This is a genomic window from Alteromonas sp. RKMC-009 (genome assembly GCF_003584565.2).
Lineage (GTDB): Bacteria > Pseudomonadota > Gammaproteobacteria > Enterobacterales > Alteromonadaceae > Alteromonas.
In genome coordinates, this window is record NZ_CP031010.1 from 2,941,246 (window position 1) to 2,998,916 (window position 57,671).

A 57,671-nucleotide genomic window follows, 5' to 3' on the forward strand; every position below is an offset into this window, starting at 1 on the left:
AAGCACCTGTTCCTGCATAGCAGCACAGGTCGCCTTCCACCAGGCGTGATTATTTGCTTTGTTTTCATCTGTTCCCAGCGTGCAATGCAGGTGACGGATAACAGCTGATTTAAATTCGTTTTTACTACCGGCGCTGACGGCCACAGGGGCAACCGTTTTCGCTTTAGTGGTTTTCGCGTTCATATCAGTTCTCACTTTACTATGGCGATGTAAACTGGCTACAAATTAGCCTTACACTGTAATTAAATTACACAATAAAATATCGATATGGCAGCAATATAGCAGCGTTAAAAACGATTTTTTGTAAAATGTTTGTTAATTTTCAAAAAAAATGGGCTGCATTTAAAAATACAGCCCATTTATTAACAATAAATTTACATTTTAAACATCAAGTTTAAACATTTGCGTTTATTTGATAATTTTTGCTACCAGTTCTTCCGCTTCTTTGATGAGAGATTGTAAGTGACTTTCACCATTAAAACTCTCTGCGTAAATTTTATAAATTTGTTCAGTACCGGAAGGTCGTGCGGCAAACCATCCATTTTCAGTGGACACCTTCACTCCCCCGATGGCAGCATTATTGCCCGGAGCATGAGTTTGCACTGAAGTAATTGACTCTCCGGCGAGGGAGTCGCTGGTCACCACAGAGGCATCCATGGCGGACAGCTTCGCTTTCTCTTCCAGGCTTGCAGCAACGTCGACCCGCTGATACACAGGCGAACCGAATTTTTCAGTCAGCGCTTCATAATGCTCGCCGGGATCTTTACCGGTGACAGCAAGAATTTCTGCTGCCAGCAGACACATAATAAAACCGTCTTTATCCGTGGCCCAGGTTTGACCGTTGCGCTGCAGGAAAATACCGCCGGCACTTTCCTCGCCTGCGAAGGCGATTTCACCGTCGGATAATCCACCCACAAACCACTTAAAGCCCACCGGCATTTCTGCCAGTTCACGGCCCAGGTTCGCGGTAACTCTGTCAATCATTGAGCTGGATACCAGAGTTTTACCTACTTTCAGGCTTTCCGGCCAGTCAGGGCGGTGGCTGTACAGATAATTGATAGCTACGGCCAGATAATGATTAGGGTTCATAAGGCCTGCAGCAGGACAAACAATACCATGTCTGTCGAAGTCAGGGTCGTTACCCCAGGCGAGGTCAAACTTGTCTTTCAGATCGATAAGACCGGCCATTGCATAGGCAGACGAACAGTCCATTCTCAGCTTGCCATCTTTGTCACGACGCATGAAGCCAAACTGAGGATCAACCTTGTCGTTCACAACTGTGATATCAAGGCCATATTTTTCGCTGATACGCTCCCAGTAACCGACTCCCGCTCCGCCTAAAGGATCGGTACCGAGTTTGAGCCCGGCTTTTGCAATCGCTTCCATATCCACAACTTCAGCGAGATCGTCTATGTAAGCTTCCATGAAATCCGCTTCCACGAACTTCCCTTCTGCCCGTGCCTGTTGCACGTTCATTCGCTTCACGTCTTTATTGCCCGCAGCGATAAGTGCATTAGCCCGTTTTTGAATGACAGAGGTCACATCACCATCAGCAGGTCCGCCATGGGGCGGGTTGTATTTGAAGCCACCGTCAGAAGGCGGATTGTGAGAAGGCGTAATGACAATACCGTCAGCTAAGTTCGCAGAACGTCCACGGTTATAACGAATTATGGTGCGGGAAATAACCGGCGTGGGCGTGTAGCCACGGCTGGCGTTATCCGCCTGTTGGATCACTACTTCAACACCGTTGGCACTTAACACTTCAATTGCAGTAATCATTGCCGGTTCTGACAATGCATGGGTATCTTTACCAATATAGAGCGGACCGTCGATGCCTTCAGACTGACGATACTCTGCTAACGCCTGGCAAATTGCAGCAATGTGCGTGTCTGTGAACGTTGTATTTGCTGCTGTGCCCCTGTGACCTGATGTACCAAAACTGACAGCTTCTGCCGGCGAGTCAGCATCAGGGACATAGGTAAAATATTGGGTGATAAGTTCTGCAACGTTAATCAGTTGCTCCGGAGCTGCGGGTTCTCCTGCCTGCGGATGTAATGCCATTTTTCGTCCTTTATTTAAGTGAGCGTCTTGCTAACCAGGGGTATTAAGCAAATTTAGCGATAACCGTTTGCGTGGCTTCGTCGCTGTATCCCAGTGTTTTCATTACCTGTTCCAACATCGCTACTTTCTTAGCTGTGTTGTTATTTGTCACTACCCAGTAGGGTGAGTCAGGAATAGATTTAGGGTTAGTACTGCTTCCCGTACTCAGCAACGCGTCTTTGCTGGTTGCGAAGTAAATACGATTTTTACCCTTAATTTGTTCAACATTTGCAAAGGCATCGCTGTGCAAATCATGAAGTTCAGACAGAATAAACAGAAACAGATCAACCCGTTTGGTGTACTGCGCCAGTGCAGCACTGGTGAGTCTCGCTTCGATATCTCCGCTGCCGTGCTCTACAGCAAGTGGGGCAGAAACCGTTGTTGACTGTGACGGTGTTTTCGTTTGACGGGCTTTAACAGGAGCCGCTTTTTTCACCGCGGGAGCCGCCTTTACAGGTGCTGCTTTTACTTCGTTACTTTCAGCATCACCCAGCAGTAAACGACGCAGGATGTCCGACGCATTTTCGCCGATGTGTTTTGTCTGACTTGCTATAAACGTATACAGCTCATCATCAATTTCAATGATTTTCATATGGTACTTCCTTAATAAACCGGTCCATTATAGACAACAAGGATATTGATAACAGCACTAAATCAGGTTCACTCAGGTAATTTATATCACCCGGCGCAGACACCGTGTCTATACTCAGGTATCAACAGGATAACAGCAATTCCCTTCAGAATTGCTAGCATGTATAAATAAGGACAAACCGGTTGCGGGAAAACCCCATGCGAACAGAATTTCAGACGATCACAGACGCACTGTCAGGGCATATTATTGGCAAGCCTCAACAGTTGAAGCTGGCTGTAACCTGCCTGCTGGCAAAAGGTCATTTATTGATTGAAGACTTACCGGGCATGGGCAAAACCACTTTGTCTCATGCGCTGGCAAATGTATTCGGCTTGTCTTATTCCCGTATTCAGTTCACGTCAGACTTACTGCCCGCAGATATGCTGGGGGTGAACGTGTTCGATCAACAGCAGCACGAATTCAGGTTTCACCCCGGTCCGGTATTCAACGAACTGATCCTGGCAGATGAAATTAACCGTGCGTCACCGAAAACACAAAGTGCGCTGCTTGAAGCCATGGAAGAAAACCAGGTCAGCGTTGACGGCACCACTTATCCGCTGCCCTCACCTTTTTTCGTTATTGCCACTCAAAACCCGGGCTATCAGAGCGGAACGTATCCCTTGCCGGAGTCACAGCTGGACCGTTTCCTCATGCGAATATCTCTGGGATACCCTTCAAGAGAAGCGGAAAAAGCCATGTTGCAGCAGCAAGGTGGCAGAGAGCAAGGTCCGCTGGCGGAAAAAATTGATCCCCGCTCACTGCTCCGCTATCAACAACAGGTCAACGATGTGCATTGCAGTGAAGCCGTACTGGAATACGTGCTTAACCTGGTAAATCAGAGCCGGGAGCAAAGTGGTTATCCGCAACCCCTCTCCCCAAGGGCAAGCCGTGCCCTGTTAAACGCAGCAAAAGCCTGGGCATTCATTCACGATCGCGACTACATAGTCCCTGAAGATGTTCAGGCTATTTTTGCCGCCGTGGCGGAACACAGATTACGGGGTACTCATCACGATTCCATCGAAGAAAATACACTGAGTAAGCGGTTGCTGAACAGTGTGGACCCGCTGGCAGCCTGAAAAGCGGATGATGAGAAAAACTTTCGGAGCATGGTCGTTAAAATGGCTGGCTAAGAGAATGCCGCCGGACACTGTTCATCAGTTACATCATGGTAATATCTTCATCTTTCCGGGTACCTTCGGCTGGTTTTACCTGATGATGACCGCCTGTCTGTTTCTGCTTGCGGTTAACTATCAGAATAATCTTCTGCTTTTTCTTTGCCAGTTTCTGTTAAGCCTTTTCCTTATTACCTTGTTCACTGCCTACAAAAATATCTCAGGGATACGATTGTCAGCAAGAGAGCTAAAGCCGGTGTTCGCCGGCGAAAATGGATTTATGACGGTTGATATTACCGCCGCTGAAGGGAAATCTCTGCGGGGACTAATGGAAATCAGATGGTACGGTGATATTGACCGCAGCACGTTGGATCTTGAACAGGAAATAAAATCTCATCATCTGGCAATACAGGCAGATAAACGGGGCATCATGAGATTGCCCAGAGTGACCGTCACCTCCTCTTTTCCCCTCGGACTGGTAAAGTGCTGGACCCATCCTGATTTTAATCAGACGCTGTTAGTCTATCCGCAGAAAAAGCCCGAGCACGCCGATCTGTCTCAATGGTATGCCCGCAGCGGTAACGGCAAGCAGGTGCAAAATGGCACCGATGACTTCTTTGCACTGCAGCCCTGGCAGAGCGGAGAGCCGTTAAACCGCGTTGCATGGAAACGGGTCGCCAAAGGCGGTGACCGTGTAAATAAGATTTTCACTGACCAACAGCCGGTCAGCGGCTATCTGGATATCCGTCAGTTACGCACGGATACAGAGACGGCGCTGTCGGTGCTGAGCTGGCAGGTCACTCAACTGTCAGCAACGGGAACACAATTTGGCCTGAAACTGGATAACCTGGTGATCCAGCCGGGCTGCGGACAACAGCACAAACAGGCCTGTCTGAAAGCACTGGCCCTTTTCCGGCAGGACACACCGTCATGATGTCTGTAAGCCTGCCCATCGCGGGGAACCGTGAAAGTATGCTGACCTCCATTTTCTTTGTGGTGCTGGCGGCCTCCCTGTTCAGCGATATTCATTTGTGGGTACTACTGCTTTGTTTATGTGCCGGCATTGTCAGAGGATTTTTGTTTCTCGGCTGGTACAACCATATGCCCGGAAAACGTATGGTCAACTTACTTGCCCTGCTGGCAGGAACAGCACTGATCACCACCAGTGACGGTATGGATTTCCTGCATATTATGGTTAACCTGCTGCTACTGGCCTGTGCGCTAAAATTAATGTTGTTAAGTAAGCGACGGGATTTCTATCAACTTTTTATCTGCGCCATATTCCTGCTGGCCTGCGGTTTCATTTTCTATCAGTCGCTGGCCCGTACCTTATTTTACGGCATCATGTTTCTGTTCCTACTTTATATTCTGTTGTCTGCCCACACACCGTCGTCGACCAGACAATTCAGACAAAAGAAAACCTTTATCCTGTTCTTTCAGGCGTTGCCTCTTGCCGTTATCTTGTTTGTGTTTATGCCCCGGCTTCCCCCTTTATGGAAAATGCCGGAAGGTAAGTCCACAGAAACCGGGCTGGCAGAAACCATTACGCCGGGTGACATTGCCAATCTCGCACAGTCTGAAAAGCTGGCATTCAGTGCCACATTCTCAACGCCTGTTCCGGTCAGAGAACAACTCTACTGGCGTGCATTGACGCTGGAACATTTTGACGGAAAATCGTGGTCAGTCAGTGAAACAAGGCAATACGCTGAAACCCAATTGCGGTATATGAATAAGCCGTTCCGGCCGGCCCTCAGCGGTGAGCCTGTCCGCTATGAAGTCATTGCCGAACCCACCAAAAAATCCTGGTTATTTGCATTAGACACTGCTGTCCCCGACAGTGCAGCCAGTCAACGGGAATTGTGGCAGGGCTGGCAATACCAGCTAACATCAAGACAGCCACTGTTCAGCCGCTATGCTTATTATGTTGCCTCCTACCCTGACTCTCCGCGAAGTCAGGGGAATGCGGCGCTGGACAATACGCTTAACCTGCAGGTGCCGGAAAGAGGCAATGACAAAACCAGGGAATGGGTACACGGACTCAGAGAGATGCACCCTGATAACCGGGCATTTGTATCAGCACTGATGCGTTATTTTAATGACAAGCCTTTCAGTTACACGTTAACACCACCGCCCATGCTTAATGATCCGGTAGACAGTTTCCTGTTTGACCATCAACAGGGGTTTTGTGCTCATTATGCCAGTGCGATGACGTTTGCACTGCGGCTTGCCGGTATACCCGCCCGCATTGTGACAGGTTATCAGGGTGGCACGCCTATCAATGATGAAACCGTCAATGTGTATCAGTACGACGCTCACGCCTGGGTAGAAGCAAAAACCGACGGAACGAACTGGCAAAGCTACGATCCGACAACCATGGTTGCGCCTTCACGAATTTTCGACGGTTTTGAGCAGGCAGCAAGATTCTCGACAGAGATTCAGGGCGATCATCCGCTAAACGGTATCAGTCAGCTTGCGTTCTTCGATGCATTGCGCAACATGAGTGCGCAAATGGATTTTCTCTGGAGCCGCTGGTTTTTAGGCTATAACAATGATAAACAAACGGACATTCTAGACCGTATTTTAAATGGTATTACGCCGTTAAAGCTCAGTTTATTTGCCGCCGGCCTGCTATTGTTCACAGGCGCGCTGCTAATTATATTCTTTGTACCGGGATGGCAACGAAGTCACATTGCCAGAGAAAAGAAGTACTATCTTGGCGCGGTTGAGAAACTGGAACAAAAATTTGGCCTGCAACGGGAAAACCGCAGTCCGGGACAATTCTATGAATACTGTAAACATAAAGTGCCGGAGGCTATAGCAAACGATCTCGCCAGTCTGACCAGATTGTTTGAACAGTATCAATATCATCCTCATCAGGCTCCTCCGGCAACGGCGATTCGAGAAGCTGCGAAACAACTCTGCTGGCGGGTGCGAAATACTGCCCGTCATTAAAGCTGACCACATCCATGCCGTAATACCGCTGAAAACGACAGCTTTCCGCCAGAGTTTGCCGCGGATAATAAGGTACATAGCTGACAGTAGCATGGCTGCAATACTCATGGATCCCTTCAGCCAGTTCTGATGACTGCCCTGCAAGCAACCATAACTCAGCAATTTTACAGGGGCCGGCATAGAATATAATGCAACGTGCTGTGATGATGACTTTGGTTACCCGGCTGACAGGTACAACGACTGCCGCTTCCAGCCTGAGCAATGAGGCGACGGTGGGATAAATGGCAATGGTATCTTTACCGCCCTGCTTCCCTTTGCGAAGCATGGACTTGTACCAGGCGTTTCTGAACCATAACCAGTAGACGATAAAGCCGAGGGGGATCACTGTCGCGAGTGTGTGAACTATCCATTGCATAACTCTCTCCTTTAAGCCGCTTAAATGTATCAGTTGCCGGAGTCATCGCAAGTACAGGTTTAGTACAGTTTTTCCGAGCCATAAAAAAACCCGCCGGATGGCGGGTTTTTTAAAGCTTTCCAGAAGAATTACTTAGCTGCTTTACGCGCTTTCGCTTCTTCCATTACTTTCTCAGCTACGTTCTGAGGACATGCTGAGTAGTGGCTGAATTCCATAGAGAACTGACCACGACCTGATGTGATAGTACGCAGGTGTCCGATGTAACCGAACATTTCTGACAGAGGTACGTCTGCCTTGATGCGAACGCCGGTAGCACCAGCTTCCTGGTCTTTGATCATACCACGACGACGGTTAAGGTCACCGATTACGTCACCTACGTTGTCTTCAGGGCTGAACACGTCAACTTTCATGATTGGCTCAAGAAGCTGAGGACCGGCTTTAGGCATAGATTGACGGAATGCACCTTTCGCTGCGATTTCGAACGCGATTGCTGATGAGTCAACTGCGTGGAAACCACCGTCGTACAGTTCAACTTCAACGTCCAGTACCGGATAACCAGCCAGAGGACCCATGTCCATCATACCCTTGAAGCCCTTCTCGATAGCAGGGAAGAATTCTTTAGGTACGTTACCACCAACAACGGTAGATTTGAACGTGAAGCCAGAGTTAGTTTCACCAGGACGGATGCGGTAATCAATCTTACCGAACTGACCAGAACCACCAGACTGTTTCTTGTGCGTGTAGCTGTCTTCTACCGGAGTAGTGATAGTTTCACGGTAAGCAACCTGTGGTTGACCTACTTCCAGCTCAACGCCGTAAGTACGCTTCAGGATGTCTACTTTGATGTCTAAGTGAAGCTCACCCATACCTTTCAGGATGGTTTCGCCAGAATCTTCATCAGTTTCAACCTGGAACGAAGGATCTTCTGCAACCAGTTTACCGATAGCGATAGACATCTTCTCGTTAGCACCTTTATCTTTAGGCTTAACAGCGATAGAGATTACCGGCTCAGGGAAGATCATTGGCTCAAGGGTACAAGGGTTCTTAGGATCACACAGTGTGTGACCAGTCTGAACATTCTTCATACCTACAACAGCCAGAATGTCACCTGCTTGCGCAGAAGTCAGTTCTGTACGTTCGTCAGCGTGCATTTCTACCATACGACCGATACGCTCAGTCTTACCGGTAGCAGAGTTCAGGATAGTGTCACCCTTGTTCAGCTTACCAGAGTAGATACGGATGAAGGTAAGCGCACCGAAGCGGTCGTCCATGATTTTGAACGCCAGCGCACGGAACGGCTCGTCAACAGATACTGTTGCAACTTCACCAGTAGGTTCACCAGTTTCTTCGTCAGTCAGTTCCTGTGGATCAACTTCTGTAGGAGAAGGCAGGAAGTCAACAACTGCGTCCAGAACCAGCTGGATACCTTTGTTTTTGAAAGCAGAACCACAGTAAGTCGGGAAGAATGCCAGATCACGGGTACCTTTACGGATACAACGCTTGATGTCTTCCAGAGAAGGTTCTTCACCTTCCATGTAAGCCATCATCAGGTCATCGTCCTGCTCAACGGCAGTTTCGATCATTTGCTCACGGTATTCGTTGGCTTTGTCAACCATATCAGCAGGGATATCTACAACTTCGTAGTTTTCTGGCAGGCCAGAGTCATCCCAGATGTACGCTTTCATGTCGAGCAGGTTAACAACACCTTTGAACTCGTCTTCGATACCGATTGGCAGGGTCATTACCAGTGGGTTAGCAGCAAGTACTTTCTTAACCTGGCCAACAACACGGTAGAAATCTGCACCCATACGGTCCAGTTTGTTTACGAAGATTACACGGGCAACTTCTGATTCGTTAGCATAACGCCAGTTAGTTTCAGACTGAGGCTCAACACCGCCTGAACCACAGAAAACACCGATACCACCATCCAATACTTTCAGAGAACGGTAAACTTCAACTGTGAAGTCAACGTGTCCCGGAGTATCGATGATGTTCATACGGTGGTCTTTCCAGAAACAAGTAGTCGCAGCAGACTGGATAGTAATACCGCGCTCAGCTTCCTGTTCCATGAAGTCAGTAGTTGACTCACCATCGTGTACCTCACCAGTTTTATGGATTTTACCGGTAAGCTTCAAAATACGTTCTGTAGTGGTAGTCTTACCCGCGTCTACGTGGGCGAAGATACCAATGTTTCTGTAAAGAGATAAGTCTGACATTAGTTCACTTTCGTTGGTTCAGAGTAAAAAAACGGCGGGATTATAAAGGATTTCAATACCAGATTTATAGTCCTTTGCGAAAAAAGTCTAAAACTTATTCAGCAGTTCCGCGCCAAGCCTTTAATTTTATATTTAAAATCAATAAATTACCATCATAAGGCTTTATTTAAGCTTTTATGACAGTAACAGTAACCTCGTCGCGATTATGATAAAGGTGTCTGACTTTCATCCGAAAGCCGCCAGCTTTTTTGCCAAGTCGCGATTGTATTTCCCCGATAGCGGCCGTCACCGTGTCGTATCGTTTCTTCATTGGCAGCTTAAGGTTGAAAATCGCATGATCTGCCCAACCTTTTTCCAGCCACTCACTCATGAGTACCGCTACCCTGTCGGGGCGCTCTATCATATCACACACCAGCAAATCTACACGGCCAAATTTGGGCTTATAAGTAAAGCCGTCTGCCGCATAATGGTCCACTAATCCTGTTGCCATGAGTTCTTCGTCGATAGCACCGTTGTCAATGGCCTCAACGCCCATCTCACGGATCACCAGCTGATACGTCCAGCCGCCCGGACACGCCCCCAGATCTACCGCACGGGCGCCTTCACGGAAAATTTCCCGTCGTTCTTCATCGTTCAGCATGGTCAGAATGGCTTCCTCAAGCTTGAGAGTCGACCGGCTGGGTGCTTTCGGCGGAAATTTCAGACGACAGATGCCGTTAGCAAAGGGACTGCGCATGGCCGGATAAGAATGGCCCACGAAACAATTGTCATAATCAGTGAAGAAAACATGCAATGCTCTGCCGTCTTCTTTTTCTTTATATGTCAGTGCTCCCTGCTTTCTTAAACCTTGCCGCAGTGGCACAGTGAACTTCCGGCAGAATTTAGCCAGCGCTTTTCCTGCTTCGGTATCTGCATGCTCGACAAACAATAAGGTGTTTTTCCACTCATCCGTGTCTGCGTCGCTGATGGCAGCCAGTACCGGACCTGCCCGGTTTGTTTTGTCGAGATCTTCAAGATGAGCGGTGACCACCACAATCTGACGGGGAAAAATGGTATCAGCCACAGCAAGACGCTGACCCAGCCGGTCTGCATCGCCCTGCTCATAAAAATGAAACAAAATGAAGCCCTGGTCCGGCGTAAATACCGGATACCCGTAAATACCGGCTTCAGAGGTCAATGCTGTCAGTTCCCCGGCGGTATCAGCTTCATAACCACTGCGGCAGTAAATCAGCAAACTATTCATGCCACTTTCCTTTTACCACACCGGTGATCAGTGCCACCCAGCCAATCATAAAGAATAAACCGCCAAGTGGCGTTACCGGTCCGAGAAAGCGCCATTCCAGCAAGGTGAGTAAGTAGATGCTGCCACTGAACAAAACAATGCCGGCAACAAAACAAATACCGGCGGTACTTAATAACCTGCTACTCACGGCGTGTCGCAGTGCCGGCAAAATCAGTAACGCCAGCGCATGATAAAATTGATAGTCCACAGCGGTATGCCATGACGTCAGTTGTGAAGCGCTAAGCATCGACTTTAGCGCATGCGCACCGAACGCGCCGAATATCACAGCGGCCAGCGCGGCAATAGCACCGGTAAGAACAAAAGGTTTTAGCATGAAATAAGCCTGTTAATAAAAGCGGCTGAAGCTGAAGCCGCCTGCTGCATGTGTTCGTTTAATGTATGACCGCTGGATTTACGGGGCTTGAGACTGTGGTCGCCGTCAGGCAGAAAATGCAAAGTGACCTGACCGGACAGATTATAACCGTCAACTTCGCTTTGCGTACCGAAGGTGTCCCGTTCTCCCTGATTGATGAATACGGGTTTTGTCATTTTCACCAGATGTTCCGTGCGCAGCTTTTCCGGCTTGCCGGGAGGATGAAAAGGATAACCAAACACCACCGCGCCTTTCGCCTCTGTTGCTTCAAGAATCATCGTCGACACACGACCGCCCATAGACTTGCCGCCGATAAATACCGGCGAAGAAGTATTTTTGGCCACCTGCTCTACCAGATTTATATAAAAAGCTTCCAGTTTTTCTATTTTATCCGGTGGTCTTCTTTTACCGGTTTCCGCTATGGTCTGCATGTAGGGAAAATCAAAACGCGCCACCGTAATCCCCTGTGCTGCCAGTAAGGCAGCCATATCTGCCATAAAGGGAGACTGCATTCCCGCACCGGCACCATGAGCGAGGATCAAAACGGCGACCTCATGCTCTGCCCGGTCCGTGATCATGTCAGACATCATATTGTTCCTCTTCAACCTGCGCCAATATCCAGCTTCTGAACGCGGCGATTTTACCTAAATCTGCCTGCGCTTCATCACAAACCAGATAAAACGCATCCCGACTGGCGACTTTTTCTTCAAAAGGCATGATTAGACGGCCGGCATCCAGTTCCGGACGGGCAAGAATAGTGTTACCCAGCGCAATGCCCTGCCCCAGCGCAGCAGCCTGGAGTACCAGCATGGAGTGACTGAACACCGGCCCCTGGTTTACATTCACGCCGGACACGCCGACACTTTTCAACCAGTTTTTCCAGGCCTCACGGCTTAAATCGTGCAGCAGAACATGGTGTTTCAAATCACTCAGGCTGTTCAGCGGTTTAGGGCCGTTAAACAACATGGGAGAGCACAATGGAGTAAGGTACTCGGTATGCAGTTTATCGGCTTTCACACCGCTCCAGCGGCCCTTACCGTAATAAATGGCCACATCCACATCGTCTTCTAAAAACCCTTCATCGAAATCTACCGCTTTAATACGAACATCAATATCCGGATGCTCAATGCTGAAACGACTGATACGGGGTACCAGCCACTGGCTGGCAAAACTTGGCGGCATAGCAACGGTAATCGCTCCTTTACTGCCTTTTGCCAGCAATCGTTCTGTGGCTTCCTGAAGATGTTTAAAGATATCTTTCAGCTCAAGAAAATATGCCTGTCCTTCTTCAGTAAGGAGCAACGTCCGGTTGCGGCGAAGAAACAACTTCATTGATAAGAATTCTTCGAGCGCTTTAATTTGATGACTGACAGCAGCCTGGGTAACGAATAATTCTTCGGCGGCTTTGGTAAAACTCAGGTGCCTGGCGGCGGCTTCAAAGGCTTTCAGCGCATTCAGCGGCGGCAAACGTCTATGCACGCTTCCCTCCGGCAGCTAAATGACCAACGTGATAAAGCATTAGTTTTTCTAATCCTTAAACCCTACTTTTACTCGTTTTAAAGACGAGCAAAATCTGTTTATTATTCGCACGCTTTCAAAGCACAGCACTTTTCAATCAATCAGTTAGACAAGTGCAATGTTAACAAGAAAGCTCAATTTGTTAACGAATTTTAAATTAATTTTATTAGGTGTGATATGACTAAATTCAAAAAATTCTTCAGCCAGATGGCTGTTATCTTAGCGGCAACCACTGCTTACCCAACTATTTCTCAGGAACTGCCGGCTTCTATGCCTGTGATACCTGCTATGAATACCCTTGAACTGTCTGTAGAAATGGTCAGTGTTCAGGAACAAGTTAAGGCTGTTCTGGCCGCAGAAGTGCAACAGCACGTTGCCAGTACACTTATCGCGATGAACGAAAAAGACGATCGCGACGCTAAGGAAGATAACCGCAGCGAATAAGCCCTTTTTCACACCTGATTCGGTGCCCGGCAACAGTGTTGCCGGGCACCGTCTTCAGCGTTTCATTTAGTTTGCACTGGTATCCAGCGGCGCAAACCCCTTCACTAGCTCATCTAACGCTTTCATTTGCTGCAAATACGGTTCCAGCTTTGACAATGGCAACGCACATGGTCCGTCACATTTCGCTTCATCCGGATTCGGATGCGCTTCGATAAATAAACCGGCAAGACCTAAAGCCATACCACTACGCGCCAGTTGCGCAGCCTGTGCACGGCGGCCATCTGCTGAAGTAGCTCTGCCTCCCGGCATCTGCAACGCATGAGTTGCATCGAAAATTACAGGTGCATACGCTTTCATTGCATCCATGCCCAGCATATCGACAACCAGGTTGTTATATCCAAAGCAACTGCCCCGTTCACACAGGATCACTTTATCGTTACCGGCTTCCCCGAGTTTACCGATAATATGACGCATTTCATGGGGAGCCAGAAACTGGGGTTTCTTCACATTAATGACCGCACCGGTCTCTGCCATTGCCACCACCAGATCGGTCTGGCGGGCGAGAAAGGCCGGTAGCTGAATAACATCCGCGACTTCCGCCACAGGTGCCGCCTGATGAGGCTCATGGACATCGGTGATCACCGGTACATTAAAAGTAGATTTGATTTCTTCAAAAATCTTTAGCCCTTCTTCCATACCCGGTCCGCGGTAAGACGTTACAGAAGAACGGTTGGCTTTATCAAAAGAGGCTTTAAATACGTATGGAATGCCCAGCCGTGTAGTCACTTCCACATAGTGCTCAGCAATTTGCATTGCCAGATCACGGGATTCGAGCACATTCATGCCACCAAATAATACAAACGGCTTGTCGTTAGCAACAGTAATATCGCCAACCTGAATTTCAGTACGGGACTGTGTCATTATTTACTTCCAAATTAAAAAAACAACGGTTGCTTTGATACTGCAACCCTGGCGATTAACCCTAACCAGGTTAATGCGCCGATAAAACCGATCCAGCGCAGAGGCTTGTTCCGCCCCCATTTAAGCGCAAACATCCCCATCAGAATATAGGCCACCAGCCCGACCACTTTGAAGGTCAGCCAGCCCTGTACAAACGGGTACTGGCCAATAAGAAAACATAGCCAAAGCGCACTGGCCAGAAGGCAGGTGTCGATGACATGAGGGAGAATTTTGAGCCACTTTCTGGTCAGTAACTCACTGTTAAACTGTGACAGCATAAATCTGAAAATAAACAAAAATACACTGAGAGCGATGGCCGTAAGGTGCAAATGCTTAGCCATTAAATACATAACAACCTCTTTATTATTGTGATATGTCGTCCGCCAGCCGGCGTTGAATTTCTTCGAAGCGGCCAATATTCGCCAGCATATAGCTGACCAGCTGCGGATCAAAATGTCTTCCGCTTTCCGCCTTCAACGTGCTGACGGTTTTTTCCAGCGACCAGGCTTCTTTGTACGGGCGCTTGTTCATCAGTGCATCAAACACATCGACGATAGCCGCGATCCGGCTTTCCAGCTGGATTTCCTCACCTTTCAGTCCTTCAGGATAGCCTTGTCCGTCCCACCGTTCATGATGTTCCTTAGCAAGCACAGAAGCCAGCTGAATGGTAGGACTGTCTGAGTCTTTTAAAATCTGATAGCCAAATTCCGCATGCTGACGGATAGCAAACCGCTCTTCTTCCGTCAGTACATCTGTTTTTGTCAGGATTTGTGACGAAATATGTGCATTTCCCACATCATGCAACGGAATAGCCAGCCGCAGCGTCATGATCTGTGCTTCGCCCAGCCCGGCATACCTGGCCAGCAACTCAGCCATTTCGACCATCCGGCGGATATGCTTGCTGGTTTCACTGTCACGTTCCATGGCTTTACCCAACCGCTCAATGATTTCCCGCTGGGTGGTTTCCACTTCCTGACTGATAAGCACATTTTCAAATGCCAGCTGCACATTTTCTGAGAACAACTGCAATAAATGCATATTTGTCTCGCTGAGCTTACGGGGGATGCCGGATAAATACAGTAATGACCCCTTGTAGTGCTTACTGAAGCAGTAAGCCACCACATAATCTTCGCCAAAGATAATGCTCTGCTCTTTTAACGCCCGCTGACACAGCAAATACGCTTCTGCCGGCAACGCATCAATCAACGATTTCCCTTCCTGGCCGGCATATTCGCCATTGCCGGCAAACACAAACAGTTCCTGCGGAAAAGACTGCGTTACAGGCCGCGGCACCGCCACGGCATTGGTGATATAGGCTGCGTCTTTGGAGAATCCGAGAATTGAGGAAAGTTGCTGAATGATACCCCGCATGAATTTTTCAAGGGATCGGGAAGTGAACAGGTCGGCGGAAGCATCAATAATTTTTTCAAGACCGGCGCGGCTTTCCTCAATCACGACGATATCGCGATACGATCGTAATGCCGCAATCATGACAGTAAACAGCTTCTGCGCGGTGAGTTCGGTTTTTGATTTGTAATCGTTAATATCATAATCAACAATCACATCCCGTTCCGGTGCCTGACCGGGTTGTCCGGTCCGCAGAATGATGCGGGTAAAATGATTATCCAATGTTTCTCTGATGTATTCTGCGACTTCAAGCCCGGCATTATCGGTTTCCATCACCACATCAAGCAGCACTACGGCCACATCATCATTTTCACGAAAGTAGGTTTTGGCTTCTTCGCCGCTGTAGGCGCTGACAAATTCCAGCCGTTTATCATCCAGCACAAAATCGCTCAACGCCAGTTTTGTCACCGCGTGTACTTCCGGCTCATCGTCAACAATGAGCACCTTCCAGACGCCAAGTTCCTCTGTTAATTCCTCGTCGTCATCGTCCGCAAACAGGAAATCATCAGTCATTTACAGCATTCCATTTTTATAAAAGGCCGGTTAAAGCATACTGTAAGAGGAATTATTCGCAAGCAGGTCTTTTCGCAATAGTTATCCGGTCAAGGCCGGCAAGATCAGCAAAGGTGTTTGCCATGGTGTAACCGCTGTCATTAAACAGCCCGCGGATTGCACCGCCCTGCTCACTGCCATGTTCAATAAGCAGCCATCCGCTGGGCTTAAGGCATACTGATGCCTGACTGATGATAAGCCGGATATCATCAAGCCCGTCCTCACCGGCAGTGAGTGCAGACAGGGGCTCGAAGCGGACATCACCTTGTTGCAGATAGTGACTGTCTGATTCCACATAAGGGGGATTGGTCACCAGCATATCAAACTGCTTATCTTTCAGGGCATCAAACCAGTGGCTGACAATAAAGGACGCGTTAGTGATGTGATTCAGTGCTGCATTTTGTTTAGCGAGGTCGACAGCCTCTTCAATGCGATCTGTACCTGTGACCTGAATGTCCGGTCTTTCGCTGGCCAGCGCCAGCGCCACAGCCCCTGTTCCGGTGCCTAAATCGCACACACAACATGGCCCGGAAGGAAGCAGTTCCAGCGCTTTTTCCACCAGCAGTTCGGTTTCCGGACGCGGAATAAGCGTGGCAGGATTCACATTGAGTGTCAGTGTCCAGAAATCGCGGTTACCGGTCAGGTGCGCCACCGGCCGGCCTGTTTTTCGTTCACTGATGAGCTGTTTGAAGCGGTTAAGCTCCTCGTCTTTAAGTACTTTATCACTCCAGGTGTACAACCAGGTTTGTGTCTGGCCCAATACATGGGCCAGCAGTACTTTTGCGTCGGTGGCCGGAGACTCTCCCCCTGCCAGCGCTTCTTTTGCCTGTTGAAGTGCACAGGCAATGGTGACTGACATTATTCGTCTGCCAGTGAAGCCAGCAGATCGGCCTGGTGTTCCTGACGGATAGGATCAGCCAGCGCAGCCAGATCCCCTTCAATGACCTCATCAAGACGGTACAGGGTCAGGTTGATGCGGTGATCAGTCACACGGCCCTGGGGGAAGTTGTAAGTACGGATACGTTCAGAACGGTCACCACTGCCCACCAGATTCCGGCGTGTGGTTGCCTCTTCTTTCGCCCGCTTTTCTTCTTCAAGTTGATTCAGACGTGCCTGCAGTACAGACATGGCCTTAGCGCGGTTTTTGTGCTGTGAACGCTCATCCTGACACTCAACCACAAGGCCGGTTGGAATGTGAGTCATCCGGATAGCAGAGTCTGTTTTGTTAACGTGCTGACCACCGGCACCGGATGCACGGAAGGTATCAACACGCAAATCAGCAGGATTAATTTCAATGGCTTCAGACTCAGGGATCTCAGGCAATACCGCGACGGTACAGGCTGACGTGTGAATACGTCCCTGGGATTCAGTTTCCGGCACACGCTGTACCCGGTGTCCGCCGGATTCAAATTTCATAATACCGTAAACGCCTTCACCGGAAAGGTTAGCAATGACTTCTTTAAAGCCACCGTGCTCACCTTCATTCTGACTGACCACCTCTACGCGCCAGCCCTTTGATTCAGCATAGCGGCTGTACATACGGAACAGGTCACCGGCAAAAATAGCCGCCTCATCACCGCCGGCACCGGCACGGATTTCCAAAAAGCAATTGTGGTCATCGTTGGGATCTTTAGGTAACAGAAGAATTTGCAGTTCGCTTTCAAGGCGTGCAATGTCTTCTTTTGCCTGCTTCATTTCTTCCTGCGCCATTTCGCGCATTTCGGCATCGTCTTCTTCCATCATTTCCAGTGCAGAAGCAAGATTTTCTTCAGCCTGCTGAAAAGCATTAAAGCCTTTTACAACATCTTCCAACTGACTGAACTCTTTTGACAACGCGCGGAATTTATCCTGATTGGAAATCGTACCGGGATCACCCAGCAATGCCTGAACCTCGTCAAACCTTTCCACCAGGTTCTCGAGCTTTCTGGTCACCGATTCTTTCATATTCTGTTTTACCCTTCTTTGTCCTGCCCGTTACCGGCAAGATCCATCGCCTGACCCAGCCATTGAGTCAGCGCGGCATCATTTTCGTGTGCAGCGTCCCGCAGTACACGGGTAGGCCCGTGCATCAACGCATTGGTGAGTTTATAGGCCAGTTCCTGTACAACGTCTTCCGCGTTGCGGCCTTCGGACAACTGATTCATCGCCCTGGCGACCAGCTCATCTCTGGATGCCATGCCTTTCTGACGATACTGACGCACCAAATCAATGGAATGCTGCGCCTGTTTCCAGCTTAAAAATACGGAGGCCTGATCATCGATGATTTTTTCAGCGTCCTGCGCGGCCATTTCACGGGAAGCTAGATTCTGCTCAACAATATGCTGCAAATCATCAACAGTATAAAGGTAGGCATCGCCGAGTTCATTAACCTGAGACTCAATGTCACGGGGAACCGCCAGATCAACAAGAAACATGGGCATGTTACGGCGCTGCTTTAAGGCCTTTTCCACCATCCCTTTACCAATCAATGGCAACTGGCTGGCTGTAGAACTGATGACAATATCAAAATCGTGAAGATGTTCAGGCAACTGAGACAGTGTGAGCACATCTGCACCCAGATTCGCCGCAAGGTTCTCAGCTCTGGCTACGGTACGGTTGGCAACGGCAAGACGCTGAACGCCCTGCTCTTTTAAATGCTGGGCAACCAGTTCAATGGTTTCGCCGGCACCTACCAGCAATACTGAGCGCTTTGGTAATGCGCTGAATATATGTTTGGCCAGTTGCACCGCAGCAAAGGCCACAGATACGGCATTAGCACCAATTTCTGTTTCAGAGCGTACTTTCTTAGCTACAGAGAATGTGTGTTGGAATAACCGCTCGAACTCCGCCCCCACAGTACCGGAATGCTTTGCGTCGCTGAATGCCTGTTTAATCTGTCCGAGAATTTGCGGCTCACCGAGGATCAACGAATCCAGCCCGCTTGCTACCCGCATAACATGCTTTACTGCATCTTCCTGCTGGTAAAGGTAACTGTTTTGCTCGATATCTTCCCGCTTCACATCATGAAAGGCAGATAACCAGTCGAGCAGCAATGCCGCCTCGCCGGCCCCTTTCACATAGACTTCAGTGCGGTTACAGGTAGACACGATGACAGATTCTTCAATACCGTCTATCTGCTTCAGCGAGGCGAGCGCAGACACCAGAGAATCCGGTGTAAAGGCGACTTTTTCGCGTAACGCAACAGGTGCAGTTTTGTGGTTTATTCCGAGGGCAGTAAGGGTCATCAATATTTATGCTGGCATCTTCGGAGCGGCATTGTACGAAAAACCCAAAATGATTGAAAGTACTCCTGAAACTGTGTTCCCATTAGATCCCTGAGTTTTGAAGCAATCATCCCGTTGCATTGCGTAGGATCATAATCGTTCATGATTTTCCGAATACTATTTACAGGTTTGTTTATCGCCCTGTTATCAGCCTGTACCACTCTGCCAGATGGCCCGGAGACCGCGGTAAACCTGCCTTCACAGCTTGAGAAGCTGAAGTCTGTCACCCGCTGGCAGATGAAAGGTAAGATGGCTATCCGCAATGAAAAGGAAGCTGTCAGCGCCCACGTAAACTGGAAAACCGATGAGCCCGATTTTAATTTCCGTTTAACCAATATGCTGGGTATTACCCTGGCGAATATCGATTTCAGTGACGGCATGGCTACACTGGAAGCTGACGATAAGCGCTGGCAGGACACCAGTCCGGCACGTCTTATTTACCAGACAACCGGCTGGGATATTCCCGCCGGCAAGCTGCTGAACTGGGTAAAGGGGCTGCCTTTACGGGGTGACGACTATAAGCTCAACGATAAACAGCTCCTGGCTTCCCTTTCTCCGGGCTGTGAAGCCTGCGGCAACTGGCAAGTCAGTTACAGCAACTATGGTGAGGAAGCAGGACTGTGGTTGCCGCATCAGTTAATGCTTACCCGCACAGACAATACAAAAATATGGATAAAAATCCGGATTGATGAGTGGACCATACAGTAATGCAACACAGTGAATGGTGGCCCAGCCCGGCCAAACTGAATTTATTCCTTCATATCCTCGGTAAATACGATAACGGTTACCATCAGCTTCAGACCTTGTTTCAGTTACTGGACCGTGGTGATGAACTGGCTTTTGATGTCACCAAAGACGGCATTATCACCCTTAATCCGTCGATTCCCGGTGTGAATGATGAAGATAATCTGATTGTAAAAGCAGCCAGACTGTTACAGACACACACGGGAACAGATAAGGGCGCAAACATCCGGTTGAAAAAGTCACTGCCCATGGGCGGTGGTATTGGCGGTGGCTCATCTAATGCTGCCACAGTTCTGGTTGCACTTAACTACTTGTGGCAGTGCGGTCTGAGTACAGCAGAACTGGCCGGGTTAGGTCTGCGTCTGGGCGCCGACGTACCTATCTTTGTTGAAGGCCGCACAGGTTTCGCCGGCGGTGTGGGCGAGCACATCAGTCCCGCTGATTTAGACGAACAATGGTATCTGGTTGTCAATCCGGGTATACACGTGGGTACCGCTGATATTTTCAGAGAACCGGCCCTGCCCCGCAATACACCGGCCATGGAGTGGCACAATTATACTTTCGCTGCAACGCATAATGATTGCCAGAGTATTGTCTGTAAAAAGCATCCGGAAGTTGCAATATTATTACAGTGGTTGCTACAATTCGCACCGTCGCGGATGACGGGCACAGGCGCGTGCGTATTTTCTGTATTTAGTGATGAAAATTCAGCCAGACAGGTTCTCGGGAAATTGCCCGCAGAATGGTCCGGTTTTGTTGCTAAAGGTGTGAATATGTCGCCATTACAACAAAAGCTAAAATACGTGAACGAAGCATCGGACATGAACTAAATTTTTGGGGTATAGCCAAGTTGGTAAGGCAGCGGGTTTTGATCCCGCCATTCGTTGGTTCGAGTCCAGCTACCCCAGCCACCTCCTTTATCAAACGCACCGAGGAAACACTTGTGCCAGATATGAAGCTCTTTGCAGGCAACGCCGTCCCCGAACTTGCCCATAAGGTTGCAGAACGCCTTTATACCAAACTTGGTAACGCCAGTGTTGGTCGCTTTAGCGACGGTGAGATCAGTGTAGAAATTCATGAAAACGTCCGTGGCTCGGACGTTTTTATTATCCAGTCTACCTGTGCACCAACCAACGACAACCTGATGGAATTGATTGTGATGATCGACGCCCTGCGTCGTGCATCAGCAGGACGTATTACTGCTGTTATCCCTTATTTTGGTTATGCGAGACAAGACCGTCGCGTCCGCTCAGCCAGGGTGCCAATCACAGCCCGTGTGGTCGCAGATTTTCTGTCTAACGTGGGTGTTGACCGCGTACTGACCATCGACCTGCACGCAGAGCAAATCCAGGGTTTCTTCGATGTACCGGTAGATAACGCTTTCGGTACACCTATCCTGCTTGCAGATATGGTTCAGCGTGATTTTGTCGACCCGATTGTTGTGTCTCCGGACATCGGCGGCGTAGTACGTGCCCGTGCAACGGCTAAACTGCTGAATGATGCAGAACTGGCAATTATCGATAAACGTCGTCCGAAAGCGAACGTTTCTCAGGTGATGAATATTATCGGTGATGTGAAAGATCGTGACTGCATCATTGTTGACGACATGATTGACACCGGCGGTACGCTGGCGAAAGCCGCGGAAGCCCTGAAAAATCATGGCGCTCGCAAAGTGTATGCTTACGCGACTCACGCTATCTTCTCAGGCAATGCGCCTAAGAACCTGAAAGAGTCGGTTATCGATGAAATCATTGTTACCGACAGTATCCCGCTGTCAAAAGATATGCAGGCAACCGGCAAAGTGAAGCAACTCACATTATCTGAAATGCTGGCTGAAACGATTCGCCGCATCAGCAACGAAGAGTCTATCTCAGCGATGTTCGAATACTGATAGCTGCCTGTGTGCAAATTATTAATAGCCGGTGCTGAGAAGCACCGGCTTTTTTGTATCAGCGGGGACGCAACATCTCAAACAGGTTTTCACTATCAATGGTGTAATAATCCCCTGCGCCACCCGCCCGCAATAGGGGTTCTGCCCTACCCGTTTTAAAAACACCGTCTTCAATCAGTGATGTTTTTATCTTCACGCCGGTCACTTCACCGAATACCATCCATGTATCACACAATTCACCATTACTGCCCTGCAATTGTACGATTTGTGTTTTGCGGCATTCCATCACCACGCCACTTTCCGCAACATGGGGCGGCTTTACAGTGCGGGACTCGCCTTTTGTCAGCCCTGCCAGTTCAAACTCATCCACACTGGCATCGACCTGTGCACAGGTCTGATTCATCTGCTGTGCCAGCGGCACACTCACCAGGTTATAGCAAAACTCTCCTGTCGCCTGAATATTTCTTACTGAGTCTTTAAAGCCGATGCTGGAAAAACCAATAATGGGCGGCGTGTAATTGAATGCATTAAAAAAGCTGTAAGGTGCCAGATTAGCGATACCCTTTTCGTCAACAGTGGAAATCCAGCCGATGGGTCTGGGTGCAATAATACTGTTGAAGGGATCATGTTTGAGGCCATGACCCGCTGAAGGCTCGTAAAAGTGAAAATCTGAAGACATAGACTCAATCCTCTGAGTTTTAATAAAATAAAAAGGCACAAACAATAAACCACACCCACCTGTTCATTGTCCGTTCATGTCAAAACCGGCACAATGACAACAATAGAAAAGGTCTGCTGACCATAACTACGGCGGAGATATTATGATCAGACTTGTTTATTTAGCAGCGTTAGTCGGCCTGTGCAGTGCCTGTGGCGATGAAGCTGCGCCGGACGACGTGTCAAAAACAGAAACCGTCACTCTCAATGTGGTTGAGAACGTTACGAAAAATGTGACTGATAATATTGTCAATAAGGCCACTGAAATGGAAAACAACATCACCTTGTCAGGAAAACTGGTCTATCAGCAGCATGAAGGCGGCTTTTTTGGTTTCATTACTGACACCGGTGAGCGTTACACCCTGCGCGGACTGGATAAATCTTACCGTCAGAATGGCATGAAACTGATTGTCGAAGGTCAGCCGCTGACCGGTATGATGACAACGACTCAGTTCGGAACCGTTTTTAAAGTAGAAAAAGTGGTCAGTGCCGATGCCACAACTGTCGCACCGCACCACAGTGAAATGTAATTGACGTTTGTATATCCTGCTTCGCGGTGGTAGAATTCGCCGCCCTTTTATTTCGGGGTACGGTTAATGAGCCTTGTTTATTGCCGTTATCGCGTGAGTTTTGGTCGCAAAAACTCACAAAAATAAACTAAATATATTGGAGACATATTAATGTCTGAAGCTATTTTTAACCTGGATGCAGTAGTACGTACTGACCTGGGGAAAGGTGCGAGCCGCCGCCTGCGTCATGCTGATAAAGTTCCTGCAATCCTGTACGGTGGCGAAGAAGCCCCTGTTGCACTGACTCTTGATCACAACAAACTGAACAACGCTGCTGATTTCGAAGCATTCTACTCTCACGTTCTGACTCTGAACATTGACGGTCAGAAAGTTGAAGCGTTAGTTAAAGACATGCAACGTCACCCGTACAAGCCTAAGATCACTCACGTTGACTTCCAACGCGTTATCGCTGGCGAAGAGCTGCACACCAGCGTACCTCTGCACTTCATCAATGAAGAAAAATCTGCTGCTATCAAAGCTGGCGGTATTGCAGAGCACCACGTAAACGAAATCGAAATCACGTGTCTGCCTAAAGATCTGCCTGAGTTCATCGAAGTAGATATGGCTGCAGTTGAAATGGATGCTACCGTTCACCTGTCTGACCTGACTCTGCCTGCAGGCGTTTCGTCTGTTGAACTGGCTAAAGGTGATGATGCACACAACTTAGCAGTTGTTACTGTTAAGCCTGCTCCTAAAGCACCTGAAGCAGAAGAAGGCGAAGAAGACGCAGCTGAGGAATAATCAGCTTGTCGTCAGATATCCGTCTGATTGCGGGCCTGGGTAATCCGGGCCCGGAATACGAACATACCCGACATAACGCCGGCGTCTGGTTTCTGAACGAACTGGCAGCGCGTTTTAACACCTCCCTTAAGCCTGAAAGTAAGTTTTTTGGTCTCACTGGCCGTATAACCGTAGGCACTCAAGATATTCGTCTGATCTACCCGACTACTTACATGAATAAAAGTGGTCAGGCGGTAGCCGCAATGGCAAACTTCTACCGTATCCCTGCAGAGAATATGTTGATTGCTTTTGACGAGCTGGATTTACCTCCGGGAATCGCTAAATATAAAGTTGGCGGCAGCTCCAGTCAGAATGGCATTCGCGACATCGTCGCTAAAATGGGCAACAACAAAGATTTCTTACGCTTGCGAATTGGTATCGGTCACCCCGGCCATAAAAGCAAGGTAACCGGCCATGTACTTGGCAAACCACCGGAAAACGAAAAACGGGCAATTGAAGATGCCATCGATGAAGCGGTCCGGTGTACTGAGATTTTAATTAAAAACGATTTAAAGCAAGCCCAGAACCGACTGCATAGTTTTAAAGCTGACGTTCAGGGCTGATAACTTAACAAGGGTCCAGCACATGGGTTTTAAATGTGGCATCGTTGGTCTGCCAAATGTGGGTAAATCTACCCTGTTCAACGCACTTACCAAAGCCGGAATTGAAGCGGCGAACTTCCCTTTCTGTACTATTGAACCGAATACCGGTGTAGTACCTGTACCGGACTTACGTCTGGACAAGCTGGCAGAAATCGTCAATCCGCAGCGCGTCATTCCTACTACCATGGAATTCGTGGACATTGCCGGTCTGGTTGAAGGTGCTTCAAAAGGTGAAGGTCTGGGAAACAAGTTCCTTGCAAACATTCGTGAAACCGATGCTATCGGACACGTTGTGCGTTGTTTCGAGAACGACAACATTGTGCACGTTGCCGGTAAAGTCAGCCCGAAAGATGATATTGACGTTATCAATACCGAACTGGCACTGGCGGATCTGGAAACCACAGAAAAAGCCATTCACCGTGTATCTAAGCGTGCCAAAGGTGGCGATGCCGATGCGAAGTACGAATTAAAAGCACTGGAAAAGATCAAACCGCACCTGGATGAAGGCAACCTGTTACGCTCTCTGGAACTGACCAAAGAAGAAATGGCAGCCATCAGCTACATGAACATGTTAACGCTGAAACCTACCATGTATATCGCTAACGTGAACGATGACGGATTTGAAAATAACCCGTTCCTCGATCAGGTAAAAGAAATTGCAGCTGCTGAAAATGCTGTAGTTGTTGCCGTTTGCGCTGAAATTGAAGCCGAAATTGCTGAGCTTGAAGATGATGAGCGTGAAGAATTCATGCAGGATATGGGTCTGGAAGAACCCGGTCTTAACCGCGTTATCCGTGCCGGTTACAACCTGCTGACTTTGCAAACTTACTTCACCGCAGGGGTAAAAGAAGTACGTGCATGGACATTCCCTGAAGGCTCAACAGCCCCTCAGGCAGCCGGTAAGATCCACACAGACTTTGAAAAAGGCTTTATCCGCGCAGAAATCGTTGGCTACGACCATTTTGTTGAGTTCGGCGGCGAGCAAGGCGCAAAGGATGCCGGTAAATGGCGTCTGGAAGGTAAAGACTATATCGTTAAGGACGGTGACGTCATTCACTTCCGTTTTAACGTGTAGTCACACAGTCATTCAAAAACACCGCCTGATGGCGGTGTTTTTATTTGAACGCTTTTTAACTTTAAGAAGTCACGTTGTGCTTCCGGCCAAGGCTGGTTAAACGGTGAGGCAGGCAGCGCGCTAAACCCAATACAGCACCGCGCCAATCACCACGCCGGTCAATAATAACTGCACCAGACAAAATCCCATTATATCTTTGGCTTTAAGTCCGGCAATCGCCAGCACAGGCAGCGCCCAGAATGGCTGGATTAAATTCGTCCAGGCATCTCCCCAGGCAACACCCATTGCTACACGGCTGACATCGGCGCCCAGCTCCAGCGCCGCAGGCAGTACCACCGGCGCCTGAACCGCCCACTGCCCGCCTCCGGACGGCACAAAAATATTCACAATGCCCGCAGAGATAAAACTCCAGACCGGCAGCGACTGCGCACTGGCAAGACTGATAAGCCATTCCGACAGACTCTGCGCTAAACCGGACTGAACCATGACAGCCATAATCCCGGCATAAAACGGAAACTGGATAACAATGCCCGCTCCGCCTTTCACAGCCTGATGCAAACTATGCAGTAATTTCCGTGGTGTCCCGTGTAACACAATGGCGAGAAACAAAAAGAGACCGTTAACGATATTCAGGTTTAACGTGCCGCCGTTTATAAAGTACATAAGCAGATACGCCAGACCGGCAAACCCGGTAAGCTGGGCCAGAATAACGCTGTTTTCCAGTTTATCCGCCGGACGGGTATTTTCAGCCTCCGGCACAGGTTCATCTTCAAGTTTTGATGCCGGTACAATGACACTGTCTTCTTTCGATGGCAGCATTAAACGGTTTACCACCGGCATTACCACGAACAATATGGCGACCAGAACAAGGTTAAAAGTGGCAAAAATAGTTTGTGATGTGTCGATAACGCCAATCTGATCAACAGAAAAGTGACCGGGCGTGGCAATGGTCAGTGGAACAGAGCCGGCAAGACCACCATGCCATACCACGAATCCGGAATAGGCACTGGCCACCAGCAAACGGTAATCCACCTCAACCTTCCTCGCCAGCGCTTTGGCAAATAACGCCCCCACCACCAGGCCAAAGCCCCAGTTCAGCCAGCTGGCAGCCAGCGATACCAGCGAAACCAGTAAAATCGCCTTAGGTGCAGACTTTGCCAGTCCGGCCATTTTCTCCAGCCCGCCTTTTACCAGCGGCGTACTTGCCAGCATGTATCCGGTGACAAGCACGAGCAGCATTTGCATGGAAAAACTGAGTAGCCCCCATAATCCGCTCCCCCATTGCTCAACAACCTGCTGCGGAGATTGTCCTTCTACAAGCACTGCTGCGGCAAAAACCACCAAAGTAAGCAATAAAACGAAGATATACGGGTCCGGCAGATAGCGCTCAACGAGTTTTACGAAGGGTGAAGCGACCTTATTCATCATATTTTTCTTCTTCCTTTAAGATCTGACTTAACAATTTACTCACATTATCGAATTTATTCGCAGATTTCAGGGAAAAAGATTTCACTACCGGCAAATTCAGACCGCCAAGCCGGTTAATTAATCGCCAATGTCGAGGGAAGAAATTCATAGCAAATGCCCTCAAATTGATCTCTTTTCCACCATTTTGACGCCATATTAAGCATTTCAGTACACATAGTGAGCACTTAAAAAAAGTTAGTAAAAAAGGGGTTGACGGTCGGGGGTCATATCCGCATAATACGCGCCACTTCCTGAGAGGGAAGAGAAAGAAAGAGGCTACGTAGCTCAGCTGGTTAGAGCACATCACTCATAATGATGGGGTCGCAAGTTCGAATCTCGCCGTAGCCACCACTTTCTCACAGTATTTCTCAGGTATGTCTAGCTGCGCGGAAGTGGTGGAATTGGTAGACACGCTGGATTTAGGTTCCAGTGCTTCACGGCGTGAGAGTTCAAGTCTCTCCTTCCGCACCATTATTGGGGTATAGCCAAGTTGGTAAGGCAGCGGGTTTTGATCCCGCCATCCGTTGGTTCGAGTCCAGCTACCCCAGCCATTATTTCGTTATGTTGAATCCATTCAGCTAACACCCAGTTGATTGGGGTATAGCCAAGTTGGTAAGGCAGCGGGTTTTGATCCCGCCATCCGTTGGTTCGAGTCCAGCTACCCCAGCCATATTATAGAAAAACCAGTCTTTTGACTGGTTTTTTTATGCCTGTTTGTCAGTGCGTTGAAAATTCAAAAAACAGAGATATTTATGCAAACACGGGTTGTATAGCCTTTTCCCTCTGCCCTGTTCTGATAAGATAGCCGGACAATAAAGAAGATCTATTATAAATAACAAGGAATTCATGTGATAAACGATATCGTATCGGCCGTAAATAATGTGCTGTGGGGTGACGGCCAGGTCCTTATCGTCATGTTGCTCGGGTGTGGTCTCTGGTTCACCTGGAAACTCGGCGCGGTACAACTCCGTCATTTCACCCATATGTTCTCGTTGATGAAAGGCAGTACTTCCACAACGAAAGAAGGTATCAGTTCATTTCAGGCATTGTGCACCAGCTTATCCGCCCGTGTAGGTACAGGTAATCTGGCCGGTGTGGCAGTAGCAATTTCTCTTGGCGGCGCAGGCGCTATTTTCTGGATGTGGGTTATTGCCTTTTTGGGCATGGCTACCGGTTTTGCCGAAAGCGTTCTCGGTCAGCTTTATAAGGTGAAAGATGAGAACGGTGAATACCGGGGTGGTCCGGCTTATTACATTAAACAAGGACTGAATAAAACCTGGCTGGCAGTGGCCTTTTCACTCTGTCTGTTTTTCGGTTACGGTTTCGTATTCAGTGCGGTGCAGGCAAATACCATTACCGATGCCCTGAACAACGCCTACAGTTTCAATCCACTTTATTCCGGTCTGGTGATTATTGCTCTGGCATCACTCATTGTTGTGGGTGGTTTGCGGGGTATTGCCCGCTTTGCAGAATGGATTGTGCCCTTCATGGCTATTGGTTATGTGATAGCCGCGCTGCTTATTGTGGCTTTCAACATCACCGAATTACCTGCCGTACTCATGTCGATTATCAAGTCTGCATTCGGCTTACAGGAAGCCGGTGCCGGTATGCTGGGGGCTGCCGTGAAAAATGGTATCCAGCGTGGCCTTTATTCCAATGAAGCCGGTTCAGGCAGTGTACCTCATGCTGCTGCCAGTGCTGCACCTACACCAAATCATCCGGTATCTCAGGGCTACATTCAGATGCTGGGGGTTTTTGTTGATACCATGATCCTGTGTACGGCGACAGCATTTATCATTTTACTGGCAGGCGGTGAAGCAACCGGTCAGATGGAAGGTATTGGCATGACTCAGGCAGCGATGACGAAACACATCGGAATGGGTGGTGAAGACTTTGTTGCCGCAGCAATTTGCCTGTTCTCATTCACCTCGGTGGTTGCGAACTACGCCTACGGCGAAAGTAACCTGCATATGTTCAAACTGGACAACAAACCGGGCCGCATTGCCTACACCGCCGGATACCTTATCATGATCCTGTGGGGCTCTCAGGCAGCTTTGCCCACTGTTTGGGCAATGGCCGACATGGCACTGGGACTGATGACAGTAATAAACATCATCGCCATTGTCTGGATGACGCCCACTATCGTTTCCATCAGTAAAGACTATTTTGCCAAACACGACCGTGGCGGAGACATGGAATACAAAACCGGTGACTGCGAAATTCAGGGTAAAAGCGAAGACGGTATCTGGTAAACGAACTACGGCTATCTGTTTAAGATAGCCGTCTTATGTTTTACTTAGCCGGTGTCCACGCAAACTTTTCAAATGCCGCATCTACCGGTGTGTCTGCCAGATGGTTGGTGTAATTACTCATTACCTTCTGAGCCAGAATTAATATAATATCCAACATATTTCTTGTGGTGTAACCCGCATCAGTAAAGCCTTTCATCGCCTCATCGTCAATGTGTCCACGACCACGGGTGACAGAGAGGACTGCATTTTTCAAAGCATTTAACTTTGCATCTTCAAGCTCTTCGTTATTACGCAATGCATCAATCAGCTTGTCATCAACTTTCATGCTTTTGGCAATACCGGTATGCGCCGGTACGCAATAGTGGCACTCGTGCTCTACGTTCACCGTTTGCCAGACCACGGTTAATTCTTCTGCAGTAAAATCTGTTTTCTGAGCTAAATCGTGAAGCACCTGATAACCTTCGAGTAATTCAGGAGATGATGCCATGACCGCATGCAGGTTAGGGATCATTCCGAAAGACTTCTTTGAATTTTCCAGTAGTGGCTTAGCTTTTTCGGGGGCAGTATCTTCAGTATGTAATGTATAAGTAGTCATAAAATTCTCCGTTAAGTAAAATAATCAACGCAATGTGATTGCTCTGTATATAAGATATAAGGACTTTGAACGATCGTTCAAGTCGTTTTTGAACGTTTGTTCAAAAAAATGTGTTTTAAGGTAATTTGAATGAAAATAACCAATGAAGAGCTGATAAAGAATGCGACTGTGCTGTTTTGGAAAAAAGGCTACAGCGCCGTGGGTATGCGCGAACTCCAAACCGCATTAGATATGAGACCCGGCAGTATTTATCACCGTTTCAAAAGCAAGGACGGCTTGTTCAGGCTGGTGATAGAAACGTACGTTGAGGATAGCAAAAGTGATATAGAGGCCTGTTCAGCCTTTCCGGATGCGCTTGCAGAATTAGAAAAATATTTTGTCAGTGTGACGACTTGTCCCGGGGAATTGCAGTACCAACGTCAATGTCTGCTGGTCAGAACACTGTCAGATATGGAACAGTTGCCTGAAGCAATCAGACAGGTGGTAGTTGAAGGGATGGCGACGCTGAAATCAGCATTTTTGTTAGTGTTGGAAAATGCTCAGCACCAAGGCAACATATCACAAGAAGCAGATCTCAGTGAGCTGGCCGCCTGGCTGCAATGTCAATTCGTTGGTCTCAGAACACAGGCTTTTGTCTGTGAAGACAATGAACAAACTAAACGACTGATAAGCAGAGCGATGAGCGAATTAAATAACGCAGCCTGAAATGACACAGTCTGAATCAGCCCTGCATCATCATTCTTATTAGCTGAATAACCAGAGAAATCATCACCAGCGGCCAAATCCAGCGGCTGATTTTGCTTGCTGTTTCCGGACTCACCCGCATTTTGGAGCGTTCAATTAACGGCACAATAATAAACAGCGCCAGAAATAACACACCCAGTAAGATCAGAACTTCCATTCGTCCATCCCCATTGCATACTTCAATACCTGATCTTTCACCGGCCCGGCCATATCCGCACCTTTCAGCATCAGGTTTCTTAACCACTTAACTGGGGGTATTTTATTACTAAACAAGAGGTAAAAGCCGTCCATCGCCGACATCATCAGGGCATTGTCTTTCATTCTCGGGCGTTCATATTCTGTTTTCAGTCTGTGGTAAAACTCATCACTTTGAGGTTTGCAGTCGCCGGTCAGAGCCAGTAAAGCCGATACATCTTTAAAGCCGAGATTCACGCCCTGCCCTGCCAGCGGATTTATTGTATGCGCCGCATCTCCGGCTAAGATAACACCCGGCCGCACATAGTCTGAAGCATGTGAACGCATGAGCACAAAACCGGCTTTACTGACGATGCGGAATTCAGGTAAAAGACGGGGAAAATGACTAAGAATTTCCTCTGTTAACGCTTTGTCGTTCATGCCTTGCAATTGCTTTATGCGTTCGCCGCTGTCGTACCAGATCAACGAAGCAAACTGGCCGTACATGGGAAGCAATGCTCTGGGTCCGGAAGGATAAAACTGCTGCCAGGTTTCACCCTCAAAAGCATCAGCACCTTCGATAATAATGCCCATTGCCTGCTGGCCGTACTGCCAGCCAGTGGAACCAATTTGCGCCAGTGCTCTCACACGGCTGCGGGCCCCATCAGCCCCGATAAGGTAACGGCATTGCAAACTTTCACCGTTTTCCAGTGTGACCCGTGTGATGGCCGTGGATTCATCAACCTCATAGGATTGCAAACTGGTTTGCGTCATCCAGTCCACTGGCAAATCTGCCAGAACACGGTGACAGCCTAACTGGATAAGACGGTTCTCAACAAAATATCCCAGTTGAGTCTGGCCAATACTTTGTGCATTGAAGCGGGTGGCCATATCCGGATTTTCCCACACAGACAGGGTATCGTAGGGCCGCACCCGCATGGCTTCAATGTGCTCCCATCCCCCCAGCGCCCGCAATAAATCCACGGACGTCAGGCTGATAGCAGACAAACGCAGATCCGGCGGCTGACCGTGTTGAAATGGCTGCGGCAGCACCGTTTCAATGATGGCAATTTTATATCCCTGCTGCGCCAGCCCTGATGCCAGCGCTGCGCCAACCATTCCACCACCATTGATACAAAAATCGTACATAACATCTCCTGAAGCGATAGCGCATTATGACCTAAACCGGCAGCGACTACCATGAAGCCAATGTCATACTGTTGCTATAGATCAGCAAGCTATACTAAACAGTATTAAACTGCGGAACAGATTTAAGGAACCACTGGGCAAACAGCTTCTCAACAGGTAAAATACGCGGCTATTTTGAACACTAGCCGGCTGTTTTACGGGTTTAGCCCGTGGTTTTTAATGCCGCAACACCTGAAATCGTGACGTGAATATGACCAAAAAGCTGTATATCAAAACCTGGGGCTGTCAGATGAACGAGTATGACTCGGAGAAAATGGCAGATCTGTTGGATTCTACCCACGGTTATTCGCTTGCGCAGGAAGCAGAAGAGGCGGACGTGATCCTGCTGAACACTTGTTCTATCCGTGAAAAAGCACAGGAAAAGGTGTTTCACCAGTTAGGCCGCTGGAAAAATCTGAAAAAAGACAAGCCCGAACTCATTATCGGCGTGGGTGGCTGTGTCGCCTCACAGGAAGGCGACCATATCCGTCAGCGCGCACCGTTCGTAGATTTGGTATTCGGCCCGCAAACCCTGCACCGTTTACCGGAAATGATTAAGCAACTTCAGGGCGGTGCCGGTTCCGTGGTGGATGTCAGTTTCCCTGAAATTGAAAAGTTTGATTCACTGCCTGAACCCCGTGCAGAAGGTCCCACGGCTTTCGTTTCAATTATGGAAGGGTGTTCCAAGTACTGCACATTCTGCGTTGTACCCTACACCCGCGGTGAAGAAGTCAGCCGTCCCGTTGATGACGTGATTCTGGAAATCGCGCAGTTAGCTGAACAGGGCGTACGGGAAGTGAACCTGTTAGGCCAGAACGTAAACGCATTCCGTGGCGAGCATCATGACGGCACCATTTGCCGCTTTGCCGAACTTCTGGAAATGGTCGCTGCCATCGACGGCATTGACCGTATCCGTTACACCACGTCACATCCGGTGGAGTTCACCGATGACATCATCGCCGCGTACGAGACAATTCCCGAGCTGGTAAACCACCTTCATCTGCCTGTTCAGAGCGGTTCCGACCGTATTCTCAACATGATGAAACGTGGTCACACGGCACTGGAATACAAATCAAAGATCCGCAAGCTGAAGAAAGTACGTCCTGACATTTGCATGTCTTCAGACTTCATCATCGGCTATCCGGGTGAAACCGATGCAGATTTTGAAGCGACCATGGATCTGATTCAGGCCATCGATTACGACCTGAGCTTCAGTTTCATTTACAGCGCACGTCCGGGTACACCTGCTGCTGATGCCGTGGATGATGTTAGCGAAGACGTGAAGAAGCAGCGCCTGCACCTGTTGCAGCAACGCATCACCCAGCAGGCATTGCGTATTGCCCGTCATATGGTGGGCACTGAGCAGCGTATTCTGGTAGAAGGCCCGTCGAAAAAGAACCCGATGGAGCTGTCCGGCCGTACTGAAAATAACCGTGTGGTGAACTTTGAAGGTTCACCGGACATGATTGGCGAATTCGTGGATGTGAAAATTACAGACGTCTTTACCAATTCACTGCGTGGTGATGTGGTTCGCCGCGAAAAGGATATGGGCTTGCGTGTGGCAGTTTCGCCCCAATCTATTACAGCAAAGCGTCACGGGGAAACTCCTGATGCACTGGGCGTGGGTCAGTTTGTCCCTGCCGTTTAAATTTATGAATAAGCGAGGAATAGCATAACTTGAGTACTCTGGTAAGCAACGAAGTCATATTAGAACCTGCTGACAATAAACGTCTGTCCAGCCTGTGTGGCCCGTTTGATGACAACATCAAACAAATCGAACGCAGGCTTGGTGTAGAAATCAGTTACCGTAATAACGCCTTTAAAGTGTCAGGCGAGGCCCTTCAGGCCAACGGTGTAGCAGAGCTGCTCAAGTTACTGTATATCGAAACTCAGCCTGTTAAAGGCCTCATCCCGCAACTGGAACCGGAACAGGTACACCTGGCCATTCAGGAAGCCCGCTTCCCTGAGCGCAGTGAATCAACGGTTTACGGCAAAGAAGTTAATATCAAAACCAAGCGGGGTGTCATTAAGCCCCGTAATCCGAACCAGGCACAATACGTTGCCAATGTGGTTAATCATGATATTACGTTCGGTATCGGCCCTGCCGGTACGGGTAAAACCTATCTGGCTGTGGCCTGTGCGGTTGATGCCCTTGAACGTCAGGAAGTGCGCCGTATTCTGCTTACCCGCCCTGCTGTTGAAGCCGGTGAAAAACTGGGTTTCCTGCCGGGTGATTTATCTCAGAAAGTCGACCCGTATCTACGTCCCCTTTACGATGCCCTGTTTGAAATGCTTGGCTTCGAAAAGGTAGAAAAACTGATGGAACGCAACGTAATCGAAGTTGCGCCGCTGGCTTATATGCGTGGCCGTACACTGAACGATGCGTTTATCATTCTGGATGAAAGCCAGAATACCACCACTGAACAAATGAAAATGTTCTTAACCCGTATTGGGTTTAATTCCAAGGCGGTGATCACCGGTGACATCACCCAGGTCGACCTGCCCCGTGGCGTGCGTTCAGGGCTGAGAAACAGTATTGAAGTACTGGAAGGTGTATCTGACATTTCATTTAACTTCTTTAAAGCTGAAGACGTTGTGCGTCACCCTGTGGTGGCCAGAATCGTACAGGCCTATGAGAAGTTTGATGGAGAGCAGGAAAAAATTCGTCAGGCAAAACGTGCTGCCGCCGAACAGGAAAAGCAGCAAAATGCCGGTGACGACAGTAAGGACAAGCCGTGACGGCAGTCATCGATTTTCAGCAAGCTTATGCGCCGGAAGACTCCGTTTCGGCGCACATTCCAACAGAAGTTCAACTTTCTCTCTGGGCCAACACCATCTTCTCTCAACTGGATATCAGCGACAAAGAACTGACCATCCGGTTTGTAGATGAAGAAGAATCACAAACCCTCAACAGAGATTATCGCGGTAAAGATAAGCCGACCAACGTACTGTCATTTCCCTTTGAGTGCCCGCCGGGTGTACCGCTGAATCTGCTCGGTGACCTGGTCATTTGTGCGCCGGTTATCAGCCGTGAAGCACAAGAGCAGCATAAGCCGGTAGCCAACCATTATGCCCACATGGTGGTGCACGGTATCCTGCATCTGATAGGCTACGACCACATCGATGATGATGAAGCCGAAGAAATGGAATCTCTGGAAATTGAGATTTTAGCGCAATTATCCATTGACGATCCTTACCGGGATCTTTAACTTTTATATTTCACACACTACAAAAGACGATTATGAGCGAAGACAGCCCTCACTCTACCAACGGCTCGACGAACAAAAGTTGGTTAGATAAATTAAGACTGACATTTTCCGGCGAGCCGAGAAGTAAGGAAGATCTGGTAGACGTTATTACAGAAGCCGAACAACGGGAACTGATTGACCCCCAGACCAGAGAAATGATTGAAGGCGTTATCGGTGTCAACGAAATGCGCGTACGGGATATCATGATCCCCAGAACGCAAATGACTACTATTGATATCGACCAGAAGGTAGAAGAGTTTCTGCCTAAAATTCTGGACACAGCCCACTCCCGCTTTCCTGTTATCAGCGAAGACAAGGACCATATCGAAGGTATTTTACTGGCAAAAGATCTGCTCAGCTATGCATTCAGTCCGGATAAGGCCTTTGAGTTAAAAGATGTACTTCGTCCGGCTGTCATTGTGCCGGAAAGTAAACGGGTGGACGTACTGCTCAAAGAGTTCCGCCAGCAACGCTACCACATGGCTATTGTTGTGGACGAATATGGTGGTGTATCCGGTCTGGTTACCATTGAAGACATTCTGGAGCTGATTGTCGGTGAAATTGAAGATGAATATGATATCGACGAAAATGGTACAGACGACATTAAACCACTGAATAAATCTACCTATACCGTTAAAGCATTAACGCCGGTGGATGACTTCAATGAGTTTTTCAAGACCACATTCGATGAAGAAGAAGCGGATACGATCGGCGGTATTGTCCTGAAAGCATTCGGGCACATGCCGGAAACCGGTGACGAAATTACCGTCAGCGATATTCACTTCAAAATTACCAACTCCGACAAGCGCCGTCTGGTGCAGCTCAAGGTTACCGTACCCTCCATGGAGTAATCTCCCCTGAAAGCGTTTATTCCCTATCTGTTGGCACTGCTTAGCGGTGCCAGTTTAACCTTTGCCTATGCCCCGTTTTCGCTCTGGCCTGTCACGTTCGTGGCGCTGGCCCTGGCCATCCGCCAACTGGTAAAAACGCAACGTCCATTCTTAACCGGCTGGTTGTTCGGTCTGGGCTGGTTTGGTGCCGGCATCAGCTGGGTGCATGTCAGTATCGCTGATTTTGGTGGCTTGCCTGTGGTGTTGTCAGTGGGACTCATGCTCATTCTGTGCGGGTATCTTGCATTGTATCCTGCAACCGCGCTCTGGGCTGCAAGACGCTGGTTTCCTGCCAGGTTATGGCCGCTTGCCCTGCCGTTTCTCTGGGTCGTTGCTGAATGGCTGAGAAGCTGGATGCTGAGCGGCTTCCCCTGGTTATCGGTGGGCTACAGCCAAATCAACAGTCCGCTGGCAGGCTGGGCGCCGGTAGCCGGCGAAACCGGCATTACAGCGATTATTATTGCCCTTGCAGCAGCACTGGCAATATTCAGAGTCAGAACCCAATGGCCGGCGATAGCGGTTATTTTTACAGTTAGCCTCGTATCAGGCTGGCTGCTGAAGAAAGTTAACTGGGTGGAAACCGCCGGCGTGCACTCTGTTGCCATGGTACAGGGCAATATTGCCCAGTCACTGCGCTGGGTACCGGAACAGGATATTCCCACCATGGAAAAATATCGTGGTTTAACCACGCCGCTGTGGGACAACGATCTGGTGATATGGCCTGAAGCTGCAGTACCGAAACTGGAACTCATGGCGACAGACTTTCTGCAAGCCATGGACCGCCAGGCGGTAAGCACAGACACGGCACTCATTACCGGCATTGTTAATTACAACTGGGAGTCTGAAGAAGCATGGAATAATCTGCTGGTGCTCGGGCGCAAAACACCGGACGATACGCAGGCCCGTTACCATTATTTCCATGCCAACCGGTATGCCAAGCATCACCTGCTGCCCATCGGTGAATTTGTGCCTTTTGAAGACATATTAAGACCACTGGCCCCGTTGTTTGATTTACCTATGTCTTCATTTTCCCGCGGAGACTTTGAACAAACAAACCTGATAGCCAACGGGATCCGCCTGGCACCGGCAATTTGCTTCGAAATAGCCTTTCCCCGTCAGGTTTCGGCCAATGTTCACAGCGATACAGACATGATCATCACGGTAAGTAATGACGCCTGGTTTGGTCACTCCCACGGTCCGGCACAACATCTGGATATTGCCCGTATGCGGGCAGTTGAAACCGGCCGGCCGGTACTGCGGGCAACCAACAATGGTATTACCGCATTTATTAATGAAAAGGGCGATGTGACCTCTGTTCTGCCACAGTTTGAAGCTGGCAGTCTGGTGTCTGACGTGGCAGCCAAACATGGACTTACACCTTACAACCGCGCCGGAGATATACCGGTATGGTTTGTCAGCGGTTTATTGCTTTGCGTTGCGCTGTATCTCAGACGCACACATTAACCCTGCCAGCAGCGTGCTTGTGCTTTTCTGAGGTACAAGTACGCGTTCTTCTTCCTCTTTTTTGCGATAATTGTCAGCCAAATTTCCCGCTGATTGGGTAAAGTATGGCTGTTGACAGGACAGTTCCGGAAATACCAATGAAAATCAAAAGAATACACACATACCTGATGGCCGGTTCGCTGGCGCTTACCAGTTTATTTACGCTGGCTAATCCCCTTGTTATTACCGCAGATCGCATGGTCGATGTGAAAGCCGGTAAGGTTATCGAATCCGCCGTGGTGATTATCGAAGATGATGTGATTGTTCAGGCCGGCCACAGCAAAAAAATTGCCATACCAGACAACGCTGAAGTCATGGCACTGGGTGATTACACATTAATGCCGGGTTTGATGGACATGCACGTTCACCTGACCAGCGACCCCACAAAACACGGCTACTCATCGCTGTCTGTTTCCGTTCCCCGTGCTGCCATTACTGGTGTTAAACATGCAAAAGATACGCTGATGGCGGGTTTCACCACGGTCCGGAACGTTGGCGCACCCGGTTTTACTGATGTGGCGCTGCGTGATGCCATCAATGACGGTGATGTTCAGGGACCGCGCATGTTTGTGGCCGGCCCGTCACTGGGTGTGACCGGTGGTCACTGCGACAATAATCTTCTCCCCTATGTCTATCACGATAAAAGCGAAGGCGTTGCTGATGGTCCGTGGGAAGTACGCAAGAAAGTACGTGAAAACATCAAATACGGCGCTACTGTTATTAAGTTCTGCGCCACCGGTGGTGTTTTATCTAAAGGTACAAAAGTCGGTGCCCAGCAGTACACCGAAGAAGAAATGCAGGCACTGATTGAAGAAGCCCATTTACGCGGCCTCACCGTGGCCACGCACGCTCACGGCACCAGCGGCATAAAAGCGGCAATCCGTTCCGGTGTGGACTCTGTAGAACATGTCAGTTTGCTGGATGATGAAGCCATCGAACTGGCGAAAAAACACGGCACGTACTTTTCCATGGACGTGTACGTCACAGAATATATTCTCGGAGAAGGTGAAAAGGCCGGTATTCTGCCGGAAAGCCTCGCTAAAGAACGCATTGTAGGCACCAAACAACGGGAGAATTTCCGTAAGGCGGTGAAGGCCGGCGTCAACATGGTATTCGGTTCGGATGCCGGTGTTTATCCTCACGGGGACAATGGCAAACAGTTCGCCCGCATGGTGACCTGGGGTATGACACCCATGGAGGCCATTCAGGCTGCCACCATTAATTCTGCTACATTACTGAAGCAACAGGAATCACTTGGCAGCATTGAAGCGGGCCGGAAAGCCGACGTCATTGCAGTAAAAGGCAACCCTCTTGATGATATGGCGCTGATGGAAGATGTAGGCCTGGTGGTCAAAGACGGACAAATCGTCAAATCCCTCGCGATGTAACCCTCCATACCGGCGGCAACTTTCCCACTCGCCGCCGGTGCCGCTTTCTGACATAATCAAACCTTTACAGGCTGGTGCTTAAATAAGAGGCCGGCCTTTTATGTTGCCCGTTACGGGAACTCACGCCTTTTGCTTAACAGGACAGGTATGCCTACTATCGACTTAACTCCCCTTTACCGCTCTTTTATCGGCTCAGACCATCTGGCTACATTAATTGAAGCTGCAAACCGTGCAGAAAAGCAGAGCAGCTACCCGCCGTACAACATTGAACTGATTGACGAGTTTAAATACCGCATCACCATGGCTGTAGCGGGTTTCAGTCAGCAGGACGTGATTGTGGAAGTGCAGGACAATACCTTACGGATTGCCGGTAAAAAGCTGGCCGATCCTAAGCAGGCTGAGCGGAAGTTCCTGCACAAGGGCATTTCTGAACGGGGTTTTGAACGCAAGTTCCAGTTAGGTGACAACGTAAAAGTGATTGCGGCCGATATGGCACTCGGCCTGCTGCATATTGATTTACAACGTCTTATCCCGGAAGCGAAAAAGCCTCAGCGCATTTCCATCGGCGGCGGAGACTGACCGGCTTGTGTCTGTAATTTCCGGTAAAGTGGCATATGATGTTTATGCACTTTACCGGGATCTATCTTAGCCAGTGCGGCGATAGCAGCCTCTTTCTTCCCTTCGATAAAGTCCAGTTCCGCTATTCTCAGCCGGATGTAGGTTTTATCGCCCGTTTCATACGTACCCAGCGCCTGGTCAAGGGCATGACCCGCCTGCTTCAAATAATACCGGGCCGGCTTATATTCTTCTTTGTGCAGATAGACAACGCCCAGACTGCTGTAAGCATTAGAAAGCTGTAGCGGCTCATTCTTATGCTCATGCGCTTCGGCCACATAGCCGTAATATTGCAATGCTTTGTCGTAATCCTTTATAAAAAATGCCACATGTGCGATTGCCATATGCAAAGGCGCTTTCGCATCAGGATTACGGATATTTTCAGTACGCCTTACCGCCCAGTCAGCCAGTTCGCTGGCAGCGTCATAATCTTTGAGGTAGTTGTGGAGAATGATGAGTTCTGCAAGACGCCGTGGATCAGGGGCATACTCTGCCGAACGCATAATTAAATCACGGGCAAGATGAGCGTATTCTGTTCCCTGCTCTGTCTCACCGCTACTTAACAGCTTCTTGGCATAAATGGTGTAAACCACAATTTTGAAGACATCGGGGGCATCCGTCATGTCAGCATAACCGCTGAGTTCCTGACGGGTCAGAGACAGGTTATCCAAATCCCACCGTGCAGACAGGTTGTAGTACATCAGCATGTACCAGTCCCGGCTTCCGGCAGCAGTATTTTTCAGTAACTGACGGGTTTCATTTTTACAGTCCACAGCACTGGCAAGACAACTGTCAAGACTGGTGTAAGACAACGCATTAACGCTTCCTGAAATCAGGAAAGACAAACTTATAATTATACGGATGGTGTCGCGCACGACTGGTTCTCCGTCTGGCAGACATCTAAAGCAATACTTCCTTACCAGTGCGCAAAAGGATGAAACTCTCTCATAAACCCTGCTGTCCAGAGACAACGTCGTTTATCAGAAAACTCATAGTAAGGTGTGATTTCCACACCGGCATAAACCTTTTATTTTTCCGTAATTATTTGTTCTGCATCTCCATTTGCGCCACATCGGTGCATTATATCGTAAATAATGCGTAAAAAGGCTTTTTAAATGAAGAAAAGACGACAAGTGCAGGCTGGAAAGCCTGCACAGAAAGAGAATAAACGACAGTTTTACTGAGCAGTGAGTGCAGCAGACAGCGCAGGCCGGTGATTACCCGCATGCTCCAGCCAGTTCATCAACACCTGATGCTCGGTATCGCTGATCCCGATGACTGACATGTGCGTTTCGTCATCATTTACAATTCGGGTAACGTTTGCCAGCTTTGACCAGCCGTTAGCACGGCGAATATTACTGACGAGATCCTGATCAGAACCGTAGGTGAGAATAGGTACATTCAGTGCAGGTAAATCTGCAAACATATCTGTCTGCTCAACAGAGAGCCCTGCCCGTTTCAGCGCCAGTTCTGCGCCGGCACGGATAGATGAATCAGGTACCAGCTTACTTAAACGGGGTTTGAACGTATGGGCGACACCAATGGTAGCGCGGTCAAACCGGTCCATAGGAGCCAGTAATACCAGCCCGGCCACGGACTCCAGCTTTCTGGCTGTTTTCACCGCAGCTAACGCGCCCATGGAGTGACCAACGAGATAAACAGGCTCTTCAGTGATATCCACGGTATGGTCGATAAACTCGGCAAGTAAGTCTGCATCACGCACACCAAACCCGAGTGGTGCAGAGGACTCGCCCTGCCCCATTAAATCAGGTTCAATGACGCGGAATCCCAATGCCTGAAAATAGAAACCGGTACTCATCCAGCTTTCTTTTTTCGCACCGTAACCGTGAAGTAAAACAACGGTGCCGGAAAATTGCCCGACATCACGGGGAGCAATTGTCACTTCTTTCAAAAAGCTGAACTGATTACCAAAATCCCGCGATACGGTAAAAGACATACTGGGAAGCTGACGGGTAACAGCACCGCCATCTTTATAAGGAATACAATAAGATGAGCGCTCACTACACCACTGCTTCTCAACCACACCCCATTGGGCATACATCTGGTCCAGTGTGGCCTGTTCGTAGTGAATTAATTGCGCGGGTGATTCGATGCGCTCTGCTACCATCCGTGAGCAGCCACTGAGTAAGATCAGGACTAAAAGTATTAATGAATGTTTCACGAACGGTACCGTACTACACATCAATTGCCGTTGCGGCTATATCCGCTGAGGGCGTTGGTTAAAGGAAGCGGAAAGCCTGCGACTTTCCGCCAACAATATCAGATATATTCCACTTCGGTAATTTCGAACTCGACAGTGCCTGCCGGTGTCTGGATATTTACCACATCATCCAGTTCTTTACCGATAAGACCACGGGCGATAGGAGAATTCACTGAAATCAGATTATTTTTGATATCAGCTTCATCATCACCCACGATGCGGTAAGTGGTTTCTGCATCCGTTTCCAGATTCATAATGGTAACTGTAGTACCAAAAATGACCTTACCGGTATTATCCATTTTGGTAACATCGATGATTTGCGCGTTAGATAACTTTCCTTCGATGTCCTGAATACGACCTTCACAGAAGCTCTGCTCTTCACGGGCAGCATGATACTCGGCATTCTCTTTCAGGTCGCCGTGCTCACGGGCTTCGGCAATAGAAGCGATAATACGCGGGCGGGTCACTGTTTTTAATTCATTTAATTCTTTGCGCAATAACTCTGCGCCACGAGCGGTCATCGGATACTGACTCATGGTGTTTCTCACTTATTTTGACTGGTCTGCTGACCTTTTGATCGCTGAGTTAAAAAAAGTGCGCCAACCGGCGCACTTTTCTAAAATATTGATTGCGCAGAATAGCGCAATTTCACACAACTGTCATCAGGCATTAATACGGGCATGCAGCTCCTGCACTGATGAAACCTTGTTACGGTCATCGGCAGATTTTGCACGAATCGTAGCGAATGCTGCATTCATTGTTGTGGTGTAAGTGATTTTATTCACTAACGCTTCACGACGAATGTACACAGAATCCGTGATTGCCTGGCGGCCTTCCGTGGTGTTGATGATATAGCTGTATTCACCGTTTTTAATTGAATCAACGATGTTAGGACGTCCTTCAGACACCTTATTGACTACAGTACATTCAACACCTGCATCAATCAGGCTCTTCGCAGTACCGCTGGTCGCTTCAATCTTAAAGCCGGCTTCGATCATTGCTTTGGCAAGGTCGACAACACGGGCTTTATCATTGTTACGTACAGACAGTAACGCTTTGCCTTCTCTTGGCAGAGGCGCACTGGCACCCAGGTTGGCTTTGGCATACGCTTCTTCGAAGGTATCACCCACACCCATAACCTCACCGGTAGAGCGCATTTCAGGCCCTAACAGCGGGTCAACACCCTGGAACTTAGCAAATGGCAGTACCACTTCTTTCACAGAGTAGAACGGCGGAATGATTTCTTCCGTCACACCCTGAGACTGCAGTGACTGACCGGCCATACAGCGGGCTGCAACTTTCGCCAGCGGTACGCCTGTCGCTTTAGATACGAAAGGTACGGTACGGGCAGCACGGGGGTTCACTTCAATCAGGTAAACTTCACCGTCTTTGATAGCAAACTGTGTATTCATCAGACCCACAACACCCAGCTCTAACGCCATATCACGAACCTGCTTACGCATGGTGTCCTGAATATCTTTTGGCAGAGAGTGTGAAGGTAATGAACAGGCAGAGTCACCAGAGTGAACACCGGCTTGTTCGATGTGCTCCATGATGCCGCCGATCACCACTTCTGTGCCGTCACAGATAGCGTCGATGTCGACTTCAATCGCGTCGTCAAGGAAACGGTCCAGCAGTACCGGGGCGTCGTTAGACACTTTAACCGCTTCGTTCAGGTAACGTTTCAGATCTTTCAGGTCATACACGATTTCCATCGCACGGCCACCCAGAACGTATGAAGGACGAACTACCAGCGGGAAGCCGATTTCTTCTGCACGGGCCAGAGCCTGTTCAATGTTGGTAACCGTTGCGTTAGCCGGCTGCTTAAGACCCAGCTTGTTCACCATGTGCTGGAAGCGCTCACGGTCTTCTGCACGGTCAATGGCTTCCGGAGACGTACCGATAATCGGTACACCGTTCGCTTCAAGGGCACGGGCCAGTTTCAGTGGTGTCTGACCACCGTACTGAACAATCACGCCTTTGGGCTGTTCTTTTGCAACGATTTCCAGCACGTCTTCTAACGTTACCGGTTCGAAGTACAGACGGTCTGATGTGTCGTAGTCGGTAGAAACCGTTTCAGGGTTACAGTTAACCATGATGGTCTCGTAGCCGTCTTCACGCATAGACAGCGCAGCGTGCACACAGCAGTAATCGAATTCGATACCCTGACCGATACGGTTAGGACCACCGCCCAGTACCATGATTTTATCTTTATCCGTCGGTGCAGCTTCACATTCTTCGTCGTATGTGGAGTACATATACGCAGTGCTGGTTGAGAATTCAGCAGCACAGGTATCAACACGCTTATACACCGGAGTGATACCGAAACCACGGCGGATGTCGCGGATGTCGCTTTCTGCAACGTTAGTCAGCTCAGCCAGACGGGCATCAGAGAAACCTTTACGCTTCAGCGCACGGGTGAAATCTTCAGTCAGTGCGCTTACGCCCTGCTCTGCCACCTGGTTTTCCAGTTTAATCAGTTCTTCTAGCTGTACCAGATACCAGCGGTCTACATTGGTGTAAGAGAACACTTCCTCAACGCTCATACCCATACGGAAAGCATCACCGATGTACCAGATACGCTCAGCGCCCGGGTTTTGCAGCTCATACTTGAGCTTGCTCATGGCTTCGTCGTCCTGCGGGTCCAGAATCGGGTTCAGACCCGTAGCGCCCACTTCCAGACCACGTAATGCTTTCTGCAGTGATTCCTGCTGATTACGGCCAATCGCCATCACTTCGCCTACAGACTTCATCTGTGTGGTAAGACGGTCGTTCGCACCGGCAAATTTTTCGAAGTTAAAGCGTGGAATCTTAGTCACAACGTAGTCGATAGACGGCTCGAAAGAGGCCGGCGTCAGACCACCGGTAATATCGTTAGCCAGTTCGTCCAGGGTATAACCCACAGCCAGCTTGGCAGCCACTTTCGCAATCGGGAAGCCGGTAGCTTTTGATGCCAGTGCTGAAGAACGTGATACGCGCGGGTTCATCTCGATGATAACCATACGGCCAGTCTTCGGATCCACACCGAACTGTACGTTTGAACCGCCGGTTTCAACACCGATTTCGCGCAGTACGGCCATGGCCGCGTTACGCATGATCTGGAATTCTTTGTCGGTCAGCGTTTGTGCCGGTGCAACAGTGATAGAGTCACCAGTGTGAACACCCATGGCATCGAAGTTTTCGATAGTACAAACGATAATGCAGTTATCATTTTTATCGCGAACCACTTCCATCTCGTACTCTTTCCAGCCAATCAGCGACTCGTCGATAAGCAGCTCATTGGTAGGAGAAAGGTCAAGACCGCGGGTACAGATTTCATTGAACTCATCAATGTTGTACGCGATACCACCACCGGTGCCACCCATGGTGAATGACGGACGGATGATACAAGGGAAACCGATGCGGCTGAGTACATCGTGGGCCTGCTCCATAGTGTGAGCAATTTCCGCACGGGGACATTCCAGACCGATAGACTTCATCGCTTTATCAAAGCGCTCACGGTCTTCCGCTTTATCGATAGCGTCAGCCGTTGCACCAATCAGTTCAACGTTGAACTCTTTCAGTACGCCTTCACGCTCAAGATCCAGCGCACAGTTCAGTGCAGTCTGGCCGCCCATGGTAGGCAGTACCACATCAGGACGTTCTTTTTCGATGATTTTGCGTACCACTTCCCAGTGAATCGGCTCGATGTAGGTTGCATCAGCCATTTCAGGGTCAGTCATGATAGTCGCAGGGTTAGAGTTTACCAGAATGACGCGGTAACCCTCTTCGCGCAGTGCCTTACAGGCTTGTGCGCCGGAATAGTCAAATTCACAGGCCTGGCCGATAACGATAGGGCCGGCACCCAGAATCAGAATACTTTTTATGTCAGTACGTTTTGGCATTGTCGGCTAGTTCCTACTGTTTTGATTGTTCAATAAGGTCGATGAAATGATCAAACAGATCAGCCGCTTCGTGCGGACCCGGGCTCGCTTCAGGGTGGCCCTGGAAGCTGAACGCAGGTTTGTCGGTACGGTGAATACCCTGCAACGACTTATCGAACAATGAAATATGAGTAACTTCTAAGTTATCCGGCAACGTAGATTCATCAACAGCAAAACCGTGGTTCTGGCTGGTGATCATCACTGTACCTTTTTTGAGGTCTTTCACCGGGTGGTTAGCACCGTGGTGACCAAACTTCATTTTGACCGTCTTAGCACCGCTGGCCAGAGCCAGTAACTGGTGACCCAGACAAATACCGAATACCGGAATGTCTTTTTCAAGAATGGTTTTAATCGCTTCAATGGCGTAGTCACACGGCTCAGGGTCGCCGGGGCCATTTGATAAAAACACACCATCCGGATTCAGAGCCAGTACGTCAGCAGCAGGCGTTTGCGCCGGCACCAACGTCACTTTACAGCCTCGGTCAGCCAACATACGTAAGATGTTGTTCTTCACGCCGTAGTCGTATGCAACAACATGGTATTTCACTTCCGCAGGCGTTACATAACCTTCACCCAGCACCCACGTGCCTTCGGTCCAGGTTTTCACTTCCTTAGTGCTAACTACTTTGGCCAAGTCCATGCCTTTTAAGCCCGGGAACCCCTTAGCAGCGTCTAATGCTTTGGCTTCATCTAAATCGTCACCGCAGATGATACACCCGTTCTGCGCACCCTTGTCACGAAGGATACGGGTTAAACGACGGGTATCGATATCCGCAATACCTACTACGCCTTTGGCTTCGAGGTATTCAGATAATGTTTGTTCGTTTCGAAAATTACTGGCTACGAGGGGAAGGTCACGAATGATTAGACCTTTAGACCAGATTTTGTCTGCTTCGACGTCTTCAGAATTGGTACCGGTATTACCGATATGGGGGTAAGTAAGTGTAATGATTTGTTCAGCGTATGACGGGTCGGTGATGATTTCCTGATAGCCTGTCATGGAAGTATTAAAAACAACTTCCCCAACGGCAGAACCAGTGGCACCAATTGCCGTACCTTTAAAAACTGAACCATCCTCTAACACCAAAAGGGCAGAATTAGCCAAGTCAACCTCCAGATTAAGGATAACCGACGGTTTATTCAGTGGCATGAATAAACCCCACAAAAAACGGGAGGTAACAATAATTTTACTTCCCGTTTACGATACTTTGCAGCTAATAAAACGCGACCCGGACAGGCCGGAACGCTAAATTTTGGCAAATTCCAAGTATTATATAGGAGTAATCAGCAAAGGTCTAATTCAAATTTAGAAAAATATGAAAAACACCTCATTAACTGATTTTTTAGCGTCTAACCTCGGAAAAGCCTATTTATCTGATAAATAATTACGCCAGACCAATGACATCATTCATGCCATAACGTCCATTTTGCTTACCCGACAGCCACAAAGCCGCGTGTACTGCGCCTTTGGCGAAGGTTAAACGACTGGATGCTTTGTGCGTAATTTCCAGACGCTCGCCCAGATCTGCAAACAATGCGGTGTGTTCTCCCACAATATCACCGGCTCTTACGGTGGCAAAACCGATAGTTTGATGTTCACGGGGCGGTTCTTTCCCTTCACGACCGTAAACAGCACATTCTTGCAAGTTTCGCCCTAAAGTATCCGCAATCGCTTCACCGATGGCCATAGCCGTGCCTGATGGTGCATCCTGCTTAAAGCGGTGATGTGCTTCGAGGATCTCAATATCTGCTGTATTGCCCAGTGCTTTTGCCGCCTGCTTCACCAGCGACAGCATGACGTTTACGCCCACGCTGTAATTCGCCGCGAAAACCAGCGGGATTGTTTTTGCTGCTTCGTCCAGCGCCTTTAACTGGTCCTGCGACAAACCTGTGGTACCAATGACAACCGGCTTTTTGTGCTCTGTGCACCAGGCCAGATTGCTGTCGAACGCGGCCGGTAAGGTAAAATCAATCACCACATCCACATCGTCAGGGTTCAGTGATGAAATCGCACTGCAGGCAATGCCCTGCGTACCGATCCCGGCGAGTTCGCCAACATCGATGCCTACCCACGGTGAGTCATCACGTACCGTGGCAACGGATAAATCTGCTTCGTCATTTTCACGCAATGCTTCAATCAGCACACGTCCCATACGCCCGTTGGCGCCTAAAATAGCTACTTTCATATCAGGATATTCTCAGTCTGTTTTCCGGCATTTTGCCTGAGCGCGGACAATTTTCAAATGCTCACAGGTAATTAGCGTAGAATATGGTATAACCATCTGCAGTCATGCCATTTCAATTTACCCGCAGAAAATCTGCATTTACACTGTGTTGCATCAACATAAAACCGTACTTTATCCGCTACGATAATCGTGCTTCTGCAGAAAAGGATTCAACATGGAAAAAAAGCTGATCTGGGATATTCCTACCCGACTGTTTCACTGGTTGCTCGTTTTCTCCCTGGCCGGGCAATATGTCACCGCTGAACTGATGGACAACGCCATGCAATGGCACTTCTATCTCGGCTACTTTACGCTCGGGCTGATTATTTTCCGGCTCATCTGGGGGATTGCCGGTTCGGATTACGCGAAGTTCAGCCAGTTTATTTATGGTCCCCGGGCCGTATTACGTTATGCCGGCACCTTATTTAAGCGGGACTCAGAAGCTCATGCAGGTCACAACCCGCTGGGTGGCTGGGTTGTTATCATCATGCTGTCACTGGTTGCCGTGCAGGCAGTAAGCGGATTATTCATGACTGACGACATTTTCCTCGATGGTCCCTGGCGCGCCGCAGTAGAAGACTCAACACTGAAAACCATGAGTTATTTGCACAATAACGTATTCAATATTCTACTGGTGGTCATTGCCCTTCATATTGCAGCGATTGGTTTCTATGCCGTGTATAAAAAGCAAAAACTGGCACCGGCCATGGTGCACGGAAAGAAAAGTACCAATGAAGCCGGGATCCCGTCATCACGCCTGTTGGCTGCTGTTGTTGTTGCGCTTATCAGTGCCGGCATTGTGTACTACGTAGTAGAAATCGCGCCGCCTGAAGCAGCAGAAGAAGAATATTACTACTGATTTTTTACTTGGCTCAGCTACACAGCCAGATGTTACAAAGCCGCCTTCACAGGCGGCTTTGTCGTTTTATCTCTCATGCATTAAGCGCCACAGCAGCACTATGATTTGACCAGTCCCTGCTTTTGCATTATTTCCTGAATTTCCGGCACACTGGCCGGGTCATCAATGGTAGAAGGCACTGCCACCTCATGGTTTGCGGCGATCTGACGTAACAGCTTACGTAAAATTTTACCCGAACGGGTTTTAGGTAACCGGGGCACCACCACCGCACGATGAAAACAGGCCAGCGGACCGATTTCCTTTCTGATCATCGCCACCAGCTCCTGTTGCAGGGTGTCTTCGTCAATATCCACACCATCTTTCAGCAGCACTAATCCCACGGGCACCTGCCCTTTTAAACTGTCATGAACGCCTATCACACTGCATTCTGCCACTGCCTGATGCGCAGCAACGATTTCTTCCATTTCACCGGTAGATAAACGGTGACCGGCCACATTAATCACATCATCAGTGCGCCCCATAATAAAGACATAGCCGTCGTCGTCTTTAAAACCGCCGTCACCTGAAGTGTAATAATCCGGATAAGCTTCCAGATAGGCATGTTTGAACCGTTCACAATCACCCCAGATAGTCGGCAGACAACCCGGCGGCATCGGCAGCTTTATCGCAATTGCGCCCTGCTCTCCCGCCGGTAAAGGTTTACCGGTGTGATCCAGCACTTGTACATTAAAGCCGGGCACCGGTACGGTTGAGGAACCCGGTTTAACCGGTAAGTCTTCAAGTCCTGCTGGATTAGCACAAATGGCCCATCCGGTTTCAGTTTGCCACCAGTGATCGATCACCGGCTTACCGGTTTTATCAACGGTCCAGAGATACGTGGGCGGGTCGAGCCGTTCCCCGGCCATGAAAATCGTCTTCAGTGAGCTGATGTCATATTTTTCGACTAACTTTGCATCAGGATCTTCTTTGCGAATTGCGCGGAACGCCGTCGGCGCAGCAAACAGCGCCTTAATTTTATATTCTTCCGTCATGCGCCAGAACGCGCCTGCATCCGGCGTTTTTACCGGTTTGCCTTCATACACAACCGTAGTACATCCATGCAAAAGCGGTCCGTAAACGATATAGGAATGTCCGACTACCCAGCCAACATCCGATGCCGCCCAGAACACCTCACCCGGTGCCATATTGTAAATAGCCTGCATGGAATATTTCAGTGCGACAGCATGACCTCCGTTATCCCGCACAACCCCTTTCGGTTTTCCCGTAGTGCCTGAGGTATAAAGAATATAGAGAGGATCCGTTGCCTGCACCACGGTACAGGGCGCCGGTGTGGCTGTTGCCATTGCGGAATCCCAGTCTGTGTCGTCTGCGCTGAGTTCTGCCAGTTGCTCAGGCCGCTGATACACAATAACTGAATCCGGTTTGTGCGCCGACAGACTGATTGCCTCGTCGACCAGCGGCTTGTAGGGGAGCACTTTCGTCACCTCAATGCCGCAGGAGGCTGTCACCAGCACCTTAGGTGATGCATCTTCAATGCGCACAGCCAGCTCGTGGGGGGCGAAGCCGCCGAAAACCACCGAATGAACAGCGCCGAGTCGTGCCGATGCCAGCATGGCAATGACAGCCTGCGGGATCATCGGCATGTAGATAACAACCCTGTCGCCCTTCTCCACGCCTTTACCGGCAAGCACGGAGGCGAATTTTGCGACTTCCTCATGCAACTTGCGGTAGGTATACGTCGCTTTCGTTCCCGTCACCGGTGAATCATAGATAAGCGCAGGCTGGTCGCCCCTGCCGTTTTCAACATGATAATCCAGCGCCATGTAGCAGGTATTCATTTCCCCGTCAGCAAACCAGCGATAAATGTCGTTGTCGTCTTTCGACAAAATGGTTTCAGGAAAACGGGACCAGGGCAGCGCCTGCGCCTTTTCTTTCCAGAATGCTTCCGGTGATTCAATTGCCCTCTGATATTCTGTGGTGTACGACATAACGGCCTCGCGAATGTTGTTCCGGTACAATTAATGTAACCATTAATGAAAACTTTTAACTTGATTTACATTAATATAAAAACAACAAAAAGCCGCATAAGACTTGGGTCGCAAATTTTCGCCTCATGCTGACAGAGAAATCAGTTCACAAGACGGGCAATTTTTCCTTTTGCGCAGGTAAGCAGCAGGTTACGCCAGGTTTCTTCTTCCACCGGTTTGGAGAGGTAAAAACCCTGGAAGATATCGCAGCCCCGGCGAGTAAGGTACTGGATCTGAATTTCGTTCTCGATGCCTTCTGCTACCGTTCTCACGCCCATGGCACTGGCCATTTCAATGATGGTATTCACGATGGGCACGTCATCACTTTCAAAATTGATTTCATCCACAAAGTAACGGTCGATTTTCAATTCAGTAATGGGCAGCTCTTTAAGGTAACTCAGGCTGGAATAGCCGGTACCAAAGTCGTCAATGGAGAAAGCAAAGCCGAGTTGTGACAACCTTTCGATACGTTTACGTACCAGATCAATGGTGGTAACCAGCGTGGTTTCCGTGATTTCCAGCACCAGTTGCTCAGGGTTAATCTGCCACTCTGAGATCGTTTCCAGCAGCCGGTCAGAAAAATCAGCACGGGCAATATGTCTGCCACTGATATTCACAGAAAGGGTCGTTTCCAGTCCCTGAGATTTCATTTCTGACAGCAGGCGACAGGCTTCGTTTATTACCCAGTACCCAATATCCACCACGGCATCACTTTCCTCTGCAATCGGAATGAACTCTCCGGGACTGATGAAGCCCAGCCGTTTCTCATTCCAGCGCAGCAGTGCTTCAGAAGACAAAATACGACCGTGCTTGTCGTACTGGGGTTGCAGCACTAAATAGAATTCGTTGTATTCCAGAGCATGAGCAAAACTCTGACTGATGTAATTGTGTCTGTCGTAGGCATTAAACTCGTTACGCTCCAGGGTGACACGGCCGCTCGGTCCCTGCTTCTTGGCCTGCCTCGTACCGAAATCCAGAATACCGGTAATTTTCTCATAACTGGCATCCTGAGCGTAAACATAAGTCGATGCCAGCGAAGTTGATACCAGCTGTGAATGACCATGAAGGGTAAATTCTTTGCCCAGCTCACTGTGCACGCCCCACTCGATAGAATCAATCAGATCCATGGTGGCAGCATCTTTTGACTCATCAAAGGGTTCTTTAAACAGAATATAAAATTTATCCCCCAGCCCGCTGTATACCTGAAAGCGGGAGGAAATGGCTTTTTTGATGCGTCCGGCGAAAATTCGCAAAATGTAATCACCGGTCTCTTTGCCGAACGACAAATTAAACTGGGCAAAATTATCGATATCCAGCATACAACAGTACATTTGCCGTTTAGTAGTTTTCGCGGCGATGATCAGACGGCGCAAATCCTTTTCAAAGGATTTGATATTGGGCAGATGGGTAACTTCGTCAAAAAAGGCGATTTGATAAATACTGTCTACCGCCTGTTTACGCTCGGTAATATCGCGGATAACACAGACAAACTGCGACTGACTCACCTGCTCAACTTCAGACACCGACACTTCAATAGGAAAGGTTTTGCCCTGACGGTGCTTCGCTGACAGTTCTTTTCCGAAAATAGCGCCGAGTCCCGGCCGCAAGTGCTGACGGACAAACTCAATCTGCTCATCATCAGGCGGCCCCGGCAGTAAATAGGAAATGTCTTCTCCGATAACCTGCTCAGGCTCGTAACCAAACAGAATTTCAACAGTCTGGTTGGCAGTAATGATAGTGCCCAGCTCATCCACGGTCAGTACCGCATCATTCATGCTGTCCAGAATCGTGTTTAAGTATTCGATGTAATTCTGTTCTGTTTCCGACAGGCGCTTGTGCTCAGTAATGTCCTGAACGGAGCCGAAAATCTTCACGATTTCACCGTTCTGCTTTCTGGCCTTGCCAGACAATTTCACCCAGCGTTTGTGTTTTTTGCGGGTGATCACAGGCAGTTCAAACTGATAACTCACTCCGGAGGCCAGTAGCATCTGTATGGCTTTAATCAGCTTACGTCTGGCTTCAGAGGGAAAACAGGAAAGAATACGGTACAGGGTAACGCGGGTATCTCTGGCGAAATCGAACAGCCGGTAGGTTTCATTAGTCCAGTGTATTTGCTGGGTTTGTACATCGTAATCCCAGCCGCCGGTAGACGACATCTCGGAGACTTCATCAAACAGCGACAGTCTGTCGTGAAGTAACTTCAGGCTGCCCTCACGGTGCAATGATGCCGATTCGGCAATCAACCCCACACGCTCACCACTAAGCTCCAGAAAGGCCATATCGTAGTCTGATGCTTTCTGGTGCGGAAAATAACCGGCGACAAAAAGTGCAATGTCGTCGTGTTTAACAACCTGAACCGCCAGTGAAAAAAATGCTTTTGTCGTTTTATCTTTAAAGCTTACGGGCAAACAGGGAGAGGCGCCGGTTTGTTCAAGGACACAAGCGACGGGTAATGACGCGGTGTCATTCATTTGCCAGAAAAGAATTTTACCCTGTAAGGATGCTGCATGCTCCTGCTCTGCCACTGTGGCAACAATAATACAGGCGTTCTCTGCGGCGGTATTCTGAATAAGCGAATTCAGGACATCCGAAATCCGGGAACGTCCTTCATGACTTATTTCATCCGTTAACCACGACTCACCCATATACCGGCATTCCTCTCATGAATCACTAAAAATCTTTCCTGCGGCGATCACCCCCACTAAGCATAGGAAAAGAACCATTTTTCTACAAACAGAGGTTTGTAAATTGCGATATCATGCCGGAATACAACGTCTAAAAACGCGAATGGCCGCTATAAGCGGCCATTAAATGAACATTACGGATAATCCGTACCGTTTTTTTATTGATTAGTCAGCTTTGTAATCGTCATGGCAAGACTTGCAGGTACCACCTACTTTACCGATTGCCTGAGCAAATTTGCTTTCGTCACCTGCCGCAGCAACAGTCTGTAAGTTAGCAGCAGCAGACTTCAGCGCGCTGATCTTGCCTTCAAAATCAGACCAGTTTTCCCAGATCTCATCTTTTGCTTCGGTGTCTACATCAAACTTGCGGGTATCAACCTTTACGTAATCTGCCATCATGTCAGCCAGTTGTTCCAGACGCATTGCGTTGGTTTCAATGACTTCCTGATCAAACGGGATAGCGCCTTTCGCCATGCCGCCCAAAGGCCCCATGTTGCTGGCTACCAGTGTGTAGAGCGCATGTCTGTACTTGGTTGCCGCTTTCGCATGTTTTTCGTTCATTGCAGCTTCCTGAGCCAGAACGCTGCCGGTTGTCAGGCTTGTAACCACGACTGCTGCCATCAGGCCGGTCTTGAGCAGTTGCTTCATTCTTTTCTCCATTAAGATACGGTAAATGTGGTGTGTGATAGTTTACGCATCCGTCCCTGCGGACAAGCTTACCTTACCCCTGATCCGGTTGCAGTTTCCAGGGTCATAACATGTTATTTGTTGCACTAAATCTATATTCGCGCAAGGTTATGTACGACAAGCGCATTAAATACGAAGTTGAACGAATTTTCTTCACCGCGGTAACGGGACGACGCCACTTTCTTTAACGTTGCTCACTAAACGCCAGTTTCAGCCCGAGCGTAGCAAAACTGGTGGCAAAGAATTTCTGTATGAAAACACTCACCTTCTCAGACTTTAAAACCCGGGCACTGAGTAAACCGGATAACCCACCGTAAACCAGAAAAACAGCGAAGGTCATAAACATAAACACGGAGCCGTGAAGAAACATACTGGCGGCAATGGTACTGTCACTGCCGGTAATAAATTGAGGCAGAAATGCCAGAAAGAAAATAGACAATTTCGGATTCAGGATATTCAGCAAAAATCCTTTTATCATGAAGCTTACATACCCTGCCTCACCCTGCGCTTCACCGGACACTGCCAATGGCCCGGACGAGCGCCACATTTGCCATGCCAGATACAGCAGATAAGCACACCCGGCATATTTTACTACCGAAAAAGCTACCGCACTGGTATGGAATATAGCGGCCAGACCGAAACTACTGGCCAGCAGCGCAGGAATAATCCCCAGTGTACATCCCAGTGCAGCAAAGAAGCTCGCCCTTTTTCCATGGCAAAGACCCGTTGCTACGGTGTACAACACACCCGTGCCCGGCATAAGCACCACGACCAGAGACGTTAACAAAAATCCGGCTGACAGCATTGTTCTCTCCTTTTCCTTCAGGTTTCTGAATGGGTAAATGTTTTCAGATCTTAATCCGTAATAAAACGGCTCATTCCGTGTCCCAGCGGCTCACCGTTTCGCTCAGTGAAGCCGTATTTGGCGTAAAACCCTTCTTTTCCCTTTGCTGCTAACAGGCCCGCTGTTGAGCCTGCCGCGCAATGTTCTGCAATGTATCCGTTTATTGATTCCATTATCCGGGCTCCGAGCCCGAGTTCCTGAAATGCTGGATGCACGATGACATCCTGAAGGTAAAAGTACATTGCCCCGTCACCAATCAGACGCCCGCAGCCAATTAGCGTTTCCTCTGAATACAAACAAACCCAGAACAGTGAATTTTCAATACTCTTCTGGATGACTGCCATCGCCGGATTATTCCACCCTGCAGTCTCCCGCAAGTCTGCAAATGCTTTTGCTTCAGGCGGCCGGGTGATTAAAGTGATATCTGATACTGGCATGCTTCCACACCGTTCAGTTGCTGATTTCTTTTCTTGCTTGTTGGATAGCGGCATCCACTGCCTCCACCGCTTTAGTATTTGTCCAGCATCTCGATTGCAGCATGGAAGATACCAGTGCAACGACTTCTGAAGCATTGTGGCTGGCGAGTTTTTCAAAGGAATCCAGCCCGACTTCCTCAAAGCGCTTCAGCACCGTAGGGCCAACGCCTTTGATTGCAAGTAAACAACTTTTTTCTTCTTCCGTGAATGGCATTTGCCTTGTTCCTTCATCTGTGAATTTTGATTAATCGCGCTCTGCTTCAAGTTATCAGTTTCCGGTTTTGAACGCATCTGGCAATTCATTTAGATAAACTGTGCAGACCATAGTGTTTATCAGATATCTTTTTACGGATGCCTGAGATATTCCACTTAAATTTCTTCTTTGATCAGCGCAAGTAAATCGGTAACCCCAACATCCTCACCCGCCTGCGATAACAAAGTAGATACCTGACCACGGTGATGGGTTTGATGATTAAAGAAATGAAGAAGCAGACTCGCAAACCGCTTGTTAGCAGCGATGCCTTTTGTGTTCCGATAACTGAGCACGAAATTCAGATCGTCAGCGGTCAACGCACCAGTCCAATTGATTATCTGATCGTCCAGCCAATACCTGCACTCAGACAATGCCTCAAAGTCGTCATAGAGAATGTGATCAAGGCTTGCCGGATTCGGAAGGTCAACAATGTCGAGCAGCAAAGACTCACAGGATGGGTGTGTGGCGAATCGCTTCAGCCAGATAATGTCCGCTACAACAATATGATTCAGCGTGCCCAGCACAGATCTGAAAAAAGCACCGCGATCTGCCGTTAAATCTTCACGGCTCAGACGCCCGGCAGATTCATAGACCTTTAAATTCATCCACTGATTATATTCCGCCAGTAAGCAGAAATGACTTTCCAGACTCATGAAAAAAACCTTGCATGTATTTAGCCGCGAAACATTGCACTATCAGGCGACAATTACTTTAAAGACAACTTGTGTTCCCAACTTACCACAGCAGCACAGAAACCTGAGAAAACAAAAGCCAGCACAGAAATCAAAATTGCCACAACGCCTCCGAAAGCCATACCATAACTTTCATGAGTGACAACTACTCGGAGACCACTGCCGTCGTCCTCCAGAGGAAGTGGTGCAGACAGGTTCATAACAATATTAAAAACAATCAGCGCTACGCCCAATACAAATACGGCCGCAGCGGCCAGCGCAATGAACCTTGCTGAGTAAAGCAAAATACGTAGATTCCGTGTTTCTATTTTTGAGTAAGGTAATAGGTTCATAGGACGTCCTGTCGGTGGGTTTGAGTACTGACGCTATCGCTTAATGGTTAACTAATTCAGACTACACTGACAAAGCCTAAAATGGTAAGTCGCTATTTTGCAGAGGTTCACAAAACAGTCAGAAGGCCGTTTGGGCCGTTAAACATCAGCTCCATTACAACACCGTCTTCATCATCCTCTTCGGTCACTACAAAATCAAACTGTAGATAGAACCTACGCATTGCATGATGACCGGGCATAGAGACTATGCCGTATCTGTTGCAGGCTCGGAGATGCTTGGAAGGACAGTCAGGCGGTTGTCTTTGCATAGGACTAGGAGTGAGTCCAGAAACATCACGATCAGAAGTAAAATCACCAGCAGAACTCGTTAGGCTATAGGGGGAATCGCAGAGTCCGTCTTGTGGATTAGCCTTTCAGATTTTTGCAGTGAAAATTATCCGATAGCTACGCTATTTAATTTCTCTACAAATTCATCCGTGAAAGCTAAACTTTTGGCATCCATAAAATCTATCTCGATTAACCACCCTTTGCTGATTAACTTTTTCGCATTTGAATGTACAGCGGCAGTTGAAAGATTTTGCCTTCCACCATTAAGGATAGTAAGTTCCTGTATTTTCCACGGCTCTGGGTATCTTTTTACAATCATCTTGATGATTTCTGCATAAGTGGAAAGTTCCTTGCTATGCAGGGTATCGTCTTTATCTAAATCCATCTCCCTAGCGAGTATATCTTCAAAGCGGAATTTACCGTCTACGGATTCTATGACCTTATATACGTCTGG

The 57,671-nt window shown here is 48.8% G+C and carries 55 protein-coding genes and 5 tRNA genes (2 of these 60 only partly in view); 26 read left to right on the forward strand and 34 right to left on the reverse strand.

The annotated features are described in order from the left end of the window. The 3 genes from DS731_RS13005 to seqA all read right to left on the reverse strand — a co-directional run. Positions 1-183 carry the start of a glycogen/starch/alpha-glucan phosphorylase gene (locus tag DS731_RS13005; protein ID WP_119503419.1) on the reverse strand. Its footprint begins 2,307 nt before the window's first position, so 183 of the gene's 2,490 nt are visible here — the first part of the coding sequence; the start codon lies at positions 181-183; its stop codon lies off the left edge, out of view. A gap of 225 nt (positions 184-408) precedes the next feature. Continuing rightward, positions 409-2,061, reverse strand: a complete 1,653-nt coding sequence (gene pgm, locus DS731_RS13010; RefSeq protein WP_119501735.1) for a phosphoglucomutase (alpha-D-glucose-1,6-bisphosphate-dependent) — start codon at positions 2,059-2,061, stop codon at positions 409-411. Between the two features lie 43 nt (positions 2,062-2,104). After that, positions 2,105-2,692, reverse strand: coding sequence for a replication initiation negative regulator SeqA (seqA, locus tag DS731_RS13015; protein ID WP_119501736.1), 588 nt, complete (start codon positions 2,690-2,692; stop codon positions 2,105-2,107). A gap of 197 nt (positions 2,693-2,889) precedes the next feature. Here seqA and DS731_RS13020 point away from each other — a divergent pair, with 197 nt between their 5' ends. The 3 genes from DS731_RS13020 to DS731_RS13030 are packed head-to-tail and all read left to right on the forward strand — an operon-like array spanning position 2,890 to position 6,795. Beyond that, positions 2,890-3,807, forward strand: coding sequence for an AAA family ATPase (locus DS731_RS13020; protein WP_119501737.1), 918 nt, complete (start codon positions 2,890-2,892; stop codon positions 3,805-3,807). 7 nt (positions 3,808-3,814) lie between these two features. Beyond that, positions 3,815-4,777 carry a DUF58 domain-containing protein gene (locus tag DS731_RS13025; protein ID WP_150154289.1) on the forward strand — a complete coding sequence of 321 codons (963 nt, stop codon included), beginning with the start codon at positions 3,815-3,817 and terminating at the stop codon, positions 4,775-4,777. After that, positions 4,774-6,795 carry a transglutaminase family protein gene (locus tag DS731_RS13030; protein ID WP_119501739.1) on the forward strand — a complete coding sequence of 674 codons (2,022 nt, stop codon included), beginning with the start codon at positions 4,774-4,776 and terminating at the stop codon, positions 6,793-6,795. The genes DS731_RS13025 and DS731_RS13030 overlap by 4 nt, the downstream gene beginning before the upstream one ends. A gap of 543 nt (positions 6,796-7,338) precedes the next feature. Here the strand turns inward: DS731_RS13030 and fusA are convergent. From fusA to DS731_RS13055, 5 genes are all read right to left on the reverse strand, one after another. Beyond that, positions 7,339-9,426 carry an elongation factor G gene (gene fusA, locus DS731_RS13035; RefSeq protein WP_119501740.1) on the reverse strand — a complete coding sequence of 696 codons (2,088 nt, stop codon included), beginning with the start codon at positions 9,424-9,426 and terminating at the stop codon, positions 7,339-7,341. A gap of 166 nt (positions 9,427-9,592) precedes the next feature. Then, positions 9,593-10,669, reverse strand: a complete 1,077-nt coding sequence (gene rlmM / locus DS731_RS13040) for a 23S rRNA (cytidine(2498)-2'-O)-methyltransferase RlmM (RefSeq protein ID WP_119501741.1) — start codon at positions 10,667-10,669, stop codon at positions 9,593-9,595. Continuing rightward, complete coding sequence (locus DS731_RS13045) at positions 10,662-11,042, reverse strand: DUF423 domain-containing protein (protein ID WP_119501742.1); 381 nt, start codon at positions 11,040-11,042, stop codon at positions 10,662-10,664. Before DS731_RS13045 ends, rlmM begins: the two co-directional genes overlap by 8 nt. Continuing rightward, a complete protein-coding gene (locus tag DS731_RS13050; protein ID WP_119501743.1) occupies positions 11,036-11,668 on the reverse strand; it encodes an alpha/beta family hydrolase in 633 nt (210 codons plus the stop codon). Before DS731_RS13050 ends, DS731_RS13045 begins: the two co-directional genes overlap by 7 nt. Further along, a complete protein-coding gene (locus DS731_RS13055) occupies positions 11,661-12,560 on the reverse strand; it encodes a transcriptional regulator GcvA (RefSeq protein ID WP_119501744.1) in 900 nt (299 codons plus the stop codon). Before DS731_RS13055 ends, DS731_RS13050 begins: the two co-directional genes overlap by 8 nt. Before the next feature lie 216 nt (positions 12,561-12,776). On the opposite strand from DS731_RS13055, the gene DS731_RS13060 reads away from it, so the two are divergent. Continuing rightward, positions 12,777-13,043, forward strand: coding sequence for a hypothetical protein (locus tag DS731_RS13060; RefSeq protein WP_119501745.1), 267 nt, complete (start codon positions 12,777-12,779; stop codon positions 13,041-13,043). 66 nt (positions 13,044-13,109) lie between these two features. Here the strand turns inward: DS731_RS13060 and kdsA are convergent, their stop codons facing one another. From kdsA to hemA, 6 genes are read right to left on the reverse strand one after another with little or no spacing between them, the layout of a single operon-like run. Then, positions 13,110-13,964, reverse strand: a complete 855-nt coding sequence (gene kdsA / locus DS731_RS13065; RefSeq protein ID WP_119501746.1) for a 3-deoxy-8-phosphooctulonate synthase — start codon at positions 13,962-13,964, stop codon at positions 13,110-13,112. Positions 13,965-13,978: 14 nt separating this feature from the next. Next, positions 13,979-14,353, reverse strand: a complete 375-nt coding sequence (locus DS731_RS13070) for a SirB2 family protein (protein WP_119501747.1) — start codon at positions 14,351-14,353, stop codon at positions 13,979-13,981. A gap of 13 nt (positions 14,354-14,366) precedes the next feature. Then, positions 14,367-15,923 (reverse strand): DUF3369 domain-containing protein, encoded by a 1,557-nt coding sequence (locus DS731_RS13075; RefSeq protein WP_119501748.1) that lies wholly within the window; start codon positions 15,921-15,923, stop codon positions 14,367-14,369. Positions 15,924-15,975: 52 nt separating this feature from the next. Then, on the reverse strand, positions 15,976-16,821 hold the full coding sequence (gene prmC, locus DS731_RS13080; protein ID WP_119501749.1) for a peptide chain release factor N(5)-glutamine methyltransferase: 846 nt from the start codon (positions 16,819-16,821) through the stop codon (positions 15,976-15,978). Next, positions 16,821-17,906, reverse strand: a complete 1,086-nt coding sequence (gene prfA / locus DS731_RS13085) for a peptide chain release factor 1 (RefSeq protein ID WP_119501750.1) — start codon at positions 17,904-17,906, stop codon at positions 16,821-16,823. Before prfA ends, prmC begins: the two co-directional genes overlap by 1 nt. Before the next feature lie 8 nt (positions 17,907-17,914). Next, positions 17,915-19,186 carry a glutamyl-tRNA reductase gene (hemA, locus tag DS731_RS13090; RefSeq protein WP_119501751.1) on the reverse strand — a complete coding sequence of 424 codons (1,272 nt, stop codon included), beginning with the start codon at positions 19,184-19,186 and terminating at the stop codon, positions 17,915-17,917. 141 nt (positions 19,187-19,327) lie between these two features. Here hemA and lolB point away from each other — a divergent pair, with 141 nt between their 5' ends. The 4 genes from lolB (at position 19,328) to DS731_RS13110 (ending at position 21,860) form a co-directional block, all read left to right on the forward strand. Beyond that, entirely contained in the window at positions 19,328-19,933 is a 606-nt protein-coding gene (gene lolB / locus DS731_RS13095) for a lipoprotein insertase outer membrane protein LolB (protein ID WP_119501752.1), read from the forward strand. Further along, positions 19,918-20,799 carry a 4-(cytidine 5'-diphospho)-2-C-methyl-D-erythritol kinase gene (gene ispE, locus DS731_RS13100; RefSeq protein ID WP_232373366.1) on the forward strand — a complete coding sequence of 294 codons (882 nt, stop codon included), beginning with the start codon at positions 19,918-19,920 and terminating at the stop codon, positions 20,797-20,799. Before lolB ends, ispE begins: the two co-directional genes overlap by 16 nt. A 5-nt stretch (positions 20,800-20,804) precedes the next feature. Further along, positions 20,805-20,880, forward strand: a tRNA-Gln gene (locus DS731_RS13105). A gap of 32 nt (positions 20,881-20,912) precedes the next feature. Beyond that, the gene (locus DS731_RS13110) at positions 20,913-21,860 is read left to right on the forward strand and encodes a ribose-phosphate pyrophosphokinase (RefSeq protein WP_119501754.1); all 948 of its coding nucleotides are present in this window, start codon (positions 20,913-20,915) and stop codon (positions 21,858-21,860) included. Between the two features lie 58 nt (positions 21,861-21,918). Here DS731_RS13110 and DS731_RS13115 read toward each other — a convergent pair whose 3' ends face one another. Beyond that, positions 21,919-22,539: a flavin reductase family protein gene (locus tag DS731_RS13115; RefSeq protein ID WP_119501755.1), complete on the reverse strand. Its 621-nt coding sequence runs from the start codon at positions 22,537-22,539 to the stop codon at positions 21,919-21,921. A 142-nt stretch (positions 22,540-22,681) separates the two neighbouring features. Between DS731_RS13115 and DS731_RS13120 the strand changes: the two genes are divergently transcribed. The 4 genes from DS731_RS13120 to ychF all read left to right on the forward strand — a co-directional run bounded on the left by DS731_RS13120 (position 22,682) and on the right by ychF (position 25,603). Next, positions 22,682-23,107, forward strand: a complete 426-nt coding sequence (locus DS731_RS13120; protein ID WP_119501756.1) for a hypothetical protein — start codon at positions 22,682-22,684, stop codon at positions 23,105-23,107. A 150-nt stretch (positions 23,108-23,257) separates the two neighbouring features. Further along, complete coding sequence (locus DS731_RS13125; RefSeq protein ID WP_119501757.1) at positions 23,258-23,887, forward strand: 50S ribosomal protein L25/general stress protein Ctc; 630 nt, start codon at positions 23,258-23,260, stop codon at positions 23,885-23,887. A 5-nt stretch (positions 23,888-23,892) separates the two neighbouring features. Then, complete coding sequence (pth, locus tag DS731_RS13130; protein ID WP_119501758.1) at positions 23,893-24,489, forward strand: aminoacyl-tRNA hydrolase; 597 nt, start codon at positions 23,893-23,895, stop codon at positions 24,487-24,489. Positions 24,490-24,511: 22 nt separating this feature from the next. Continuing rightward, positions 24,512-25,603 carry a redox-regulated ATPase YchF gene (gene ychF, locus DS731_RS13135; protein ID WP_119501759.1) on the forward strand — a complete coding sequence of 364 codons (1,092 nt, stop codon included), beginning with the start codon at positions 24,512-24,514 and terminating at the stop codon, positions 25,601-25,603. 120 nt (positions 25,604-25,723) lie between these two features. Here the strand turns inward: ychF and DS731_RS13140 are convergent, their stop codons facing one another. Then, positions 25,724-27,031 (reverse strand): short-chain fatty acid transporter, encoded by a 1,308-nt coding sequence (locus DS731_RS13140; RefSeq protein WP_119501760.1) that lies wholly within the window; start codon positions 27,029-27,031, stop codon positions 25,724-25,726. Between the two features lie 313 nt (positions 27,032-27,344). On the opposite strand from DS731_RS13140, the gene DS731_RS13145 reads away from it, so the two are divergent. The 5 genes from DS731_RS13145 (at position 27,345) to DS731_RS13165 (ending at position 29,322) form a co-directional block, all read left to right on the forward strand. Further along, a tRNA-Met gene (locus tag DS731_RS13145) sits at positions 27,345-27,421 on the forward strand. A gap of 35 nt (positions 27,422-27,456) precedes the next feature. After that, a tRNA-Leu gene (locus DS731_RS13150) sits at positions 27,457-27,541 on the forward strand. A gap of 4 nt (positions 27,542-27,545) precedes the next feature. Next, positions 27,546-27,621, forward strand: a tRNA-Gln gene (locus tag DS731_RS13155). 43 nt (positions 27,622-27,664) lie between these two features. Beyond that, positions 27,665-27,740, forward strand: a tRNA-Gln gene (locus tag DS731_RS13160). 178 nt (positions 27,741-27,918) lie between these two features. Next, on the forward strand, positions 27,919-29,322 hold the full coding sequence (locus tag DS731_RS13165; protein ID WP_119501761.1) for an alanine/glycine:cation symporter family protein: 1,404 nt from the start codon (positions 27,919-27,921) through the stop codon (positions 29,320-29,322). Positions 29,323-29,362: 40 nt separating this feature from the next. Here the strand turns inward: DS731_RS13165 and DS731_RS13170 are convergent, their stop codons facing one another. After that, positions 29,363-29,917 carry a carboxymuconolactone decarboxylase family protein gene (locus DS731_RS13170; protein ID WP_119501762.1) on the reverse strand — a complete coding sequence of 185 codons (555 nt, stop codon included), beginning with the start codon at positions 29,915-29,917 and terminating at the stop codon, positions 29,363-29,365. Between the two features lie 129 nt (positions 29,918-30,046). Here DS731_RS13170 and DS731_RS13175 point away from each other — a divergent pair, with 129 nt between their 5' ends. Then, a complete protein-coding gene (locus tag DS731_RS13175; protein WP_119501763.1) occupies positions 30,047-30,622 on the forward strand; it encodes a TetR/AcrR family transcriptional regulator in 576 nt (191 codons plus the stop codon). A 16-nt stretch (positions 30,623-30,638) separates the two neighbouring features. Here the strand turns inward: DS731_RS13175 and DS731_RS13180 are convergent, their stop codons facing one another. Beyond that, complete coding sequence (locus DS731_RS13180; RefSeq protein WP_119501764.1) at positions 30,639-30,818, reverse strand: hypothetical protein; 180 nt, start codon at positions 30,816-30,818, stop codon at positions 30,639-30,641. Beyond that, positions 30,806-31,984 carry an FAD-dependent monooxygenase gene (locus DS731_RS13185; RefSeq protein WP_119501765.1) on the reverse strand — a complete coding sequence of 393 codons (1,179 nt, stop codon included), beginning with the start codon at positions 31,982-31,984 and terminating at the stop codon, positions 30,806-30,808. The genes DS731_RS13180 and DS731_RS13185 overlap by 13 nt, the downstream gene beginning before the upstream one ends. Before the next feature lie 250 nt (positions 31,985-32,234). Here DS731_RS13185 and miaB point away from each other — a divergent pair, with 250 nt between their 5' ends. From miaB to DS731_RS13220, 7 genes are all read left to right on the forward strand, one after another. Further along, positions 32,235-33,671, forward strand: coding sequence for a tRNA (N6-isopentenyl adenosine(37)-C2)-methylthiotransferase MiaB (miaB, locus tag DS731_RS13190; RefSeq protein WP_119501766.1), 1,437 nt, complete (start codon positions 32,235-32,237; stop codon positions 33,669-33,671). A 29-nt stretch (positions 33,672-33,700) separates the two neighbouring features. Beyond that, positions 33,701-34,762 (forward strand): PhoH family protein, encoded by a 1,062-nt coding sequence (locus DS731_RS13195; RefSeq protein ID WP_119501767.1) that lies wholly within the window; start codon positions 33,701-33,703, stop codon positions 34,760-34,762. Positions 34,763-34,818: 56 nt separating this feature from the next. Continuing rightward, positions 34,819-35,232, forward strand: a complete 414-nt coding sequence (gene ybeY, locus DS731_RS13200) for an rRNA maturation RNase YbeY (RefSeq protein ID WP_442858464.1) — start codon at positions 34,819-34,821, stop codon at positions 35,230-35,232. A gap of 32 nt (positions 35,233-35,264) precedes the next feature. Then, positions 35,265-36,122 (forward strand): HlyC/CorC family transporter, encoded by an 858-nt coding sequence (locus tag DS731_RS13205; RefSeq protein WP_119501769.1) that lies wholly within the window; start codon positions 35,265-35,267, stop codon positions 36,120-36,122. Between the two features lie 36 nt (positions 36,123-36,158). After that, entirely contained in the window at positions 36,159-37,625 is a 1,467-nt protein-coding gene (lnt, locus tag DS731_RS13210) for an apolipoprotein N-acyltransferase (protein ID WP_232373562.1), read from the forward strand. Between the two features lie 167 nt (positions 37,626-37,792). Beyond that, positions 37,793-39,052, forward strand: a complete 1,260-nt coding sequence (locus tag DS731_RS13215; protein WP_232373563.1) for a Xaa-Pro dipeptidase — start codon at positions 37,793-37,795, stop codon at positions 39,050-39,052. A gap of 147 nt (positions 39,053-39,199) precedes the next feature. Further along, positions 39,200-39,631 (forward strand): Hsp20 family protein, encoded by a 432-nt coding sequence (locus DS731_RS13220; RefSeq protein ID WP_119501772.1) that lies wholly within the window; start codon positions 39,200-39,202, stop codon positions 39,629-39,631. Here the strand turns inward: DS731_RS13220 and DS731_RS13225 are convergent. The 6 genes from DS731_RS13225 to dapB form a co-directional block, all read right to left on the reverse strand. Continuing rightward, positions 39,601-40,542, reverse strand: a complete 942-nt coding sequence (locus DS731_RS13225) for a tetratricopeptide repeat protein (RefSeq protein WP_119501773.1) — start codon at positions 40,540-40,542, stop codon at positions 39,601-39,603. The genes DS731_RS13220 and DS731_RS13225 overlap by 31 nt on opposite strands. A 302-nt stretch (positions 40,543-40,844) precedes the next feature. Further along, entirely contained in the window at positions 40,845-41,849 is a 1,005-nt protein-coding gene (locus DS731_RS13230) for an alpha/beta hydrolase (protein ID WP_161599154.1), read from the reverse strand. Positions 41,850-41,947: 98 nt separating this feature from the next. Continuing rightward, positions 41,948-42,424: a transcription elongation factor GreA gene (gene greA, locus DS731_RS13235; RefSeq protein ID WP_119501775.1), complete on the reverse strand. Its 477-nt coding sequence runs from the start codon at positions 42,422-42,424 to the stop codon at positions 41,948-41,950. A 126-nt stretch (positions 42,425-42,550) separates the two neighbouring features. Next, a complete protein-coding gene (gene carB / locus DS731_RS13240; protein ID WP_119501776.1) occupies positions 42,551-45,772 on the reverse strand; it encodes a carbamoyl-phosphate synthase large subunit in 3,222 nt (1,073 codons plus the stop codon). A 13-nt stretch (positions 45,773-45,785) separates the two neighbouring features. After that, the gene (gene carA / locus DS731_RS13245) at positions 45,786-46,916 is read right to left on the reverse strand and encodes a glutamine-hydrolyzing carbamoyl-phosphate synthase small subunit (RefSeq protein ID WP_119503420.1); all 1,131 of its coding nucleotides are present in this window, start codon (positions 46,914-46,916) and stop codon (positions 45,786-45,788) included. 280 nt (positions 46,917-47,196) lie between these two features. Then, complete coding sequence (gene dapB, locus DS731_RS13250; RefSeq protein WP_119501777.1) at positions 47,197-47,997, reverse strand: 4-hydroxy-tetrahydrodipicolinate reductase; 801 nt, start codon at positions 47,995-47,997, stop codon at positions 47,197-47,199. A gap of 214 nt (positions 47,998-48,211) precedes the next feature. Between dapB and DS731_RS13255 the strand changes: the two genes are divergently transcribed. Next, the gene (locus tag DS731_RS13255) at positions 48,212-48,895 is read left to right on the forward strand and encodes a cytochrome b/b6 domain-containing protein (protein WP_119501778.1); all 684 of its coding nucleotides are present in this window, start codon (positions 48,212-48,214) and stop codon (positions 48,893-48,895) included. A gap of 98 nt (positions 48,896-48,993) precedes the next feature. Here DS731_RS13255 and DS731_RS13260 read toward each other — a convergent pair whose 3' ends face one another. The 9 genes from DS731_RS13260 to DS731_RS13305 form a co-directional block, all read right to left on the reverse strand. Continuing rightward, positions 48,994-50,883, reverse strand: coding sequence for a propionyl-CoA synthetase (locus tag DS731_RS13260; RefSeq protein ID WP_119501779.1), 1,890 nt, complete (start codon positions 50,881-50,883; stop codon positions 48,994-48,996). Between the two features lie 140 nt (positions 50,884-51,023). After that, positions 51,024-53,567, reverse strand: coding sequence for a putative bifunctional diguanylate cyclase/phosphodiesterase (locus tag DS731_RS13265; RefSeq protein ID WP_119501780.1), 2,544 nt, complete (start codon positions 53,565-53,567; stop codon positions 51,024-51,026). Positions 53,568-53,771: 204 nt separating this feature from the next. Continuing rightward, the gene (locus DS731_RS13270) at positions 53,772-54,254 is read right to left on the reverse strand and encodes a c-type cytochrome (protein WP_119501781.1); all 483 of its coding nucleotides are present in this window, start codon (positions 54,252-54,254) and stop codon (positions 53,772-53,774) included. Positions 54,255-54,477: 223 nt separating this feature from the next. Next, positions 54,478-55,098: a LysE family translocator gene (locus DS731_RS13275; RefSeq protein ID WP_119501782.1), complete on the reverse strand. Its 621-nt coding sequence runs from the start codon at positions 55,096-55,098 to the stop codon at positions 54,478-54,480. A 50-nt stretch (positions 55,099-55,148) separates the two neighbouring features. Then, a complete protein-coding gene (locus DS731_RS13280) occupies positions 55,149-55,574 on the reverse strand; it encodes a GNAT family N-acetyltransferase (protein WP_119501783.1) in 426 nt (141 codons plus the stop codon). A gap of 13 nt (positions 55,575-55,587) precedes the next feature. Continuing rightward, the gene (locus DS731_RS13285; RefSeq protein WP_119501784.1) at positions 55,588-55,827 is read right to left on the reverse strand and encodes a helix-hairpin-helix domain-containing protein; all 240 of its coding nucleotides are present in this window, start codon (positions 55,825-55,827) and stop codon (positions 55,588-55,590) included. A 155-nt stretch (positions 55,828-55,982) separates the two neighbouring features. Beyond that, on the reverse strand, positions 55,983-56,519 hold the full coding sequence (locus DS731_RS13290) for a DinB family protein (protein ID WP_119501785.1): 537 nt from the start codon (positions 56,517-56,519) through the stop codon (positions 55,983-55,985). A gap of 53 nt (positions 56,520-56,572) precedes the next feature. Next, positions 56,573-56,890, reverse strand: a complete 318-nt coding sequence (locus DS731_RS13295) for a hypothetical protein (protein ID WP_119501786.1) — start codon at positions 56,888-56,890, stop codon at positions 56,573-56,575. Positions 56,891-57,323: 433 nt separating this feature from the next. Beyond that, positions 57,324-57,671, reverse strand: the end of a protein-coding gene (locus tag DS731_RS13305; protein ID WP_119501788.1) for a hypothetical protein. Its footprint extends 564 nt past the window's final position; 348 of the gene's 912 nt are visible here — the last part of the coding sequence; the start codon falls outside the window, past its right edge — the gene reads right to left on this strand; its stop codon occupies positions 57,324-57,326.

Bases quoted from the DNA above. Each gene is read 5' to 3' on its own strand.
- DS731_RS13025 (WP_150154289.1), top strand. From the start codon at position 3,815: ATGATGAGAAAAACTTTCGGAGCATGGTCGTTAAAATGGCTGGCTAAG.
- rlmM (WP_119501741.1), bottom strand. From the start codon at position 10,669: ATGAATAGTTTGCTGATTTACTGCCGCAGTGGTTATGAAGCTGATACC.
- DS731_RS13185 (WP_119501765.1), bottom strand. From the start codon at position 31,984: ATGTACGATTTTTGTATCAATGGTGGTGGAATGGTTGGCGCAGCGCTG.
- DS731_RS13075 (WP_119501748.1), bottom strand. From the start codon at position 15,923: ATGACTGATGATTTCCTGTTTGCGGACGATGACGACGAGGAATTAACA.
- DS731_RS13205 (WP_119501769.1), top strand. From the start codon at position 35,265: ATGAGCGAAGACAGCCCTCACTCTACCAACGGCTCGACGAACAAAAGT.
- DS731_RS13120 (WP_119501756.1), top strand. From the start codon at position 22,682: ATGATCAGACTTGTTTATTTAGCAGCGTTAGTCGGCCTGTGCAGTGCC.
- DS731_RS13045 (WP_119501742.1), bottom strand. From the start codon at position 11,042: ATGCTAAAACCTTTTGTTCTTACCGGTGCTATTGCCGCGCTGGCCGCT.
- DS731_RS13255 (WP_119501778.1), top strand. From the start codon at position 48,212: ATGGAAAAAAAGCTGATCTGGGATATTCCTACCCGACTGTTTCACTGG.
- DS731_RS13125 (WP_119501757.1), top strand. From the start codon at position 23,258: ATGTCTGAAGCTATTTTTAACCTGGATGCAGTAGTACGTACTGACCTG.
- DS731_RS13270 (WP_119501781.1), bottom strand. From the start codon at position 54,254: ATGAAGCAACTGCTCAAGACCGGCCTGATGGCAGCAGTCGTGGTTACA.
- DS731_RS13030 (WP_119501739.1), top strand. From the start codon at position 4,774: ATGATGTCTGTAAGCCTGCCCATCGCGGGGAACCGTGAAAGTATGCTG.
- DS731_RS13260 (WP_119501779.1), bottom strand. From the start codon at position 50,883: ATGTCGTACACCACAGAATATCAGAGGGCAATTGAATCACCGGAAGCA.
- DS731_RS13070 (WP_119501747.1), bottom strand. From the start codon at position 14,353: ATGTATTTAATGGCTAAGCATTTGCACCTTACGGCCATCGCTCTCAGT.
- DS731_RS13290 (WP_119501785.1), bottom strand. From the start codon at position 56,519: ATGAGTCTGGAAAGTCATTTCTGCTTACTGGCGGAATATAATCAGTGG.
- dapB (WP_119501777.1), bottom strand. From the start codon at position 47,997: ATGAAAGTAGCTATTTTAGGCGCCAACGGGCGTATGGGACGTGTGCTG.
- DS731_RS13265 (WP_119501780.1), bottom strand. From the start codon at position 53,567: ATGGGTGAGTCGTGGTTAACGGATGAAATAAGTCATGAAGGACGTTCC.
- kdsA (WP_119501746.1), bottom strand. From the start codon at position 13,964: ATGACACAGTCCCGTACTGAAATTCAGGTTGGCGATATTACTGTTGCT.
- fusA (WP_119501740.1), bottom strand. From the start codon at position 9,426: ATGTCAGACTTATCTCTTTACAGAAACATTGGTATCTTCGCCCACGTA.
- DS731_RS13295 (WP_119501786.1), bottom strand. From the start codon at position 56,890: ATGAACCTATTACCTTACTCAAAAATAGAAACACGGAATCTACGTATT.
- seqA (WP_119501736.1), bottom strand. From the start codon at position 2,692: ATGAAAATCATTGAAATTGATGATGAGCTGTATACGTTTATAGCAAGT.
- hemA (WP_119501751.1), bottom strand. From the start codon at position 19,186: ATGACCCTTACTGCCCTCGGAATAAACCACAAAACTGCACCTGTTGCG.
- pgm (WP_119501735.1), bottom strand. From the start codon at position 2,061: ATGGCATTACATCCGCAGGCAGGAGAACCCGCAGCTCCGGAGCAACTG.
- DS731_RS13050 (WP_119501743.1), bottom strand. From the start codon at position 11,668: ATGTCTGACATGATCACGGACCGGGCAGAGCATGAGGTCGCCGTTTTG.
- DS731_RS13220 (WP_119501772.1), top strand. From the start codon at position 39,200: ATGCCTACTATCGACTTAACTCCCCTTTACCGCTCTTTTATCGGCTCA.
- DS731_RS13175 (WP_119501763.1), top strand. From the start codon at position 30,047: ATGAAAATAACCAATGAAGAGCTGATAAAGAATGCGACTGTGCTGTTT.
- DS731_RS13280 (WP_119501783.1), bottom strand. From the start codon at position 55,574: ATGCCAGTATCAGATATCACTTTAATCACCCGGCCGCCTGAAGCAAAA.
- carB (WP_119501776.1), bottom strand. From the start codon at position 45,772: ATGCCAAAACGTACTGACATAAAAAGTATTCTGATTCTGGGTGCCGGC.
- greA (WP_119501775.1), bottom strand. From the start codon at position 42,424: ATGAGTCAGTATCCGATGACCGCTCGTGGCGCAGAGTTATTGCGCAAA.
- DS731_RS13180 (WP_119501764.1), bottom strand. From the start codon at position 30,818: ATGGAAGTTCTGATCTTACTGGGTGTGTTATTTCTGGCGCTGTTTATT.
- prmC (WP_119501749.1), bottom strand. From the start codon at position 16,821: ATGTCAGTCACCATTGCCTGTGCACTTCAACAGGCAAAAGAAGCGCTG.
- DS731_RS13215 (WP_232373563.1), top strand. From the start codon at position 37,793: ATGGCCGGTTCGCTGGCGCTTACCAGTTTATTTACGCTGGCTAATCCC.
- DS731_RS13140 (WP_119501760.1), bottom strand. From the start codon at position 27,031: ATGATGAATAAGGTCGCTTCACCCTTCGTAAAACTCGTTGAGCGCTAT.
- DS731_RS13170 (WP_119501762.1), bottom strand. From the start codon at position 29,917: ATGACTACTTATACATTACATACTGAAGATACTGCCCCCGAAAAAGCT.
- DS731_RS13275 (WP_119501782.1), bottom strand. From the start codon at position 55,098: ATGCTGTCAGCCGGATTTTTGTTAACGTCTCTGGTCGTGGTGCTTATG.
- miaB (WP_119501766.1), top strand. From the start codon at position 32,235: ATGACCAAAAAGCTGTATATCAAAACCTGGGGCTGTCAGATGAACGAG.
- prfA (WP_119501750.1), bottom strand. From the start codon at position 17,906: ATGAAAGAATCGGTGACCAGAAAGCTCGAGAACCTGGTGGAAAGGTTT.
- lolB (WP_119501752.1), top strand. From the start codon at position 19,328: ATGATTTTCCGAATACTATTTACAGGTTTGTTTATCGCCCTGTTATCA.
- DS731_RS13115 (WP_119501755.1), bottom strand. From the start codon at position 22,539: ATGTCTTCAGATTTTCACTTTTACGAGCCTTCAGCGGGTCATGGCCTC.
- DS731_RS13285 (WP_119501784.1), bottom strand. From the start codon at position 55,827: ATGCCATTCACGGAAGAAGAAAAAAGTTGTTTACTTGCAATCAAAGGC.
- ychF (WP_119501759.1), top strand. From the start codon at position 24,512: ATGGGTTTTAAATGTGGCATCGTTGGTCTGCCAAATGTGGGTAAATCT.
- DS731_RS13060 (WP_119501745.1), top strand. From the start codon at position 12,777: ATGACTAAATTCAAAAAATTCTTCAGCCAGATGGCTGTTATCTTAGCG.
- DS731_RS13020 (WP_119501737.1), top strand. From the start codon at position 2,890: ATGCGAACAGAATTTCAGACGATCACAGACGCACTGTCAGGGCATATT.